We start from the raw sequence: 56,313 nt of genomic DNA on the forward strand, positions 1-56,313 counted from the left end.
TTCTGGCCTCGCTCGCCTTGCTGGCCGTGGCCCTGTTCCCGGGGCGGGTCGTCGACTGGTTCGCCGGTGACGGGTCGGCGGACACTCCGCTCGCCGCGGAGACGGCTCGCCCCAGTCAGGCACCCCCCGCCCAGGCATCCGGACACCCCACTCTCGACGCACCGTTCAGGGGCTCCCCCGCCGAACGCTGGGCCGACGGCGCCGCGGGGATCTCGGTTCCCGAAGCCAGGGCGACCGGGTGGATGAGCAAGGCACAGGTGTCAGCGGCCCTCAACCGCACCCGGGACTTCCTCGCCGCCTCCGGCCTGGATCCGGCGGTGCTGCGGGGCGAGCACCCCGCCAAGGCGATCGCCCTGATCAACCCGCACCAGCGGGACGTCCAGGACTACTTGTCGACCGCGTTCCGCACACCCAGCAGGACGAACGACCCGCTGCTGCTGTTCAGCCGTTTCGACAAGACGCGTACCCGTCTCGTCGGGGACGTGGTGAAAACGCGCGGCCGGATCACCTTCGAGCAGGGTGATCGCGGTGCGCTCCGGGTGGCCACGGATGTCACATACGTGTACCCCGTCGTCCGCGCGGCCGCGGGCAGCAGTGAGGTCGAGCGGACGATCGTGCGGCGCGAAGTGATGACGGACTGGGACGATCCCACGAAGGTGATCACCAAGGCGGGCACGTTCTCCCTGGTCTCGTACAAGATGAACATGACCAACGGCGGTTGCGGCGAACCGAACGGCTACTTCACTCCGGCGTTCGGAACAGAGCGGGACGCCACGGCGGGTGGACCCGCGATCGATCCGTACGACCGCAGCACCGCCATGGAACAGCGGGATGGGAAGGGGTGCGGGGTCGCGACGCGGACGTAGGCGGGGGCAACCGCCGACCGGCTCCCGTCTCCAGCGCCTCACCCACCCTCACCGGCCACATCTGGCTCGTTCCCAACTCCCCTCCCCCGCACCCCCGTTGTAGGGTCCCGGCATCGCTGTCTACCGGGGGGTGGGCGTCATGCAAGGCAAGCCGGATCTCGGGGTGCCCGAGGGAGACGGGCTGGCCACACTTGCCGCAGATCTGCACGACATGCGGAGCCACCTCGACCAACAGGTCCGGCGCATGGACGGCATCGTCGACCGCATCGAGGCCGGATGGCGCGGGCCCGCCTCCACCGCCTACCGCGACCTGCACCGCGGTGCGGCGAAGGACGCCGTGCGGATACGGGGAGTCCTCGCTGTCGTCGAAGAAGCCGTACGGGTCGGCCGGGACGGGTTCAGTGAACAGGATCTCGCCGTTCTCGCCCAGATGCGCCAGATCCAGGACCACGTCGACGTCGGCCGCGAGGCCGACGCCCTCCAGGCTCCCCCCTCCGCGCCCGGTTCACGCAGCGGCATCAGCGATCTGTAGGCCTGTCCCCCGCCGCCTCGCTCCGCCGTCCAGCCCCCAGGAGGGCCCCCGCCATGTCCGGCCCCGACGAGCACATAGCCGTACGCTTCAGCGCGCTGCGCGAACTCGCCGGTGAGCTGGAGGACATCCTCAAGCAGCTCAACGAGAAGCTCGGCGCGCTGTACACCCGTACCGAGAAGGTCGTGCTCACCTGGGACGGCGAGGCCCGCGACGCCTTCGTCGCCGAACTCGACCGGTGGGACCGCGACATGCAGGACCTCCAGGCCCGGCAGGCCTGGCTCCACCACGTCGTCACCACCGGACACGCCAACTACACGGCGGCCCATCTCGCCAACCTGCGTGGCTGGGGCGCCGTCTGATGACGCGCTGTGGGAGACGCTGGCGCACGTGCGGACCTGGGAGGAAGTCGAGCCCCATCTGAGCCACCCGCTGCTGCGGCACCTCGTGGTGCACGCGCGCGTGCTGCGCGGGGAGGACCTGTCCGGCGCCGACGGGCTCGATCCGGGGGCGTACGGCGGTGTGCCTCTGTCACTCGCTCCCTGGGAGGCGGAGTTCTGGGACGTCCGGGAGCATCCCGGCTCGTCGGGGCGGAGCGGCGGGGGCGCGGCCATCGCCTCGCTCTCCTCGGTCGGGCGCGAGGGCCGCAAGCGGCTTCCGCGGGCCGGCGGCGGGGCCGTACCCGTGCTCGCCGCGCCCGAGCCTCTGGTGCCGGGCGCACCCGCGTACAGTTTCGTCAGGGTCTCCGGGCCCGTGCGGTGCGGGGTGGAGGAGGCCGTTGCCCGGTACCTCCACACCCTCCCCGCCATGGAGCGGCCCTCGTACGCCACCCCGATCCCATTTGCCGCCGCCTACCCCGACCTCGTGCCGGCACTCGGCGGCAGCGGTGCGTACGCGACGGTGGCCTCCACGGCGCTCGGCCGTATCGCCGTCTGGCGGATGCTCAGGCGGTTCGCAGGACTGTCGCCCACGGCTCCCCCGGCGGACGTATCCGCCTTCGTCGCCGGACTCGCCTGTCTCACCTGGGAGCTGTCGAGCGATGAGATCTGGTTCGTCCATCTCGCCATCGGCCGGGGCGGCCCGGAGGGGCGGGGAGACGTCAGTTGGATCGTCGACGGGCAGGACATCGACTGACCTCGTCCTCATCGGGCGCGGCCGGCCGCGCTCACTGGCTCAGCAGCGAGAACGTATGCCCCGCCGGGTCGGAGTAGAGGCGCCTGTCGAACGGGCCGCCGTTGTCCTTCGTGTCCAGCGGGCGCGCGCCGAGCGCGATCACCTGCCGCTCCACCGCGTCCATGTCCGCCCGCTCCACCAGGAGTTCCAGGTGCGCCTGCTGGGAGTCGTCGGGGCGGGGCCAGCTGTTGGGGGCCGCGCCGTGGTCGCGGCGGAAGGCCATGCGCGTACCGCCGCGGCCGGTGATCTCGATCCGCTCCCGGCCGCGATCCTCCTCCGCCGGGGGTTCGCCGCCCAGCAGCCGCGCGTAGAACTCGGCCAGGGCCTCGGGCTCGGCGCAGTCGAGCGCCAGGACGCCCGCCAGTACCAGGCCAGTCGACTCCGTCGACACCTTCTTGGACAGTTCTTCCATGCCAGGCCTCCGCGGCTCAGTAGTAGCGGCGGTCCTCTTCGACCACCGGGGCCGCAGGAGGCGGCGGCTGGACCCGCCGGCGCTTGAAGATGCTCACGTACGCGGCCGTTCCGATGATGCCGACGGCCATCAGGACCAGACCGGCGACGTGGATGTTCATCCCCTGGACGTGCCAGTCGACCGCGAACGTGAGAATCGCTCCGATCCCTATCAGCAGAATGCATCCGCCGAGACCCATGGCTGTACCTCCGAACTCCGACTGCGCGTACGGTCGGTTGGTACGGGTGCCCCTGCGGGGCCGTACCTAACGTCCGCCGGTCGCGCCACCGTTGGCGGAGGGCGTCGGCGCCGCCGGTGGGCGCGGTCGCGGCCGGGTACGCGCCGGGGCCCGGCCGTCGTGGACGGCCGGGCCCCGGGACGTGCGCGCGAGGTGTCAGCGCGTGCCCGCCTGGAGGCGCGCGGCGATCTTCGCCAGGCGCTCTCCCTGGTAGCGCGCGGCCTCCAGCGTCCCCTCGGAGACGGGAGCGGAACCCGCGTGGACCGTGCCGTAAGGGTTGCCGCCCGCGCCGTACACGACCGGGTCGGTGTAGCCGGGCGAGACGATGATCGAGCCCCAGTGGTGGAACGTGTTGTACAGCGCGAGCGTCGTCGACTCGTTGCCGCCGTGCGTGTTGATGGCGCTGGTGAAGCCGGTGGCGGGCTTGTCCACCATGACTCCGCGCTGCCACAGGCCGCCCGTGGTGTCGATGAACTGCTTCAGCTGCGCGGCTATGTTGCCGAAGCGGGTCGGGGAGCCGAGCGCGTACGCGTCCGCCCACTCCAGGTCGTCGAGCGTGGCGACCTCGACGTCCTTGGTGTCCTCGACGTGCGCGCGCCAGGCCGGGTTGGAGTCGATGGCGGCGTCCGGAGCGAGCTCGGGGACCCTGCGCAGCCGGACCTCGGCGCCGGTCTTCTCCGCCCCCTCCGCGATCGCCTTGGCGAGCTGGTGGACGTTCCCGGTGGACGAGTAGTAGATGACCGCGACCTTGGCACTCATGACGAGGCCCCTCCCAAGCAGAGATCGTAAACGGAGCGTGAAGAGGAAGTGGATAGCTATCCGGTTCCTCTCGGCACGAGTAAAGCGGATAGGAATCCACTTTGCAAGAGGTGGCCGGGGGGCTGCACGGATGGCCCGGGAGCCTGCGCCCGCCGCGCTCCGCGATCGAAACGGATAGCTATCCGGTAGCCTCGGACCATGACCCGCATCGAACTCTCCGTCACGGGCCAGGACCCGCCGGAGCGCGCGGACGCCGCCCGCAACCGACGGAAGATCCTGGACGCGGCGGCCCGGCTGGTCGCGGAGCAGGGACCGCGGGCCGTCACCATGAACGCGGTGGCCCACGCCGCCTGTATGGGCGTCGGTACGGTCTACCGCCGGTTCGGCGACGTCAGCCAGCTCCTCTTCGCCCTCATGGACGACAGCGAGCAGCGCTTCCAGCAGGCGTTCCTGTCCGGCCCCCCGCCCCTCGGCCCCGGCGCCCCGCCCGACGAGCGGCTGCGTGCCTTCCTGCACGCGCTCGCCGACCGGATCGTGGAGCAGCGCGAGATCATGCAGATGGCCGAGGCCGCGTCACCGAGCGCGCGCTACACCACCGCGGTGTACGCCACGCTGCACACCCATGTGTCGATGCTCCTGCGTACGGCGCGGCCCGAGGCGGACATCGCGATGCTGGCCCATCTGCTGCTCGCCCCCTTCGTCCCGAGCCTGTTCGAGCACCTGACGGCGGGCCGCGGGGTGACGCCGGAGCGGATCAAGGCGGGCATCGACGATCTGCTGGGCGTGCGGCGCGCTCCCGGCGACCGGGCCGACGGCCGTTCCTGAACGCCGGACGGGGCCGGATCGCGCCGATCGAGCCGAATCGGGCCGGACGGCCAACTGCGGATCCGGCAGCGGATCGGTCATATGCCAATGCGTAATGTTCAATGGCCACTTGGGGCGGGCATGCACTCAGCGAAGGCCCGAGTTCTCGACATCCGAGGCCGGAGGTCTCCACCGAGTCCCGCCCCGCCGCACCTCCTCCCCCGTACCCTCTCCTCCGTCGGCCTCCGGGCGGGCGGGTCGCCTCCACCGAGGTGAGCACATGATCACCGTCCTACCGGACTTCGCCCCACCGTCACGCGTCTACCGCATGCACGGGCATACGGTCCTGGCCCTCTGTGGCGAGATCGACATCGCCACCGCCGCCGAGATCGTCCCGTACCTGGAGTCCGTGACCGCCCCGTACGAGCCGAAAGTCGTGATCGACCTGAGCGCGGTCACCTTCTTCGACTGCTCCGGCCTACGACTGCTCAGTACCGCGCGCCGACGCGTGCGCGCCCGCCACGGCAGCCTCACGGTGGTGTGCGCGCACCCGTTCACCCTCCGGATCCTGGCGCTCTCGGGCCTCGGGCCCGCGCTGCACCTGGTCCCCACCCTGGAGGAGGCCGTCCGCCCACCGGCCACGGCAGGCCGCGACTGAGCGGGGCGCGCCGCGCGCGTGGCGGGCCGTCCGCTCTCCATGACGCCCTCCTCGGCGATCAAGTCGCCCAGAAGGCCGGCCTCGTGGTGGGTGAAGGCGCGGTAGGTCTTTCGGGAGCCTTTCCGAAATAAGGCATCAGGGCGTGCCCAACTGCGGGACACCATCGGCCCTTCCGGTGAACCGACGGTTCTCCACCGTGACCGGTATCGCTTCGGACATGGCCGGTCACCGCACCCATGGGAGAATTATCGGACGGGCAGCCCGCCGTCAAGACGCCGTTCCGTTTTCATCCATCACCCATGCGGAAACAGGCCACAGTTGCGCGGCCGGATCTCGGGTTTTCACCCGGTGGGCATACCGGCGTCGCGCCTCCCCCTGGGCTCCAACTCCCCCGGAAAACACCGCAGAACCGGCCTCCGCGGCCCGGACCGATCGCCCCGTCCGCCCCGGGAACCCGATACCGCACACCGGTAATTGATCAACGCCCCGCGGACCCGCGGAAAGGTTGAGCACGAATTACACACATCCCCTCTACATACCGGCTCCCATGGTCTAGATTGTCCGTGCTTCAGCCGCTCGGTCTTGAGGCAACCAATAACGATCAATAGGTCCGGCGAAACGGACAGCCGCAGTCGCGTCCCCGTCACCGGACATGGGGGTGATCAATTCCTGGCACCCCGTGAGGGGCCTCGGGTGTGGGGAGCACCTGGGGTTTCGAGGGGTTCCGGTGTTTTCCGAGAAGCCGGCAGGACCTGTGAGTCAGCTGCCGCAGGGTGGGTTTGTCGTTCAACCAGCACTGAATAGCCGGGATGTCATGCGCGGGGGCCGTGGGCCTCCCGTGGGGAGACACAGTGCGGGGGGCGGGGGCCTCCTGGGGGGAGGAACAGTGTCAGGCGAACACGTCCAACCACTGCTGACCTGGGGGGTCCTGTGCGGCAGGGGGGACTAGTCGGTCCGTTTCCGCCGGCGCGAAGACCGCTGGCCGACGAGGTGGTCAGCCGGCCCGCGATCGACTGGGAGCAGCGGTACCGCCGTACCGTGATCACCAGTGACACCCTCGCCACCGCCTTCATGGTGGCGGCGATCGGCGCCTTCTTCGGGGCCCGGGACGCGGCCAACTGGCATGAGAAGTGGGGCATCCTCACCTTCGGCACCGAACTGCTGGTGCTGGGAGCGCTCGCGGTGAGCCGGGCGTGGGCTCCCGGTGTACTCGGCCAGGGCGCCGAGGAGTTCCGCCGGCTCGGGCGCGCGCTGTTCACGGCGGCCGTCGTCCTCTCGCTCGGCGGGATCGCCCTCACCTCGCGCAACATCAAGCTCTGGATCTTCGTCGCACTTCCCGCGATCGGCCTGGTCACCATGACCGCGCGGTATCTGCTGCGCCTGGGGCTGCACAAGCAGCGCAAGCAAGGGCGGTGTCTGCGCCCGGTGCTCGCGGCCGGGAGCCCGGCCACCGTGTGCGACCTGATCGCCCGTACCCGCAAGTTCCCCCACCTCGGCTGGCGGGTGGACGCGGTGTGCACCACGGACGGCCTCGGCCTCGACGGCGACCAGCTGGACGGAGTGCCGGTCGTCGGCCGGCTGGCGGACGTCGCGGGCCATGTCCGCCGCGACGGCTACCGCGTCGTCGCGGTCACCCCGGACCCGCACTGGTCACCGGACCGGTTGCAGCGGCTGGCCTGGAACCTGGAGGGCAGCGACGCCGAGATGGTCGTGGCCCCCGTGCTGATGGAGGTGGCCGGCCCGCGGCTGCACGTCGACGCGGTGCTCGGGATACCGCTGCTGCGGGTGAGCATGCCGACCTTCACCGGCGGCCGCCGCGCGGTCAAGGAGGTCGTCGACCGGATGGGCGCGGCGCTCCTGCTGCTGCTGTTCGCACCGCTGATGGTGTGCGTCGGGCTCCTTGTGCTGGCGGACAGCCGCGGTGGGGTGTTCTACCGCCAGCGCCGGGTCGGTAAGGACGGCCGCGAGTTCACCATCCTCAAGTTCCGCACCATGGTCGCCGGGGCCGACCGGGCACGGGCCGCGCTGGCCGACCGCAACGAGGGCGCGGGCCTGCTGTTCAAGCTCCGCCGCGACCCGCGGGTGACCCGGGTGGGAGCGGTGCTGCGCCGGTACTCGCTCGACGAACTGCCGCAGCTCTTCAACGTACTCACCGGATCCATGTCGCTCGTCGGCCCGCGGCCTCCGCTGCCGGAGGAGTCCGCCGCGTACGGCCCGGACATCCGGCGGCGGCTGCTGGTCAAACCCGGACTCACGGGCCTGTGGCAGATCAGCGGACGCAGTGACCTGCCGTGGGAGGAGGCGGTCCGGCTGGACCTCAGGTACGTGGAGGACTGGTCGCTCGCCCTGGACACAGTGATCTTGTGGAAGACGCTGCGTGCGGTGCTCTACGGCCAGGGGGCCTACTGATGCGCGGGCGGCCGGGACGCGACGTTCCCGCCGACGCGCGGACCACGGGCCGCAGGGGCCCGCGTGGGGGGAGGGACGGGGCATGAGGGTCAGCGTCTTCGGGCTCGGTTACGTGGGCTGTGTGTCGGCCGCGTGCCTGGCCAGTGCGGGACACGAGGTCATCGGGGTGGACGTGAACCGGGTGAAGGTCGACCTGGTCAACGACGGCAGGGCCCCGGTGGTGGAGGAGCGGATCGGTGAACTCACCGCCGAGGTCGTGGGGAGCGGGGCGCTGCGCGCCACCGCCGACGTCCGCGAGGCGGTGTGGGGCAGCGAGGTGTCCCTGGTCTGCGTGGGCACGCCCTCGGAGCCCAACGGCAGTCTGTGCACCACCTACTTGGAGCGGGTCACCGAGCAGATCGGCGCCGCGCTGGCCGAGCGGGCCGGGCAGGGGGGCCGGCACACCGTCGTCTTCCGCAGCACCATGCTCCCGGGCACCTGTCTGAACCTGCTGGTGCCGATCCTGGAGAAATACGTCGGCGGCACGGCCGGGGTGGACGTCGGCGTCGCGGTCAACCCGGAGTTCCTGCGCGAGGGCACCAGCGTGCGGGACTTCTTCGACCCGCCCAAGACCGTCATCGGCGAGCTCGACCCGGCCAGCGGCGACACGGTGGCGGCGCTGTACGAGAGCCTGCCCGGCGAGGTGTTCCGGGTGCCGATCCCGACCGCCGAGGCCATCAAGTACGCGGACAACGCCTTCCACGGCCTCAAGATCGGTTTCGCCAACGAGCTGGGCGCGGTGTGCCAGGCGCTGGGCGTGGACTCGCACCAGGTGATGGACGTGTTCCTGGCCGACCGGAAACTGAACATCAGCCCCGCCTATCTGCGGCCCGGCTTCGCCTTCGGCGGCTCCTGCCTGCCCAAGGACCTGCGCAGCCTGGTCCACGCGGCACGCCGGGCCGACGTCTCGGTGCCCATCCTCGCCCATGTGCTGCCCTCCAACTCCGACCACCTCCAGCGGGCGGTGGACCTGGTCGAGCGCACCGGCAGACGCCGGGTGGGCCTGTTCGGCCTGTCCTTCAAACCCGGCACCGACGACCTGCGCGAGAGCCCGCTCGTCGAACTGGCGGAGCGGCTCTTCGGCAAGGGGTACGACCTGAGGATCCATGACGCCAACGTCAGCCTCTCCCGGCTGATGGGCGCCAACCGCGAGTACATCGAGACGCGGCTGCCGCACCTGGCGCACCTGCTCGCCGACTCCGTCGAGGAGGTGCTCGCGCACGCCGAGGTGTGCCTGGTCGGAACCAGGGACCCGGCCGTGCTCGCGGCGCTGCCCCATGGCGAAAGACCGGTGATCGTCGATCTCGTCCGCATGCCCGACGCCGAGGCGCGCCGGGCCGAACCGGGGTACGTGGGCCTTGCCTGGTGACACAGCGTTCGGTGGCACGGCCGGCTCCGGCCGGCCTGCCCGGCGCGCACTGATCCTCGTGGAGAACCTGTCGGTGCCGTTCGACCGGCGGGTGTGGCAGGAGTGCACGACGCTGCGCGACGCCGGGTGGGAGGTGCACGTCATCTGCCCCCGGGGAAGCAAGCGCGACACGGAGCCGGAGGCGGAGATCGACGGCGTACGGATCCACCGCTACCCGCTGCGCGCGGCCACCGGAGGACCGGCCGGGTATCTGCGGGAGTACGCGACGGCGCTGTGGCACACGGCCCGGCTGGCCCGCAAGGTCGGCCCGGTCGAGGTGGTCCACGCCTGCAACCCCCCGGACCTGCTCTTCCTGCCGGCGCTGTGGCTGAAGCGGCGCGGCGCGCGGTTCGTCTTCGACCAGCACGACCTGGTACCCGAGCTGTACCTCTCCCGGTTCGGCCGCGGTGAGGACCTGCTCTACCGGGGGGTGTGCGCGCTGGAGCGGCTGACCTACCGGGCCGCGGACGTGGTGCTCGCCACCAACGAGAGCTACCGGGACGTCGCGGTGCGCCGCGGCGGCCGACGGCCCGCGGACGTGTTCGTGGTGCGCAGCGCACCCCAGACCGACCGCTTCCAACCGGTCGAGCCTGAGGAGGAGTTGAAGCGCGGCAAGCCTCATCTGCTGTGCTATCTCGGGGTCATGGGCCCCCAGGACGGCGTGGACTACGCCCTGCGGGCCCTGGCGAAGCTGCGCGACGAGCTCGGACGGACCGACTGGCACGCGGTGTTCGTGGGTTCCGGCGACGCCTTCGACGCGATGGTGGAGCTGTCCGGGCGGCTCGGGCTCTCCGGCCAGGTGCAGTTCACCGGGCGTGTGCCGGACGCCGATCTGGTGCGCTATCTGTCCACCGCGGACGTGTGCCTCTCCCCCGACCCGCGCAACCCGCTCAACGACGTGTCGACCATGAACAAGGTCCTGGAGTACATGGCGATGGGCAAACCGATCGTCTCGTTCGACCTGAAGGAGGCGCGGGTCTCCGCCGGTGACGCCGCCCTCTACGCGCCCGCCAACGACGAGGCCGCGTTCGCCGGGCTCGTCGCGCTGTTGCTGGACGACCCGGAGCGGCGGGCCCGGATGGGCAAGGCCGGGCAGGAGCGGATCGGCGGGGAGCTGTCCTGGCGGAACTCGCAGGCCTCGCTGCTCGCCGCCTACGCCGTCGCCTGCCGGCAGCGCACCGCGGCGCGGGCGGGCCGCCCGGCACGAACGGCGAGGAGGCCGCGCCGTTGAGCGATGACACGATACGCCTGGTCACCCTCGGGCGGATGTTCCGCAGGCGCTGGCAGTTGCTCACCGTCCTCGCGGTGGTGGGCGCGCTCGTCGGCTACGGCTCCTCGGTGTTCTTCCCCCCGCGCTACACGGCGTCGGCCTCCGTCCTGCTGCCGGGGCAGTGGGAGGAGCGCGAGCTGCTGACCCAGGCGGAGATCGCGAGCAGTTCGGCGGTGGTCGACCGCGCGGCCGGCACACTCGGCTGGCGCGGTGGCGGTGCCCGACTGCGGGACCGGGTGAGCGCCAAGGTCACCGACGGGAACATCATCAGGATCTCGGGTACGGCCGACACCCCGGAGGGCGCGCAACGGCTCGCCGACCAGCTGGCCCAGCAGTACGTGGCGTTCGCCGCGCGGATCGCGGGCGACACCAGCGACCCCGACGCGGCGGCCGGGCCCGAGGCGCTCCGGCAGAAGGTGGAGCAGGCCAACCGTCGCATCAGCGAGCTGGCCAACGCGGCCGATCCGGGGCAGACCGTGGAGAGCGTGCAGGCGCGCACCGAACTCGAGAAGCTGCGCACCGCGCTCCAGGAGGCCATGAAGAAGCTGGACCAGGCCGACCCGGCGACCAGCAAGGCCGGCATGGTCGTGATGGGCCCGGCGGCCCGCCCCACCGGTGAGGCGCCGCCGACGAGGACGCAGCTCACCGTCGCCGGGGCGCTGCTCTTCCTCGTGCTCGCGGTCATCGGCCACCTCGCCGCGGCCCGGATGAACCGCCGTCTGTGTACCGAGGCGGAGATCGCCGCGGCCCTCGGCTCGACGCTGCTGGGCAGCGTCGACGTCCCCGGGGAACGGGCCGCGCGCCGGTCCGAGGGGCGTGGCCCGCGGAGCCGGGTGCGCCGGATCCTCGGTCTCGACGGCCGGTGGGACATGCCGGAGCCGCCGGTGTCCGGCGACGAGGCCGGCAGGCGGCTGCGCCACCGCCGGGTGTGCGCCCGTCTGCGGGACCGGCTCCCGGCGCCGCGACGGCTGCTGGTCATCGTCCCGGACGGCGACGAGACCGCCCGTCTGGCCGCCGCGGAGCTCGTGGCCGAGGCCGGGAGCGGTCCGCTGCTGCGGGTGGTGGAGGTCTCGGTGGCCCGGCCGATGGTGGCGGACCGCGGCGCCGAGTCCGGCGCCCTAGTCGTGATCGGCGTGGGCAACTGGACCGCGGAGGAGCTGGCCGGGGTCGCCGGGGCGTGCGCGGACGCCGAGCACGAGGTCGTCGGCGTCGTCGTGGCCCGCCCGGTCCGGGCCCGTCCGGCGCGGGCCGCCACCCCTGCCCCGCGGCACACCGTCCCGGTGATCGCGGTGGGCGACGACGCGAGGCGGGGTTCGGTGTGACGGGCAGGACTCCGCAGGCGCCGGACGCCTCCCCGCTCTTCGACCTCCAGTCGCTGGTGGTGGCGGTCCGCAGACGCCGCCGCCTGTGGTGCTCCCTGGCGCTGCTGGGGCTGCTGGCCGGCGCGGTGATGGCGGTCCTGCGGCCGCCGCCCCCGGCCGCGGTGGCGAAGGTGCTGGTCACCCACCAGGCGGACCAGCCCAACGACACCGGAACGCTGATGCGTACCGATGTCGCCCTCCTGGGGACCACGCGCATCGCAGGGCAGGCCCTCAAGTCCCTCAAGTCCCCGGAGAAACCCGAGGACTTCATGCGGGACTACCGGGGCACCGGCCTGACCAACAACCTGATGCGGATCGACGTGACCGGGGCCGACGACGCGCAGGCGGTGTCGCGGGCCGGGGCGCTGGCCGACGCCTTCGTGGCGGACCACGTCCGGCGGATGCAGGAAGCGGCGAAGGCCGAGGCCAAGGCGCTACTCGACCAGCGTGACCGCATGCGGGACGAACTCGCCCAGGTCAACAGGTCGATCGGGGACCGGGCGCAGACGAGCGGGCCGAAGGCGTCGGCGGGCATCGAGTCGCTCTACGCCCGCCGGGCCGAGCTCAACTCGCGGATCGCCGACTTCGACCAGCGCGCCGCCGAGGCACGCACCGGCGCGCCCCGGCTCGTCGCGGGCACGCAGATCGTGGACGGGCCGCGCGCGGTGCGCCACTCCCTGCCGAAGGCCGCCGTCACCAACGCCGTGGTCGGCCTGGTCCTCGGGCTCGTCCTCGGGCTCGCGGTGGCCGCGGTCGGCACGGTGGTGGCGGACCGCCCCGTACTGCGCCGCGAGATCGCGGCCGATCTGGGCGCCTCGGTCATCGCCGAGCTGCGCCGCACGCCCCCCGGACCGGCGTGGCTGTGGCGGCGCGGCAGGTCCCGGGCGACACACCAGCGCCTCGCCGCGACCCTGGCCCGTGCCGTACGCGGCTGCGCGGAACCGGTCTCGCTGCTGGAACTGGGGTGCGCGCGCGACGCCGCCGCGATCACCCGGGACATCGCCAGGACGCTGGCGGCCGACGAGCCCGTGGTCGTCGTCGACGGCCTGCCGGGGCGCGAGCTCGCCGACGGCCGCCGCGAGCCCGGCGATCCACGCGTGGTCGGCGCCGAGGAGGCCGGCACCGTGGCGCGGCACGAACACCGGCTCGGGGTCGGCTCGGTGGCGCCCGGTACGGCGTGGACGGACCTGCACCACCTCGGCACCCAGACCGTGCTCGTCGTGCGCGCCGGGCACGGCAGCGCCGCGTGGCTGCACACCGTGGCACGGCAGCTCGCGGACCAGCGCATCGTGGTCATCGGTGTGGTGCTGATCGACCCCGACCCGCGCGACCGGACCGACGGCACGCTGTGGGACGGGCCGCGCACCGCGCTGCGCGGCCGGAGCGAGCGGCCGGCCCGCCGCAACGGCGGGGGTGTCTCCCACGCCGTTCAGGCGGTGGGAGAGGGCCGGCGGGGGACGGAGCGGCTGCCGATGTGGGCGGCGCGGGTCCCGGACAGCGATCAGGAGGCGCGGTAGGACATGTGTGGCATCGCAGGCACATACCGGTGGCCGGACGGGAAGGCCGTCACCGACCGGCTCACCGACACCCTCGCCCACCGCGGTCCGGACGGGGCGGGCCGCTACGGCCATCCTCTCGGCGACGGCGAAGTGCACCTGGGGCACCGCCGGCTCGCCATCATCGACCTGTCCGGAACCGGCGCCCAGCCGATGGTCTCGGACGGCCTGGCTTTGACGTACAACGGCGAGCTCTACAACGCGCCCGAGCTCCGGGCCGAGCTGGCCGCCGCCGGGGTGCGCTTTCGCGGGACCTCCGACACGGAGGTGCTCCTGGAGGCCTGGCGGCGCTGGGGCACCGACTGCCTGCCCCGGCTGCGCGGCATGTTCGCGTTCGCGGTCTTCGACGAGCGGACCGGAGAGCTGGTGCTCGCCCGCGACCAGCTCGGCGTCAAACCGCTGTTCCTGCTGCGGCGCGGCACGGGCCTGGTGTTCGCCTCCGAGCTCAAGGCGCTCGCCGCGGTGACCGGCGGCTCGCTGGAGGTGGACCACGGGGCGCTGGTGGCCTCCCTGCTGTACTACTGGGTGCCCGACTCGCGCTGTGCGCTGCGCGGGGCGGAGAAGCTGCCGCCGGGGAGCTGGCTGAGGTGCCGCGCCGACGGCCGGACGGAGCGCGGCCGGTTCTGGAACCTCAAGGACGTCGCCGCCGAGGGCCGGGAGCGGGCGCGCGCCGGTGAGCTGCCCGACCTCGCCGCCGTCGTCGAGGAGTCGACGCGCCGGCACCTGCTCTCCGACGTACCGGTGGCGACCTTCCTCTCCGGCGGGCTCGACTCCAGCTATCTGACCGCCCTCGCCGCCCGCCACCGGCCCGGTATCTCCGCCTACACGATCGGGTTCCGCGCCGAGGACGCCCGGTTCGAGGCGATGCCGGACGACCTGCGCTACGCCCGGCAGGTGGCCGAGCGGTTCGGCGTCGACCTGCACGAGATCGAGATCGCGCCGAACGTGCTCGACCTGCTGCCGCGGATGACGTACCACCTGGACGAGCCGATCGGCGACCCCGCCGCGATCAACACCTTCCTGATCTGCTCGGCCGCCCGGGAGGCCGGGGTGAAGGTGATGCTCTCGGGGATGGGCGCCGACGAGCTGTTCGCCGGGTACCGCAAGCACTTGGCCAACCTGCTCGCGGTGCGCTACCAGCGCGTCCCGCGCCCCCTGCGGCGCGGAGTGTCCGCGGCGGTGGACCGGCTGCCGGTCGCCACGGCCCGCCGGGGCTACCGCTCGGTGCGCTTCGCCAAGCGGTTCCTCTCCTTCGCCGAACTTCCGGAGGAGACCGCGTTCCGGCGCAGCTACACCCTGTACGACCAGGAGGAGCTGCTCGCCCTGGTCGACCCGGACCTGGCCGGGACGGTCGAGGACGTACTGACCGAGCACGCCGACGTCTACCAGGACAACGATCTCGACGACTTCGTCAACCGCATGTGCCTGGGCGACACCCGGATGTTCCTGCCGGGCCTGAACCTGGCGTACACGGACCGCTCCAGCATGGCCGCCTCGACCGAGGTGCGGGTGCCGTACGTGGACGTCGAGGTGGTCGGGGCGGCGTTCGCGGTGCCCGGCGACCGCAAGATCGTCGGACGGCAGGGCAAGGCCGTCCTGAAGGAGGCCGCCCTCCCGGTGCTGCCCCGGGAGATCGTGTACCGGCCCAAGGGCCTGTTCAGCGCCCCGCTGCGGGCGTGGATGAGCCGGGACCTGGCGCCGTTGGTGCGCGAGGTGGTCAACGACGGCGAGCTGGTCCGCTCCGGGTTCCTGCGCCGGGACGCGCTGGCGCGGATGGTCGCCGAGGACGCCGCCGGGCAGCGGGACTTCTCCAAACATCTCTGGCATGTGCTGACCCTCGAGTACTGGTATCGCGGCGCGACCTCCGGGTCCGGCGAGAACACGCGCCTGTCGGCGTAGAAGCAAGGGGACTTCGGTGAAGCAGGTTGTGCAGAACTACAAGAGCGGTGAGCTGGCGGTGCTCGACGTGCCGGTGCCGGGGTGCAAGCCGGGCGGTGTGCTGGTCCGCAGCGCCTACTCGCTGATATCCACCGGGACCGAGCTCATGAAGGTGTCCGAGGCGGGCATGTCGATGCTGGGCAAGGCCCGTTCCCGGCCGGACCAGGTGGCCAAGGTCATGCAGAGCGTCGCCACCAACGGGGTGCCCGCCACTTACCGCAAGGTGATGGGCAAGCTGGACTCCTACACACCACTGGGCTACTCGCTCTGCGGGGTGGTCGAGCAGGTCGGTGCCGGGATCGAGGACGTGGCGGTCGGTGACGTCGTGGCCTGCGCCGGCAACGAGCACGCACTGCACGCCGAGCTGAACTGGGTACCGAAGAACCTCTACGCCCGGGTGCCGGACGCTCTCGCGCCGCGGCACGCCGCCTTCGCCACCGTCGGGTCGATCGCGTTGCAGGGCGTGCGCCGCGGCGAGCCGCAGCTCGGCGAAGTGGCGCTGGTGATCGGCCTCGGGCTGATCGGGCAGCTGGTGGCGCAGCTGCTGACCGCCTCCGGGGTCCGTGTCGTGGGGGCCGACCCCGACCCGGCGCGCTGCGAGCTCGCCGAGCGCCTGGGCGCCGCGGCCTGCGGCGATCCGGCGTCCACGGCCGTGGAGAGTGCCGTGGCCGAGCTCACCGAGGGCCACGGCGTGGACCAGGTGTACCTGGCGGCCGGTGGTGGCAGCAACCAGCCCGTCGAGCTGGCCGCCCGGTTCTGCCGGGACCGTGGACGGGTCGTCGACATCGGCAAGTGCCGTCTGGACCTGCCGTGGAACGCGTACTACGAGAAGGAGCTGGACGTCCGGTTCTCCCGGAGCTACGGCCCCGGGCGCTACGACCCGGAGTACGAGCTGGAGGGCCGGGACTACCCCATCGGCTATGTGCGCTGGACCGAGCGCCGCAATCTGGCGTGCTTCCTCGGTCTGCTCGCCCGTGGCAGCGTCGACGTGGAGCCTTTGATCTCCCACGTCGCCGACTTCGAGGACGCCGTGGAGACGTACCAGGGCCTGAAGGACGGCGGTCTCAAGGCCGTCGCCGTACTGTTCCGTTACCCCGAGCCCCCGGCGGAGGGGGAGGCTCCGGCCGTGGCCGTACCCGCCGTGAAGCGGGCGAGCGGTGGAGCGTCCTTCGCGTCCCGGACCGCGGGGACGCCGGTGCGGCTGGCGTTCGTCGGCGCGGGCAACTACGCCACGTCGATGCTGCTGCCGCACCTGGCGGGGCGCGAGGGCGTCGAGTTGTCGACCGTCGTCACCACGACGGCGCTCTCCGCGGCCAACGCGCGGCGGAAGTTCGGCTTCGCCGCGGCGACCACCGATCTGGACGCCGTGCTCGGTGACAAGTCCGTCGACGCGGTGTTCGTCGTCACCCGGCACAGCTCGCACGCCGAACTGACCCGGAAGGCGCTGCTGGCCGGCAAGAGCGTGTTCGTGGAGAAACCGCTGGCCCTCACCGAGGGGGAGCTGGCCGGGGTGCTGGCGGCGGTGGAGGAGTCCGGCAACGACCGGCTCCAGGTGGGCTTCAACCGCCGCTTCGCGCCGCTGCTGCAAGAGGCCAAAAAGCGGTTCGGCGCCCGGACCGGGCCCGCGAACCTGCGCTACCTGGTCAACGCGGGCCGGTTGCAGCAGGGCAGCTGGTACCTCCGGCAGGGCTCCGAGGGCTCGCGGTTCGCGGGCGAGGGCGGGCACTTCATCGACACCGCGAGCTGGCTGCTGGGGGCCGATCCGGTCTCGGTGTACGCGGTCGCCGCGTCCGGCAACGAGGACCTCCAGGTCGTGCTCCGCTACCCGGACGGGTCCACCGCCACCCTCAGTTATGTCACCACCGGCGCGCCCGACTTCCCCAAGGAGACGCTGGACCTGGTGGCGGACGGCAAGGTGCTGCGGCTCGACGACTTCGTGCGTGCCAGCGTGTACGACGGCCGCCGCGGGCGGTGGGTCAGTTCGCGGCTGCCGAAGGCGCGGGACAAGGGCCAGTCCGCCGAACTGGCAGCGTTCGTACGGGCGGTGCGGACCGGCGGGCCCATGCCGGTCCCGCTGGAGTCGCTGGTCGCCACCACGGCGGCCACCCTCGCCGTACGGTCCACCCTGACCGGCGGTGCGCCGGTGACCCTGGCGGGGGCGCGATGACGGTGCGGTCGGGAAGCGCGGGCTGGTATCTGCGGCGGCTGTCCCGGATGGGGCCTCGGGAGGTCGGCGGCCGGGCGGGCGACGCGGTGCGCCGGCGGCGGTGGCGCTCGGCGCCGCCCCCCTGCCCGAAGGTGACCGGCGCCCGGTTCACCGCGGTGCTGCCCGCGGGGGCGCTCGCCGCGGTGCCGCCGGACGCCGTGAAGCGGCTCGTCGCCGAGGCTGACCGGCTGATGGCCGGGCACACCGCGTACTTCGGGGTGGCACGCGACGACCTGGCCGACCCGGACTGGTTCCGCGACCCCAGGACGGGGCGCCGGGCCCCGCGGACCCACGCCTTCGACGTGCCGTACCGCGACGAGGACGCGGTCGGGGACATCAAACAGATCTGGGAGCTGTCGCGGCACCAGTACCTGACCGTGCTGGCCGCCGCCTACGCCCTCACCGGGGACGAGCGCTACGCCGAGCGGGTGGCAGCCCATCTGCGGTCGTGGTGGGCGGCCAACGCTCCGCTGCGCTCGGTGCACTGGACCAGCGGCATCGAGCTGGGCATCCGGCTCCTGTCGTGGGTGTGGGTGCGCCGGCTGCTCGACGGCTGGCCGGGCGCGGCCGCGCTCTTCGAGGACAACCCGGTGGCGCGCGAGCAGATCTGGCATCACCAGCGCTGGCTGGCCGCCTTCCCCAGCCGGGGCTCCTCGGCGAACAACCACGTCATCGCGGAGGCGGCCGGGCAGTTCGCGGCGGCCTGCGCCTTCGGCTGGTTCCCCGCCTCGGCGCGCCGACGGGCCGAGGCGCTGCGGCTGCTGGATCGGCAGTTGCGCGCCAACACCTTCCTGTCCGGCCTCAACCGGGAGCTGGCCACCGAGTACCACGGACTGGTCCTTGAGCTCGGCCTGGCCGCGATGGCCGAGGCGGACGCCGCGGGCGTGCCGGTCCCGGCGACGGTCCGGGTGGTGCTGCTGCGCATGACCGACGCGCTCGCGGCCGTCGTGGACAACCGGCTGCGTCCGCCGCGCCAGGGGGACGCGGACGACGGCCACGGTCTGGTCCTGGACGGCGCGGGCACCGACCGCTGGGGCTCGCTGCTGTCCACCGGGGACGCCGTGTTCGGCCGGCTCGCCTGGTGGCCCGAGGTGACCGGCACCGATGTGCGGACCCCGCTGCTGGCCGCGCTGATCCGGCCGTACGCGAAGGAGGCGACCGCACCGGCCGTGTCCCGCCCGGCGAGCAGGCCCGGCCACTTCGCCGACGCGGGGCTCACCATCCTGCGCGGCCCGGGGGAGATCTGGTGCCGCTGCGACGGCGGCCCGCACGGCTTCCTGTCCATCGCCGCGCACGCCCACGCGGACGCGCTGTCCGTGGAGGTGCGGCACGACGGGGTCGACGTGCTGGCCGACCCGGGGACGTACTGCTACCACGGGCAGCCCGAGTGGCGGCGGTACTTCCGGTCGACCCTCGGCCACAACACCCTGGAGCTGGACGGCGAGGACCAGTCGGTCTCCGGCGGCCCGTTCCTGTGGACCCGGCACGCCCGTGGCCGCGTCCTGGCCGTGGACACCCCGGAGGGGGGTGTGGCCCGCTGGTGTGCCGAGCACGACGGCTACCGGCCCTCGGCGCACCGGCGCCGGGTGGAGCTGACGGCCGCCACCGGAGAGCTGCGAGTGGTCGACGAGGTGCACGGCCCGCGCCGGGCCGTGCGGCTGGCGTTCCACCTCGGTCCGGCGATCGCCGCCGAGCTGACCGGGAACCGGGCCCGGCTCACCTGGACCCGGGACGGCGAGGACCGCTCGGCCGTGCTCGACCTGCCCGGGGAGCTGTCCTGGCGGGCGCACCGGGGGCAGAGCGACCCTCCGCTGGGCTGGTACTCCCCCGGCTTCGGGCGCAGGGAACCCGCCACCACGCTGCTCGGCACTGGCTCCGCCGACGGCACGCGCGGGTTCACCACCGTACTCAGGTTCCACGGCTAGGGGGCGGCGTGGGATTCACGAGGCGGTACGGGAGGTGGGCGGCGCCGCTGGCGCCGGTCCTGCTGGTGACGGGCTGTGTGAGCGGGCCGGGCGGCCCGGCGCCGGAGCCGACCGGCCGGACCGCCACGTCCGCCGCCCGGTCCGTGGCCCGGGTGTGCGCCGCGCCCCCGTCCGGACCGGTGACCGCGCCCGCGGGCGCGGTGACGGTCGACCCCGCGGTCGTCGGCGACCTCGCGGCCAAGACCCGCGACAGCCCTCCGGGCACCACGTTCTGGCTGCGGCCGGGCCGGCACCGGCTCGAACCGGACCGCTACGCCCAGGTGCTGCCCAAGGAGGGCGACCACTACCTCGGTGCGCCGGGCGCGGTGCTCGACGGCCGGAAGACCAACCAGTACGCGTTCGGCGGCCCCGCCCGCGACGTCTCGCTGCGCCATCTGACCGTGGAGGGGTTCGTCGCCCCGCAGAACGAGGGGGTGGTCAACCACGACTCGGCCGACGGGTGGGTGGTCGAGCACACGACGATCCAGCACAACTCGGGCGCCGGGCTGATGGCCGGTGCCCGCCAGCAGGTTCGCGCCAGTTGTCTGCGCGGCAACGGCCAGTACGGAATGAACGCGTACAAGGGCGGCGCCCCGGTCGCCGCCCTGGTGGTCGAGGGCAACGAGATCGCGGGCAACAACACCGACGACTGGGAGCGGCGGCAGCCCGGCTGCGGCTGCACGGGAGGCGTCAAGTTCTGGGCCGTCAACGGCGCCGACGTACGCGGCAACTGGGTGCACGACAACCGTGGCTCCGGGTTGTGGGCGGACACCAACAACAACGACTTCCGTATCGAGGGCAATGTCCTGGAGGCCAATGACGGTGCCGCGCTGATCTACGAGACCAGCTACAACGCGGTCATCCGGAACAACACGATCCTGCGGAACAACTGGGTCGAGGGCCGCAAATACGTCGAGCGCGGCGACACCTTCCCGTTCGCGACGGTCTACCTGTCCGAGTCCGGCGGCGAGCCGCGCATCCGCGCCCGTACGGACAGAATCGAGGTCGCCGGGAACGTGCTGGAGAACAACTGGTCCGGGATCACCCTGTGGGAGAACGCCGACCGGTTCTGCAACAGCCCGGCCAACACCTCGTCCGGCGACTGCACGTTGCTGGTGCGGCACGCCGACCGCTGCGCGCGCCCGGCGATCGCGAAGGCCCCGCTCTACGCCGACTGCCGGTGGAGGACCCAGCGGGTGGACATCCACAACAACCGCTTCCTGCTGGACACTTCCGTCCTCGACTGCACGGTCAAGTGCGACCGCATGGCGGTGCTGGCCAACTACGGCACCTACCCGGACTGGTCGCCGTACCAGGGTGAGCAGGTGGCCGAGGCGATCACCCTCAAGCAGCAGAACCGCTGGCACGACAACCTCTACATCGGGCCGTGGAAGTTCGTCGCCCACGACCCGAGCCGCGTGCTGGACTCCGGGCAGTGGCAGGCCCCGCCGTACCAGCAGGACGCGGGCAGCACCTTCCGTCTGCGGGAGGGTGGTTGAGATGGAGGCCGACCACACACCGAAGCTCGTCGGCACGGTCTGGGGGCTGCTGATCCTCAACACGCTCGGCTCCGCGGGGGCGAGGACCATCGTCCCGCTGCCGCGCTCCCTCATCCAGCTGGTGACCATGGGCGCGCTGGTCGCCGCGTTCGCCCTGGCGCTGGCGGTCAACCTCCGGCTGCGCGTGCGGGCCAGTTCCTTCCTGTTCCTGCTCACCCTGCTGCTGGTGCCGAGCGTGATCTCCAGCGCGCATCTGGAGTCCGGGTTCGGCGCGCTGTTCCGGTGTGCCAGGCTGGCGCTCTTCATCGGCACACTGTGGCTGCTCGGCCGCTGGTGGGACGGCGGTCTGACGTTCGTACGCCATCACATCCGGATGTACTTCGCGGTCCTCGGGTCGGTCGCCGCCGGGCTGCTCGTCTCACCGGGCGCGGCCCTGCCGGACCTGTACGGCGGACGCCTGGTCGGCGCGGTGTGGCCGCTGACCCCGCCGCAGATCGGCCAGTACGCCGCGGTGATCATCGGGCTCACCGTGCTGCTCCTGCTGGGCCGCCGGACCGACCGGACCAGTGCGGCGGTCGTCATCGTGCCGTCCCTCGTCCTGCTGGCGCTGACCCACACCCGGACGGCCACCCTCGGCCTGTTCGTCGGGCTCACGCTGGCGATCGGCTCGCTCGTCCTGACCAGCGCCGCGGCCCGCCGGTTCTTCACCTGGGCGGTGCTGTGCGCCGCGGTGGCCGCGGTGGCGCTCGGTTCGATGCTCCAGACCTGGTTCCTGCGCGGCCAGAGCAAGGAGAACTTCTCCAGTCTCACCGGCCGGGCCAAGGTGTGGGACGCCCTGCTGGCCGCGCCCCGGTCCACTTCTGAGCAGGTGTTCGGCGTGGGCCTCGGCGACAAGTCCTTCGGCGGGCTGCCCATCGACAACAGCTGGCTGGCCGTCTACAACGAGCAGGGGCTGCTCGGCATCGCCCTCGTCGCCGCGGTCATCGTCGTGCTCGGCGGCGTCGCGCTGCTGCGCCCGCCGTCGTTGCGGCGGGCCTGCGCGATCTTCCTCATCAGCTACTGCGCGATCGCCTCGTACACCGAGGCAGGTCTGGGCGACGCCTCGCCCTATCTGCTGCATCTGGCGCTGGCCGCCTCGCTCCTGGCCGCGCCCGCCGTGCCCGCGTCCCTCCCGGAGCCCGCGGTTCCCCGACGACCTGTCCCGCGCTGGGCCCGGGACCGGAGGTGACCTCACGTATGCACGTGCTCGTGGTGCACAACCGCTACTCCTCGGCGCAGCCGAGCGGGGAGAACAACGTCGTCGACCAGGAGGTGGACCTGCTGCGCACGGCGGGCCACCGGGTCTCCCTCTTCGAGCGGCGCAGCGACGACATCGCCGCCCGGTCCCTGCCGGGCAAGGCCGCGCTGCCCCTGCTCGTGCCGTGGAACCCGGCGGTCCGCACGGAGCTCGCGGCCCGGCTCCGCGCCGAGCGGCCGGACATCGTCCACGTCCACAACGTCTTCCCGCTGCTGTCGCCCGCCGTCCTCGCGGCCTGCGCCGACGCCGGTGTGCCCGCCGTCGCCACGCTGCACAACTACACCCAGGTCTGCCCGCCCGGCACGCTGCTGCGGGACGGCCGGCCGTGCGCCGAGTGCGTCGGGGGGACGCCGCTGCCCGCCGTCCGGCACGGCTGCTACCGGGGCTCCCGGCTCGCCACGGTGCCGCTCGCGGTCAGCCTCGCGGTCAACCGGCGGCGGTGGTGGTCCGGCGTGGAGCGGTTCTTCTGCATCTCCGCCGCGCAGCGCGACGTCCTGGTGCGGGCTGGCATGCCCTCCGAACGGCTGGCGGTGAAGCACAACTTCGTGCCCGAGCCGGGCGTGCGCCGCACGGGCGCGGGAGAGCACGTGCTCTATCTCGGCCGGCTCGCCGAGGCCAAGGGCCTCACGCTGCTCATGGCCGCGTGGGACGCGCTCGCCGCGCGGGGCGGGGTGGGCGTGCCGCTCCTCATCGCGGGCGCGGGGCCGCTGGAGCCGGAGGTGACCGCCTGGGCCGCGGGCCGGGACGACGTGCGGTACGCCGGCCTGTACGACCCGGAGCAGTGCCGCAGCGCGATCGCGCGAGCGGTCGCCGTGGTGGCGCCCTCGACGTGGCTGGAGGCGTTCGGGCTGGTGGTGGTGGAGGCGATGGCGGCCGGGGTCCCGGCCGTCGCCGCCGGTCACGGCGCCTTCGCCGAGCTGGTCGAGGACGGGGTGACCGGGCTGCTGCACCGGCCGGGCGAGGCCGCCTCGCTCGCGTCCTGTCTGCGCCGGATCACGGACTGCCCGGAGCGCAACCGGGAGCTGGGCCGGGCGGCCCGGCTCCGTTACGAGCAGGGGTTCGGCCCGGCCGTCGGACTGGAACGCCTGGTGGAGGGGTACCGCACCGCGATCGCGGGGCGGTCGGCACTGGTGGGCGGCGGGCAGACCCGCACGCACCGGGGGGATGGGGACAGCAGATGACACGATGCCGACTCTGCGGCTCGGAGGCGATGGCGAGCGTCGTCGACCTGGGGGCGACGCCGCCGTGCGAGAGCTTTCTCGCCGTGGACCAACTGGACCTGCCGGAGCCGGCGTACCCGCTGCATCTGCGGGTCTGCACCGACTGCTGGCTCGCGCAGATCCCGCCGCTGATCACACCGGAGGAGACGTTCACGCAGTACGCGTACTTCTCCTCGTACTCGACGTCCTGGGTGGAGCACGCGCGCACCTACGTCGAGGACGCCGTGCGGCGGGTGGGCCTGGGCCCGGACGCCTTCGTGGTCGAGGTGGCCAGCAACGACGGGTATCTGCTGAAGCACGTGGTGGAGCACGGGGTCCGCTGCCTGGGCGTCGAGCCGTCGGTGAACGTCGGCGCCGCGGCGCGGGACGCGGGCGTGCCCACGCTCACCGCGTTCCTGGACCCGGCCACCGGCTCGGCCGTCCGCGCCGAGCACGGCCCGGCGGACCTGGTCGTGGCCAACAACGTGTACGCGCACATCCCCGACGTGGTCGGTTTCACCCGGGGGCTGCGCGCCCTGCTCGCCGACGACGGCTGGGTCTCCATCGAGGTGCAGCACCTGCTGACCCTGATCGAGGAGAACCAGTACGACACGATCTACCACGAGCACTTCCAGTACTACACGGTCGCCTCCGCGATCAGGGCGCTGGAGAGCGGCGGGCTGGCGCTCGTGGACGTCGAGCTGCTGCCCACCCACGGCGGCTCCGTCCGGCTGTGGGCGCGGCCGGCGGAGGTGGCGGGAGAACCGAGCCGCGCGGTGGCCGAGGTGCTGGACCGGGAGAAGGCGGCCGGACTCCAGGAGCTTTCGGGGTACGCGCAGTTCTCCGCCCGGGTGGCCAAGGTGCGCCGGGACCTGCTCGCGTTCCTCGTCAACGCGGCCGAGCGCGGCGAGACGGTGGTGGGCTACGGGGCCCCGGGCAAGGGCAACACCCTGCTCAACCACTGCGGCATCCGGCCCGACCTGCTCGCGTACACCGTCGACCGCAACCCCTACAAGCACGGCAGGTTCACCCCGGGGACCCGCATCCCGATCCTGCCGCCCGAGCGGATCGCCGCCGACCGGCCGGACTACGTCCTGGTCCTGCCGTGGAACCTGCGGGCCGAGCTGACCGAGCAGTTGTCCTTCGTGCACGAGTGGGGCGGCCGGCTGGTCTTCCCCATACCGGAACTGAGCATTGTCGAGGCCACGTCGTGAAAGGTCACAGCATGAAGGTCGTCCTGTTCTGCGGCGGATACGGGATGCGGATGCGCAGCGGATCCTTTGACGACATGCCCAAGCCGATGGCGATGGTCGGCCCGCGGCCGCTGATCTGGCACGTCATGCGCTACTACGCGCACTACGGGCACACCGAGTTCATCCTGTGCCTCGGCTACGGGGCCCACCACATCAAGGACTTCTTCCTCAACTACGAGGAGACGACCTCCAACGACTTCGTGCTGCGGGGCGGCAGGACCGAGCTGCTGTCCACCGACATCGCCTCCTGGACGATCACGTTCGTGCAGACCGGCGTCGAGTCACCGATCGGGGAGCGGCTGCGCCGGGTCCGCCACCACCTGGAGGGCGAGGAGATGTTCCTCGCCAACTACGCCGACGTGCTCACCGACGCCCCGCTGCCCCAGATGATCGACCGGTTCGCCCGGCGCGACGCCGGCGCGTCGATGATGGTGGTGCCGCCGCAGTCCTCCTTCCACTGTGTGGAGCTGGGCGAGGACGGCCTGGTGGGGGGCATCACCGCGGTGAGCGAGCTGCCGCTGTGGGAGAACGGCGGCTACTTCGTGCTCCGCCAGGAGATCTTCGACCACATACCGGAGAACGGCGACCTGGTCGGCGACGGATGCGCCCGGCTGGCCAAGCGGGGCCGTCTGGTGGCGCACCGGCACCGCGGCTTCTGGAAGCCGACCGACACCGTCAAGGAGCGGGCCGCGCTCGACGACGCCTACGCCCGGGGCGAGCGCCCGTGGGCCGTGTGGGAGCGGGACGGCGCGGGGGCGAGGCCGTGATCCGGCTCAGGCCCGGGCGCCCGGACCGGATCGCCGCGGTGGGCGCGCACTGCGACGACATCGCCATCGGCGCCGGCGGCACGCTGCTGACGCTGTGCCGCGCCCGGCCGGGCATCCGCGTCGACGCGCTGGTGCTCTCCGGCGGGGGCGGTGAGCGCGAGCAGGAGGAGCGGGCCGCGCTCACCGCCTTCTGCCCCGGCGCCGACCTGCGGCTGACCGTCCTGAAGCTGCCGGACGGACGGCTGCCCGTGCACTGGGACGAGGCCAAGGCCGCGGTGGAGGAGCTGCGCGGGCGCACCGACCCCGGTCTCGTGCTGGCCCCGCGCACCGAGGACGCCCACCAGGACCACCGCGGCCTGGCACGGCTGATCCCCACCGCCTTCCGCGACCATCTCGTGCTCGGTTACGAGATCGTCAAGTGGGACGGCGACCTGGGCCGGATGGCGGCGTACCAGCCGCTGTCACCGGAGACCGCCGAAGACAAGGCGCGGCTGCTCCAGGAGCACTACCCCTCGCAGCGGCACCGGCCCTGGTACGACCGCGAGGCCTTTCTCGGCCTCGCCCGTATCCGCGGCATCGAATGCCACGCCCGCTACGCCGAGGCGTTCGCCGTCACCAAACTCACGCTCGACCTGGGGGAATGAACTGTGCGCGTACTACTGACCGGGCACCAGGGCTATCTCGGCACCGTGATGGCCCCGGTCCTCGCCGCCGCCGGGCACGAGGTCGTCGGCCTCGACGCGGGCCTGTTCGCCGACTGTGTGCTGGGGCCGCCGCCCGCGGACCCGCCGGGGCACCGGGTGGATCTGCGGGACGTCACGGCCGACCACGTGGCCGGGGTGGACGCCGTCATCCATCTGGCCGCGCTCTCCAACGACCCCCTGGGAGCGCTGGCGCCGCAGCTCACCTACGACATCAACCACCACGCGTCCGTACGCCTGGCCCGGCTGGCCCGCGACGCCGGTGTGCGGCGCTTCCTGTACGCCTCGACCTGCTCGGTCTACGGCGCCGCAGGGGGAGGCGACCTGGTGGCCGAGGACGCCCCGCTGCGTCCGGTGACGCCGTACGCGGAGTCCAAGGTGCGGGTCGAGGACGATCTGCACGCGCTGGCCGACGGCGACTTCACCCCGGTCCACATGCGCAACGCCACCGCCTTCGGCTACTCGCCCCGGCTGCGCGCGGACATCGTGCTGAACAACCTGGTGGGCCACGCGCTGCTGTCCGGCGAGGTGCTGGTGCTCTCCGACGGCACCCCCTGGCGCCCGCTGGTGCACGCCGCGGACATCGCCCGGGCCTTCACGGCCGCGCTGGCCGCGCCCCGGGAAGCGGTGCACGACCGGGCGTTCAACATCGGCAGCGAGGCCAACAACGTCACCGTCGCCGAGATCGCCGAGCAGGTCGCCGAGGCGGTGCCGGGTGCGAAGGTGAACATCACCGGGGAGAACGGGGCCGATCCGCGCTCGTACCGGGTCGACTTCTCCCGCTTCCGCACGGCGGTCCCCGGCTTCGACTGCGCGTGGACGGTCAAGCGGGGCGCCCTCGAACTCGCCGACGCCTACCGGGCCCACGGGCTGACCCGGGAGGCCTTCGAGCAGCGCTTCACCCGGCTCGCCGTGCTGCGCGCGGCGTCCGAGGCGGGCGCGGTCGACGACACCCTGCGGTGGCGCGGGTGACCGGGACCGGCCAGGAGATGCACGCCCTGGTGGAGCGGCTGTACCCGCTGTGCCGGAGCATCACCGGCGACGGTGTGCGCGCCACCCTGGACATCGTCGGGGAGTACATCCCGCTCCGGGTGCACGAGGTGCCGACCGGCACCCGGGTGCTCGACTGGACGGTGCCGCAGGAGTGGAACATCCGGGACGCGTACATCGCCGACGCCGCCGGCCGCCGGGTCGTCGACTTCGCCGCGTCCAGTCTGCACGTCCTCGGCTACAGCGTGCCGGTGTCCGCGACGATGCCCCTGGCCGAGCTGCGCGAGCATCTGCACACCGTGCCGGAGCACCCCTCCTGGGTGCCCTACCGCACCAGTTACTACACACCGGCGTGGGGCTTCTGCCTGGCGCAGGAGACCCTGGACGCCCTGGAGGACGGCGAGTACGAGGTGCGCGTCGACTCCACGCTCGCCGACGGCCACCTCACCTACGCCGAGCACGTGGTCCCCGGGCAGGTCACCGACGAGGTGATCGTCTCCTGCCACGTCTGCCACCCCTCGCTCGCCAACGACAACCTCGCGGGCGTCGCGGTGGCGGTGTTCCTGGCCCGCGCGCTGGCGGAGCGGACGCCGTACCACACCTACCGGTTCATCTTCGCCCCCGGCACCATCGGCGCCATCACCTGGCTGGCGCGCAATGCGGAACGGGTGCGGGAACACGTCAAGCACGGCCTCGTGCTGGCCTGCGCCGGTGACCGGGGCCCGTTGACGTACAAGCGGAGCAGACGCGGCGACGCGGAGATCGACCGGGTGATGCGGCATGTACTGGCCGCCTCCGAACGCCCGCACGAGATCACCGAGTTCACCCCGTACGGCTATGACGAGCGGCAGTACTGCTCCCCCGGGTTCGACCTCGGTGTGGGCTCGCTCAGCCGGACCCCGTACGCGCGCTATCCCGAGTACCACACCTCGGCGGACAACTTGGACTTCGTCTGCGCCGAGGCGATGGCGGACACCCTCGCCGTCTGCCGCGAGGCGTTCGCCGTCCTGGACCGCAACCGGCGGTACGTCAACCTCAGCCCCTACGGCGAGCCGCAGTTGGGCCGCCGCGGGCTGTACGACTCGCTCGGGGGCCGCAGCGACGCCAAGCAGACCGAGATGGCGATGCTGTGGGTGCTCAGCCTCTCCGACGGCGAGCACACCCTGCTGGACGTCGCCGAGCGGTCCGGGCTGCCCTTCGACGCCGTCGCGGCCGCGGCCGACGCCCTGCGCGGCGCCGGACTGATCAAGGAATGACCGCAATGACCACCGAGGGGGAGAAGGCGGCGGCACCGGCCGGATCCGCCCGGCGGGCCCTGGTCGGCCGGCTGTCCTGGGGCCTGGCCGACCAGGCGGCCTCCAGCGTGAGCAACTTCGCGGTGGGGGTCTATGTGGCGCGCTCGCTGGGGGTGACCGCGTTCGGTGTGTTCAGCCTGGCGTGGGTGACCTACGGCGTGGTGCTCAACGTCTCCCGCGGCCTGGCCACCGACCCGCTCGTGGTGCGCTTCAGCGGGGTTCCGGAGACCTCCTGGCGCGGTGCGGTGGCCCATTCCTCGGGTACCGCGCTCGGTGTCGGCGCGGTCCTGGGCGCGGTGTGCGTGGTGGTCGGTCTCGCCCTCGGCGCCCGGGTGGGCCCCGCGTTCGCCTGTCTCGGCGTGATGCTGCCGGGGCTGCTGCTCCAGGACGCCTGGCGGTACTCGTTCTTCGCCGCGGGCACCGGGCACAAGGCGTTCGCCAACGACGTCGTGTGGGGCGTCGCGCTCGTCCCGGCCATGGTCGTGGCGGCCCACCGGGGCACCGTGGCCGCGTTCGTCCTCGCCTGGGGCGCGTCCGCCACGGTCGCGGCGGCGTACGGCTGCGTCCAGTCCGGCATCCGGCCCCGGACAACCGAGGCTCGCGGGTGGCTGCGCGAACAGCGCGACCTCGGCTACCGCTACCTGGTCGAGAACGTCAGCCTCAGCGGCGCCAACCAGCTGCGGGCGTACGGGCTCGGCGCGATCGTCGGGGTCGGCGCGGTGGGCGCGCTCCGGGGCGCGGAGCTGCTGCTCGGCCCGTTCCTCGCGGTGCTGATGGGCCTGTCGCTGGTCACCGTCGCGGAGGCGGCGCGGGTGCTGCGGCGGGCCCCGCACCGGCTCGGCACGTTCTGTCTGCTGCTGGGCGGCGGGCAGGCCGTTGCCGCGCTGCTGTGGGGCGGGGCGCTGCTGCTGATGCCGGACCGGCTCGGCGCGCTCGTCCTGGGCGACGTCTGGCACTCCGCCTCCCAGCTCATCGTGCCGGTCACCCTCGGCGTCGCGGGCGCCGGCCTCGGCACGGGCGCCGCGGCCGGGCTGCGCGCGCTCGCCGCCGCCCGGCGCAGCCTGCGCTGCCAGCTGTTCGCCTCCGCCTGCTACGTGGGCGGCGGCCTCGGCGGGGCGGCGGCGGCCGGCACGGTCGGCTCGGCCTGGGGCGTCGCGGCCGCGACCGGATGCAGCTCCGCCGTGTGGTGGCTCCAGCTGCGGTCCGCCCTGCGCGAGCACCTTCACCACCCCATCCCCGAAGTGAGGACCTCATGACCGACCGTCCCCGGCTGAGCATCGGCCTGCCCGTGTACAACGGCGAGGAGTACCTGGCCGAGTCGTTCGACGCGCTGCTGGGCCAGAGTTACGAGGACTTCGAGCTGATCGTCTCCGACAACGCATCGACCGACGGGACCGAGGACATCTGCCGCCGGTACGCGGCGAAGGACTCGCGCATCCGGTACCTGCGGCTGCCCCGCAACATCGGCGCGACGCCGAACCACAACCGGGTGTTCGCCCTGTCCCGAGGCGAACTGTTCAAGTGGGCCTCGCACGACGACCTGTACGCCCGGGACCTGCTGACGCGCTGCGTCGAGGCACTGGACGAGCGGCCCGGGACGATCCTCGCGCACACCGGTCAGGCGGTCATCGACGGAGACGGGCAGGTGCGGGTCCCGTACGAGTACACCCTGGCCACCGATTCGCCGTCTGCGCCCGAGCGCTTCCGCAGCCTGCTGTTCGAGCCCGGGGGCGACGACTTTTACGGGGTGCTGCGGGCCGACGTGCTGCGCCGGGTGAAGCCGCTCGACAGCTACCACCACGCGGACCGCACGTTCGTCGCCGAGATCGCCCTGCACGGGCCCTTCCACCAGGTGCCGGAGCTGCTGTACTTCCGCCGCGACCACCCCGCCCGCGCCGAACGCGCCAACCCCACCAAGCGGGCCCGCTGCGTCAACCTCGACCCGCGCCGGGCGGGCCCGCTGCACCCGACGCCCCGGCTGCTCGCCGAGTACGTCGCCGGTTTCGTCGCGGCGGTCCGGCGGGCCCCGCTGTCCTCGGCCGACCGGCGTACCTGCTACCGCCATCTGGCCGCGTGGATGGCCAGCCGGGCCCGGCCGGGCGCCGGAGAGCGGGTGGAGGACCGCGCGCCCGTCGATGCGGACCTGCTCGGCGTCCGGGTGGACGCCCTGGTCGCGGGCCGTGAGGGGAGGAGGACGTGAGCACCGTCCGGATCGGGGTGTTCGGCCTGCTCGGCTCCGGCAACCTCGGCAACGACGGGTCGCTGGAGGCCCTGCTCGGATATCTGCGCGCCGAGCACCCGGAGGCGGCCGTGGACGCGCTCTGCGGCGGACCCGGGGCCGTCACGGCCCGGTACCGGATCCCCGCGACGCGGCTGCACTGGTACCGCGGGGAGTACCGGACCGCGTCCCGCGCGGGCGCGATCGCGGGCAAGGGCCTCGGCAAGATGGTCGACGTCTTCCGCACCGCCGCCTGGGTGCGCCGGCACGACGTGGTGATCGTGCCGGGCATGGGCGTCCTGGAGGCCACGCTGCCGCTGCGGCCGTGGGGCTTTCCGTACTCGCTGTTCCTGCTCTGCGCGAGCGGCCGGCTGCTGGGCACCCGGGTCGCGCTGGTCGGTGTGGGAGCCTCCCCGATCGGCAGCCGGGCGACCCGGACGCTGGTGCGCTGGTCGGCGCGGCTGGCCGCGTACCGCTCGTACCGGGACGCCCCGTCCCGGGAAGCGATGCGTGCGATGGGCGTGGACACCACACGGGACCAGGTCTACCCGGACCTCGCGTTCGCCCTGCCCGCGCCGCCGCCGAGTGCGGCCCCGGGCCCGCCGGGCACGGTCTGCGTCGGTGTGATGGCCTTCCACGGCGGCGACGACGACCGCGCCCGGGCCGAGGAGATCCACCGGCGCTACCTCGACGGGGTCACCGGATTCGTCCGCGCCCTGGTGGACGACGGCAGACCGGTGCGGCTGCTCACCGGCGACGAGGTCGACCGGCCGGTGGTCGCGGCGATCCTCGACGCGGTGGACTCACCGCTGGTCACCGTCGCCGAGACGGCCTCGCTGGCCGATCTGATGAGGGAGGCGGCGGCCGCCGACACCGTGGTGGCGACCCGCTACCACAACCTGATCTGCGCGCTGAAGGCCGGCACACCGACGCTGGCCCTCAGCTACGCGACGAAGAGCGAGGCGCTCATGGCCGGGATGGGTCTGGGCCGGTACTGCCACCCGGCCCGCGAGGTCGACCCGGACCGGCTGATCGAGCAGTTCCGGGAGGTGGAGAAGGGCTCGGCGGAGTTGCGCCGCACCCTCGCCGAACGGAACCGCGCCGCATCCCGGCAACTCCTGGGCCAGTTCGGCGAGTTGACCGCTGTCCTGTTCCCGACGCCCGGCCACGACCATGACCACGAGCGCGCCCGCGCCCGCGCCCGCGCCCGCCAGGAGGCTCCATGAAAGTGACCGAAGTCCCGCGGATCGCGGGCGCGTTCCTCTTCGAACCGGCGCCGCACGCCGACGAGCGCGGTTTCTTCTGCCGTACCTTCGACGCCGACGTGGTCCGCTCGGTGGGCATCGACCCGGACGCCTTCGTCCAGGACAGCCTCTCCCGCTCGGTCCGGGGTGTGCTGCGCGGACTGCACCTGCGCCGCGGCGCCGGCGAGGCCAAGCTGGTGCGGTGTTCGTACGGGCGGATCTTCGACGTCGTCGTGGACCTGCGGCCGGATTCGCCGACCTACCGCAACCGGGCCTCCTTCGAGCTGTCGGGCGAGACCCAGGCGACCCTGTACGTCCCGGCGGGGTGTGCGCACGGTTTCCAGGCGCTCACCGAGACCGCCGACACCTCGTACCGGATCGACCGCCCGCATGATCCGGCCGAAGACGTGACGATCGCCTTCGACGACCCGGAACTTGCGATTGACTGGCCACTGCCGCCCACGTCGGTGTCGCAGCGGGACCGGGCGGCGCCGAGCCTGGCGGAGGTCCTGAAATCCATCGAGAGGTGAGGTCGGTTGGACACCCAAGGCACCGAGAACACCGGGGAGCCGCGTCTGCCGCGCTCAAGGCGGGCGAACGAGCGGCTGCACGCGATGGTCCCCGGCGGCGCGCACACCTACGCCAAGGGCGACGACCAGTACCCCGAGAACCTGGCGCCGGTCATCAGCCACGGCCGGGGCGCCCATGTGTGGGACATCGACGGCAACCGCTACATCGAGTACGGCTCCGGCCTGCGCTCGGTCAGCCTCGGCCACGCCCATCCCCGGGTGATCGAGGCGGTACGGCGGGAACTCGACCGGGGCAGCAACTTCGTCCGGCCGTCCATCGTGGAGGTCGAGGCCGCCGAGCGCTTCCTGGCCACCGTGCCCACCGCCGAGATGGTGAAGTTCGCCAAGAACGGCTCCGACGCCACCACCGCGGCGGTGCGCCTGGCCCGCGCCGCGACGGGGCGTTCGCGGGTGGCGCTCTGCTCCGACCATCCGTTCTTCTCCGTCGACGACTGGTTCATCGGCACCACACCGATGTCCGCGGGTGTTCCGGCGGAGACCACCGGTCTCACCGTCGGATTCCCCTACGGAGACCTGGCGGCCACGGAGGAGTTGCTCAGCCGGTACGAGGGCGAGGTCGCCTGCCTCGTCCTCGAACCCGCCACCCACACCGGCCCCTCCCCTCTTCCGGGCGGCCACGACCCCACCGCCGCGTACCTGGCGGGGCTGCGCGAGCTGGCCGACCGGCACGGCTGCGTCCTGGTCTTCGATGAGATGATCACCGGTTTCCGCTGGTCCGAGGCGGGCGCCCAGGGCCTGTACGGCGTCGTCCCCGACCTCTCCACGTTCGGCAAGGCGCTGGGCAACGGGTTCGCCGTCTCCGCGCTGGCCGGGCGCCGTGACCTGATGGAGCGGGGCGGGCTGCGGCACTCCGGCGAGCGGGTGTTCCTGCTGTCGACCACGCACGGGGCGGAGACGCACTCCCTGGCGGCCGCGATGGCCGTGCAGACCACCTACACCGAGGAGGGCGTCACGGCGCGGCTGCACGCCCTCGGCGAGCGGCTGGCCGCGGGCGTCCGCGACGCCGCGGCCGGCGCGGGCGTCGGCGACCACGTCGTCGTCCGGGGCCGGGCCAGCAACCTGGTCTTCGCCACCCTGGACGAGAACCGGCAGCCGTCGCAGCGGTACCGCACCCTGTTCCTGCGCCGGCTCCTGGCGGGCGGGGTGCTGGCCCCGTCGTTCGTGGTGAGCAGCGCCCTCGACGAGGCCGACATCGACCGTACCGTCGACGTGGTGGCGCAGGCGTGCGCGGTGTACCGCAAGGCACTGGACGCGGCGGACCCGGATCCCTGGCTGGCGGGACGGCCGGTGAAGCCGGTGTTCCGCCGCCTGGCCTGACGGCCCGTCAATCGACCTTCTCCCGGTCGCTGTCGGTTCTCCGGCCGGCCGCGCGGTCCACCAGCCACGCGGTCGCCGGTACCACCGCCAGCGCGATGCACCAGCCGCCGAGGACATCGGTCGGGTAGTGCGCGCCGAGGGCGACCTGCGCCCACCCCATCACGGCGCCCGCGACCAGCGCCGCGGCCAGCACGAGGGACGTACCGGCCGCCCTGCCGAGGCCCGCACGGCCGGTCGCGGGCAGCGCCACCGCGAGGGCGAGCGCGGTCGCGAAGGCGGTGTGTCCGCTGGGGTAGGAGAGGTTGCCGGCGCCGTGGATGGTGCGTCCCGCCAAGTGCTTGAGGAGCGTCGCCGCTCCCACGGTCATACCCGCGCCCGCGACGGTGAGGACCGCCGCGCGGGGGCGCCGCAGCAGCAGGCAGCCCATGACGAGGGCCGCCACCAGCAGGGCCGAACCGGTGGGCTCTCCCAAAAAGTCCAGGGCCAGAGCGGCTCGCCGCCACGGCGGCCGGACGCTGTCCGCCGTCGGCGCGACGAGCCACCGGTCCACCCGGCCGGGCTCGCCGTGGCCCGCGTACCGGATCCCGAGCGCGACGACCACCAGCGCGGCGAGGGCCGCGATCAGCGCGAACCGCGCGCGCAGCGCCGGAGGCAGCGCCTCGGGCGCCGTCCGGCCGGTCACTCCCCGCCACCTGCCGCCGTCAAGGTCCCCCACCCCCCGAGAAGTGCCCGGTACCGCCCGCGGCGGCCTCGCGGGCAGTCTCCCCCGCCGGCGCCCCGGCCGACAACGCGTTCAGCCGAACTGCCGCCGGAGGGACGGGTGTTGAGCCCCTGCCGGACGTCCGGCAGGGCTCAGCGCACCCGTCCCCGGGGCTTGAGCGGCACCGGCGGGAGCTCCGGCGCCGGGAGCGGGGCGCCGTCGTAGCCCTTGACCGTCCCGAAGCGGCTGCCGTCCATCCACTGGGCACGCGCCTGCGCGATGTCCTCGGACGTGCGGCCGATGAAGTTCCACCACATCACGATCTCCTCCTCGAACGGCTCGCCCCCCAGGAGCATCACAGACGCGTCGGAGAGGGCGTGCAGCGGGAGTTCGGCGCGGCCGCAGCCGAGGTAGAGCATCGAGCCGGGTACCACCGGGACGCCGTCCACCCGGGCTTCGCCGGACATGGACAGGACCGCGTACTCGAAGTCGGGGTCCAGCGGCAGACGCGCCCGCGCGCCCGCCGCGAGGGACAGGTCGGCGCCGACCAGCGGCGAGTAGACCGTGCCCGGTGACGCCGCGCCGTCGAGCTCGCCGAGGATCACGGTGGCCCTCAGGCCCGGGGCGGTGACCGTGGGCAGGTCCGCGTGGTGCTGGAAGTGGGGTTCGGTGTGGCGGTGGGCCTCGGGCAGGGCGACCCAGAGCTGGGCGCCGTGCAGGAGGCGGGCGTGCTCGCGGGGGCTCTCCTCGGAGTGGCTGATCGCGCGCCCGGAGGTCATCAGGCCGAGTTCGCGGGGGCGGACGGTCTGGAGGCTGCCCAGGCTGTCGCGGTGCAGCACCTCTCCCTCGTGCAGCCAGCTCACCGTCTGCAGCCCCATGTGCGGGTGCGGCGGCACCTGCATACCGGGCTCGTCGGCGATGTCGTCCGGGCCGTAGTGGTCGACGAACGCCCAGGCGCCCACCATGCGGCGGCCGAGGTTCGGCAGCAGTCGGCGGACCTCGGTGGACTCGCCGAGCCTGACGGTGCGCGGTGACAGCAGCTCGCGCACCGGTTCGGCGACGACGAAGCCGCGCCCGCCGCACACGGAGGGCGTGGGCTGACGATCGAGATTGCTCATGCCGGTCAACCTATTCCTGTCGGGGTACCCGGGGGCAGCCTCCCACGCACGGGAGGACCATGGGTGGTGGAATTTTCAACCATAAAGGGGCGTTGCCGCCGTCGTACCAGCAGGACCGGGCTCCGCCCCGGGCAGCCCAGGAAGGACGCATCGTGGCCGGCAGCTACTACGAGTTCGGGACCACCGCCGAGCGCTGGGACCGCGCCCACCAGTTCTTCGAGGCCAAGGAGTACGTCACGGCCGCCGGCATCCTGACCGGCATCGTCGACGAGGTGCCCGAGCAGGTCGCCCCCCGGCTGCTGCTCGCCCGCGCCTACTACCACTCCGCCCAGCTGAAGAAGGCGGAGACGCAGCTGCGTGCCGTCCTGGAGCGCGACCCGGTCGAGCGGTACGCGACGCTCATGCTCGGCCGCACCCTGGAGCGCCAGGGCCGGACCGGGGACGCGGCCCGCTATCTGCGGCTGGCCGCCGCCTTCGACGGGGACGTCGCCGCACAGCCGTGACCTGCGCGCTCGGCGTGATGGCCGGTCCCTCAGCCGTGCATGGCACACTGGCCGCCGATCCGCCGAAGGAGTGCCAGCCGTGCCCATGATCCGCAACCTCCGCAGGGCGGTCCGCCGTGCCTACCGCCGCACGGTGGACCTCAGCCACCCGGCCCGCTCGCCGCTCGGCAGCGCCGTGGTGAACTGCGTGGTCTACCGCGACGGGGTGCGCCAGCCGGGCGACTGCCCGGTGGAGGAGGCCGTACGGCGGGTGCGCAGGGACGGGGAGGGGTTCGTGTGGGTGGGGCTGCACGAGCCGAGCGCCGAGGAGTTCGCCGGGATCGCCAAGCTCTTCGGGCTGCATCCGCTGGCCGTGGAGGACGCGGTCCGCGCCCATCAGCGCCCGCAGGTCCAGAGCTACGACGACGTGCTGTTCGCGGTCTTCAAGACCGTCTGCTACGTCGAGCACGAGGAGCTGACCGCGACCAGCGAGGTCGTCGAGACCGGTGAGCTGATGATGTTCACCGGGCCGGACTTCGTGGTCACCGTCCGGCACGGCAGGCACGGTTCGCTCGGTCCGCTGCGCGAGTCCCTGGAGAAGACCCCCGAGCAGCTCGCCCAGGGCCCGGCGGCGGTGCTGCACGCGATAGCGGACCACGTCGTCGACGACTACCTCGTGGTCATCGACGCCATGCAGGTGGACGTGGACGCGGTGGAGACCGCCGTGTTCAGCGAGAGCGCCGGGCGCGGCGACGCGGGCCGCATCTACCAGCTCAAGCGCGAACTGCTGGAGTTCAAGCGGGCGGTGACCCCGCTGTACCGCCCGCTGAAGGCGCTCGCCACCGAGCCGATGCCGCTCATCGGCCCGGACACCCAGCCGTACTTCCGTGACGTCTTCGACCATCTGGCCAGGGTGAACGAGCAGATCGGCTCGTTCGACGCGCTGCTCGACTCGATCCTCCAGGCCCATCTGGCGCAGGTGACGGTGGCGCAGAACGAGGACATGCGCAAGATCACGGCCTGGGCGGCGATCGTCGCCGTACCGACGATGGTCTGCGGGATCTACGGCATGAACTTCGACCACATGCCCGAGCTGCACTGGAAGTACGGCTATCCCCTCGCCCTGGCCGTGATGGCGGCGGCCTGCCTCGCCATCCACCGCGGCTTCCGCCGCAACGGCTGGCTCTGAGGCGGGAGACGGGCGGGGTTGACGGGAGCGCGTCGTCACGGTCCGTAGAAGCGGCCGTTCCGACTCCGCCACCTATTTTCAGCCAACTCGACTACAGGTATCACCGATGCGGTCACGCTGTGCCACATTGCTGGGCATGGAGACCAACACCGTGTTCTGCACGATCGTCCCGCCTCATGTCCTCGACAAGCTCGCACAGGCCGAGGACCCCACCACGTTCGAGCCAGCGCGCCGCACCCTGGAGCACGACGCGCTCCAGCGCACCCGGCGCCGGATCACCACTGTGCGTGGCATGGCCCCGCCCACGGGCACGCCGTCCGACAAGCCCGACCGCACGATCTACGACGCCGCGGCGCGCGAGACGCTGCCCGGTACCAAGGTGCACTCCGAGAGCGACACGCCGTCGCAGGACGCGACCGTCAACCGGGCGCACGCCGGACTCGGTGCCACTTTCGAGCTGTATCTCAAGGCGTACGGCCGGCACTCCATCGACGACTGCGGACTGCCGCTCGACGCGACCGTCCACTACGGCGAGAAGTACGACAACGCCTTCTGGAACGGCGAGCAGATGGTCTTCGGCGACGGGGACGGCGAGCTCTTCCTCGACTTCACCATCCCGGTCGACGTCATCGGCCACGAACTCACCCACGGCGTCACGCAGTACACGGCCAACCTGGAGTACTTCGGGCAGTCCGGCGCGCTCAACGAGTCGCTCTCCGATGTCTTCGGCTCGCTCATCAAGCAGTACGCGCTCGGCCAGTCCGCCGACCAGGCCGACTGGCTCATCGGCGCCGGGCTGCTCGGCCCGCGCATCCACGGCGAGGCCCTGCGCTCGATGAAGGCACCGGGCACCGCCTACGACGACCCGCAGCTCGGCAAGGACCCGCAGCCCGCCACGATGGAGGACTTCGTGCGCACCAGCCGGGACAACGGCGGGGTGCACATCAACTCGGGCATCCCCAACCACGCGTTCTACCTGGCGGCCACGGCGCTCGGCGGCTACGCCTGGGAGCGGGCCGGGAAGATCTGGTACGCCACGCTGACCGGCGGGGAGCTGGCGAGCGACGCCAAGTTCTCCGACTTCGGCCGCCTCACGGTCGCCACCGCCCGCGGCCTCTTCGGCGACGGCGACGAGCTCCAGGCCGTCACCAAGGCGTGGAGCCAGGTCGGAGTGCCGCTCGCCTGAAGGCACCACACCACGCGCGAGGGCGGCCCGGTCAGGACAGCGGGCTCCCTCGCGCACGGAAGGATCGTGCGGCACGACCGCACAGCCGCTCGGCGGCGCCTCGCGGCTCCCCGCCGTCACGCGGCTCCGCGGGCCCCGCTCACAGCGAGGAGACCGGGAACTCCAGCTCCGGCCGGTCCCACAGCACCGCGGGCGGGTTGGCGCGGGCCGTACCGGTCCTGAGCGCGCCCACGCTGCGGTAGAAGCCCTCGGCGGGCGGATGCGAGACGACCCGGACGCGGTCGAGGCCGGCGGCCCGGGCCCGGTCGGTCATGTGTGCGATGAGCCGGCGTCCGATGCCGAGTCCCTGGGCGTCGTCGGCGACGAACATCAGGTCCAGCTCGGACGGGGCGAGCAGGAGGGCGTAGAAGCCGAGCAGCCGGTCGTCCGCGCCGACCGCCACGTACACCTCGTGCGTCTCGATGTAGTCCGGGCCCACCCGGTAGCCCGCGACCATCGCCGCGTACGGGCCCTCGTAGGCGCCCGAGGAACGTACGAGCCGGGTGAGCCGCTTGGCGTCGCGCGCCACCGCCCGCCGGATCGGGACGGCCTCGCCCGTAATGCGTGAGGTCATGGGGGGAGTATTACCGATGCGCAGGCGCGCGGGCGAACCGGGGGCGGTACGCGCAACGGCGTACCCAGCTGTACGCGCCGGAGCCCGGTGGACCGTAGTTATCGCGGCTTGTCGCGCCGGACGGGCGCGGGCGGAGCCCCGGCGGCGGATCCTGGGAGTACGCGGTGTGCGCGGTGTGCACACGGAGGAGGCCGTCGTGGGAATGCTCGTGATCGAAGGCGCGTACCGCATCACCGGTGCCCGCCCGGACGGCGACTCCGTCCGCTTCTACCCGGCCGACCCCGCCCACTGGGACCTGGTGCCCGGGCCGCACCGCGTCCGGCGCAACCGCTCCGGCGGTGCCCAGCTGCGCCTCGACGGCATCGACACCCTGGAGACGCACTACATCCCGGCGCACGGCCGCGAGCTGAGCCAGCCGCCGCCGCTGGCGGACGAGGCGGCGGGCGCGCTCACCACCTGGCTCGGCTTCCTCGGCGTCGAGCGCGACGCCCACGGCACGGTCACCGCCTCCGAGCCCGCCCAGGCTCCCGGTTTCCTCCTCACCCGGGGCGCCGACCTGCACGGACGCTGTGTGGCGCTGGCCGGCCGGGGACCCGCGCCCGGGCCCAGCGGGCGACAGCTCTTCGTGGACGCGGCGCTGCTGCGCCAGACCGCCAACTTCGCCCAGCTGGCGGACGGACTCGCGTATCCGACGTACTACACCAAGCTGTTCGTCGATCTGCGCGCGGCCATGACGGCGGCGGTCCTGCGGGCGCGCACGGCCGCGGCCGGGGTGTGGCCGGTGGACCTGACCGCGACCGGCGCGAAGATCGACGGGCTCGGGTCGCTCACCGGGACGGCGGTCGTGCTGCCCAAGCTGTTCCGGCGCCTGGCGGACTATCTGGTGCTGGGCGACGGCGACCCCTCGCTCGCCGGGTTCAAGGCCTTCCTCGACCAGCGCGCCGACCGCGTACTGATCGTCTCCAAGGGGCAGTTCACCACCTTGTCGACGGTCGTGGAGGTCGCCGACCAGACCGTCCGGATGACGGAGCTCCCGGAGAACCTGGTCTTCGAGGAGCGCTGACGGCCACCTCCACGCGCGCGGCTACCGGTCCCGGTAGGTCTCCAGGAGCCGCAGCCACACCTCACTGATCGTCGGGTACGCCGGGACCGCGTGCCACAGCCGTCCGATGGGGACCTCCGCGGCGATGGCGACGGTGGCCGCGTGGATGAGCTCGCCCACGCCGGGGCCGACGAAGGTGACGCCGAGCAGGACCTCGCGGTCCAGGTCCACGACCATCCGGGCGCGGCCCCGGTAGCCGTCCGCGTACAGGCCCGCGCCCGCGACCCCGCCGAGGTCGTAGTCGACGGCACGGACACGGTGTCCGGCCGCCTCCGCCTCGGCCAGCGTCAGACCCGCCGACGCGGCCTCGGGGTCGGTGAAGACGACCTGGGGGACGGCGGCGCGGTCGGCGGTGGCCGCGTGGGCGCCCCAGGGGTCGGTCTCCAGGAGGGGGACCTTGGCCGCGCGGGCGGCGATCGCGGCGCCCGCGATCCTCGCCTGGTACTTGCCCTGATGGGTCAGGAGCGCGCGGTGATTGACGTCGCCCACCGCGTACAGCCAGTCGCTGCCCGTCACCCGGCAGGAGTCGTCGACCGGCAGCCAGGAGCCCGGCTCCATGCCGATGGTGTCCAGGCCGATGTCGTCGGTGCGCGGGGCGCGGCCGGTGGCGAAGAGGATCTCGTCGGCCTCGATGCGCCCGCCGTCGTCCAGGACGACCGTGACGGGGCCGGTGCCGCCCTCGCGGACGACCTCGGAGACGTTGACCTGCGTACGGACGGAGGCGCCCGCCTCCTTCAGGGCCTCGGCGACCAGCTCGCCCGCGAACGGCTCCATCTTCGGCAGCAGTCCCTCGCCGCGCACCAGGACCGTCACCCGGGCGCCGAACGCCTGCCAGGCCGTCGCCATCTCCACGCCGACCACTCCCCCGCCGACGACCACCAGCCGCCCCGGCACCTGCTGGGCACTGGTGGCCTCGCGGCTGGTCCAGGGCCTGGCGTCGGCGATGCCGGGGAGGTCGGGCAGGAGGGCGCGGCTGCCGGTGCAGACGGCCACCGCGTGCCGGGCTGTCAGCACGTGGTGCTCGCCCTCGGGGCTGGTGACGCTGACCTTGCGGGTGCCGTAGAGGCGCCCGTGGCCGCGGTACAGGTGGGCGCCGATGCCCTCCAGCCACCGCACCTGCCCCTCGTCCTGCCAGTGCGAGGTGTACTCGTCGCGGTGGGCGAGCACGGCGGGCACGTCGAGCGGCCCCTCCACCCTCTCGCGCAGGCCCGGCACCTTGCGCGCGTCCGCTCGGGCGATCACCGGTCGCAGCAGGGCCTTGCTGGGCATGCACGCCCAGTACGAGCACTCGCCTCCGACCAGTTCGCTCTCCACCACGGCGGCGCTCAGCCCCGCCGCCCGCACCCGGTCGGCGACGTTCTCGCCCACCGGTCCCGCTCCCAGCACCACCACGTCGTATTCCAAAGCTTCGGTCATGGGCACAGTCTGGTGCGAGGAGTACCGGGGAGCCACAGGGGCAGGGGTGGGTCAGCGGGAAAATCCACGGAATACCACGACGGCGGTCGCCGTTGTGCGAGGCGGCTTCACGGTGAGGCCAGGAAGAGGGAGTGCGTGATGGCGACTGTGGAGCTGACCAAGGAGAACTTCGACCAGGTCGTGTCCGACAACGACTTCGTCCTGATCGACTTCTGGGCCTCCTGGTGCGGTCCCTGCCGGCAGTTCGGCCCGGTCTACGAGGCGGCCTCCGAGCGCCACGAGGACCTGGTCTTCGCCAAGGTGGACACCGAGGCCCAGCAGGAGCTCGCGGCGGCGTTCGAGATCCGTTCCATCCCCACGCTGATGATCGTCCGCGACAACGTGGCGATCTTCTCGCAGCCCGGCGCGCTGCCCGAGGCCGCGCTGGAGGACGTGATCGGCCAGGCGCGTGCTCTTGACATGGACGAGGTCCGCAAGTCGGTCGAGGAGGCCGGCAACGCCGACAACAAGGGCAAGTAGGCCGCTCCGGGGCGGCCCGGGGCCGCCCCCGCCTCAGCCCAGCTGCCAGGCGATCAGTGACAGGGACACCATCGACAGGAGCGTCGAGAGCAGCACGGTGTCCCTGGGCAGCTCGGTGTCCAGGGAGTACTCGGACGCGAAGATGAACGCGTTCTGCGCGGTCGGCAGCCCCGCGCACAGCACCACCGCGAACAGCGCGTGCCCGTCCAGGGCGAAGAGCCAGCGCCCGAGCGCGTAGGCGAGCAGGGGCTGCGCCGCGACCTTCAGCCCCACCAGGATCAGCCGCTCGGTCCGGCCGTCGGCGTCGGTCCTGGCCCGCGCTTTCAGCGACATCCCGAGGGCGAACAGGGCCGACGGTACGGCGGCGCCTCCCAGGATCTGGAGCGGCGAGACCACCTCCGCCGGAAGCCGGAGTCCAAGCCCGGCGACCACCAGGCCCAGCGCGGACGCCCCGATCACCGGGTTGCGGAAGGGCAGTTGGAGGATCCGCGTCCAGCGCTCGCGCCCGGCCCGCCGTACGTCCAGCTCGATCACGACCAGGATCAGCGGCGTGATGAAGAGCATCTGGAAGAGCGCCGCGGCGACGATGAACGAGGTGTCGTGCAGGACGTGCACGGCGACCGGAATGCCCAGGTTCGCGGAGTTGACGTAGGACGCGGCCATCGCGCCTATCGCCTGTTCGCCGCGCTTGCGGTGGAACATCCAGCGGCTGACGAGCAGCCCCGCCGCGAACACCGCGGCCAGGCTCGCCGCGAAGACGGCCACGCCCGGCCGGGCCAGATCGCCAGGGTGCGAACGCGCCATCGTCAGGAACAGCAGCGACGGCATCGCGAAGGTGAAGGCGAACCGGCCCAGCACGTGCTGGGCCTGGTCACCGAGCACCCGGAAGCGCCCGGCGCCCCAGCCGCAGGCGGTGAGCGCCCAGATGGGCAGGAAGCCGCTGATCACTGAATGCACCGCGCAAGCATAGGAGTGCGGTGTGCGGGGTTGATCAGGGCGGTACCGCGTGCCCTACCAGGGGCGCGGGCGACCACCACCGGCCCGCGGCCGACAACGCGCCCTAGAACGGGTGACCCTCCGGGCGGCCCCGCACCGTCGTCCAGCGCAGCTCCGTGAACGCCTCCACGTTCGCCGCGCCCCCGAACCGCGCGCCGGTTCCGGAGGCCGCGACCCCGCCGAAGGGCGCGACCGCCTCGTCGTTGACCGTCTGGTCGTTGATGTGGGCGATCCCGGTCGGGATGCGGTCCGCGAGTTCGAGGCCGAGCGCGGTGTCGCGGGTGACGATGCCGAGGGAGAGCCCGTACGGGCCGTCGGCGGCCAGCGCGGCGGCCTCGTCCAGGGTGCGGAAGGACCGGACGGGCGCGACCGGTCCGAAGACCTCCTCCGCGTACGCCGGGGTGGCGTCGTCGACGTCCGCGAGGACGGTCGGCCGGTAGAACAGCTCCCGGTGGGTGCCGCCCGCGGCGAGCCGGGCACCGCGCGCGGTGCTGGCCCGCACCAGGTCGTGGACCTTGGTGAGCTGGGCCTCGTCGATGAGCGGGCCGAGGTGGACCTGCGCGCGGTAGGGGTCGCCCACGGCCAGCGCGTCGGCCCGGGCGGCGAGCCGCTCCACGTACTCCTCGTAGAGCGAGGCGTGCACGAGGTGGCGGCCGGTGGTCATGCAGATCTGGCCCTGGTGGAAGAAGGAGCCCCAGGAGGCCTGCGCCACCGCGCCCTCGATGTCGGCGTCCTCCAGGACGACCAGCGCGGAGTTCCCGCCGAGCTCCAGATGGGCGCGCTTGAGCAGGCGTCCGGCGGCCTCGCCGACCGCGCGCCCGGCGGCGGTCGAGCCGGTAAAGGAGATGACCGGGACACCGGGGTCCGCGACCAGCGCCTGCCCGGCCCCCACGCCGCCCGGCAGGACGTGCAGGAGCCCCTCGGGCAGGCCCGCCTCCTCGAAGACCGCGGCGAGCGAGAGGCCGCCGCAGACCGCCGTGCGCGGATCGGGCTTGAGGACCACGGCGTTGCCGAGCGCGAGGGCGGGCGCGACCGAGCGGATGGAGAGGATGAGCGGGGCGTTGAACGGGGCGATGACCCCGGTCACCCCGACCGGCACGCGCCGGGTGTAGCTGAGCCTGGGCTCCTCGCTCGGCAGCACCTCACCGAGCGGCCGGGAGGCGAGCGCCGCCGCCTCGTAGCACTCCTGGGCGGCCACGTGCAGCTCGAAGTCGGCCTTGCCGGGTATCGAGCCGGACTCCCGTACTAGCCATTCGCGCAGCTCGTCGGCGTACGCGGTGAACAGGTCGCCCGCGCGGCGCAGGACGGCCGCCCGGACGAAGTGCGGGGAGCGGGCCCAGTCCGGCTGGGCCGCGCGGCCCGCCGCGACGGCGGCGGCGATGTCGTCGGCGGTGGCCAGGGTGAGCGTGCCCAGCCCTTCTCCGGTGGCGGGTTCGGTGACCTCGTACTCACCCCCCGACAGCGTCCGCGCCTGCCAGGTCTTGGGGTCGAGCAGGGTCATGAAGGATCTCCAGTCTCACGCGGGATCGAGGGGAGGCCATGATCACGGGGAAGTCCCGTGCGGCATCCTAGTCCGGCACTCCCGGGAAACACCCCTCGCCCGCCTCACCTGACACACCGGCAGCTCTGTTGCTCCGGGCGGCAGTTGATCCGGAGGGTGGCGGTCCGCCCCCGTCCTCAGCTCGCGCCCATCCCGCGCTCAGCCGTGCCCCTCAGCGCTCCAGGACCAGCGCCAGCCCCTGGCCGACGCCGATGCAGAGCGCGGCCAGTCCCACGCCCGAGCCCGCGGCGGCCAGTTGGTGGGCGACCGCCCCGGCGAGCCGGGCGCCCGAGGCGCCTAGCGGGTGGCCGATGGCGATGGCGCCGCCGCGCGGGTTGACCACGGCCGGATCCAGCTCCGGCCACTCGGCGAGACACCCCAACGACTGGGCGGCGAAAGCCTCGTTGAGCTCGAAGACGCTCAGGTCCCCCAGCGCCCGGCCCGCCTTGGCCAGCGCGGTGCGGACCGCCTCGACGGGGCCGAGGCCGAAGAGCTGCGGCTCGATCCCGGTGACCGCGGAGGCGCGGATCCGGGCCAGCGGCTCGCGGCCGGTGGCGCGCAGGCCCTCCTCGTCCACCAGGAGCAGGGCCGCGGCGCCGTCGTTGAGCGGCGAGGAGTTGCCCGCGGTCACCGAACCGCCCTCGCGGAAGGCGGGCTTGAGCCGGGCGAGCGCCTCCATGGTGGAGGACTCGCGGATGCACTCGTCGCGGGCGAGGCCGACGCCCTCGTACGGGACCACCTCGTCGTCGTACAGGCCCTTCGCCCAGGCCTCGGCGGCCTTGCGGTGGCTGTCCAGGGCGAACGCGTCCTGCTGCTCGCGGGACAGGGCGTGCCGGTCCGCGATCAGCTCCGCGCCCTCACCGAGCCCGACGGTCCACTCGGCGGGCATCCTCGGGTTGGTCATCCGCCAGCCGAGCGTGGTCGACCAGAGCTGCTGGTGCCCGGCCGGGAAGGCGCGCTCGGGCTTCTGCATGACCCAGGGGGCGCGGGACATCGACTCCACCCCGCCCGCGACCGCGATGTGCGCGTCACCGAGCGCGAGGGCGCGGGCGGCCTGGATGACGGCCTCCAGACCCGAGCCGCACAGCCGGTTGACGGTGACGCCGGGGACCGTCACCGGCAGCCCGGCGAGCAGCACCGCCATCCGGGCCACATCGCGGTTGTCCTCGCCCGCGCCGTTGGCGTCGCCGAAGTACACGTCGTCGATACGGGCCGGGTCGAGCTCCGGGGAGCGGGCGACGAGCGACTTCACCACGTGCGCGGCCAGGTCGTCGGGCCGCACTCCGGCGAGCGCTCCCCCGAACTTGCCGATGGGGGTGCGCACGGCGTCCACGATGTACACGTCCCGGATGCTCATCCGCTTCTCTCCCGCTGCCCGGTCGGCCGCGCCGCGGGGTGCTCGACACCCCCGGTCCGGCCCACTCTGTTCGCCCGGTGAACTCTGGTTCACGATCAGGGCCGAGTCTCGGTCCGCCCCGGCGCGCTGTCAACGGCCCCTGGGGGACGACCCGGCCCGACCCGGCCCGCCTGGGGAGGCTGGCCGGGGAGTCCGGGTCGACGGCGGCGCTCGGTCACTCGGGGGCGATGAGCGCGGTGAGGCCGTAGTCGAGCTCCGAGCCGTCCACGAGGATGGCCTCCACGGTACGGGTGGCGGGGTCCACGTCGGCGACGACGCCGTGTCCGGCGTAGCGCGGGTAGCCGGTCTCGCCGGTCTCGCCCGTCGCCTCGACGAGGGCGGAGCGGACGGCGCTGTCGGCCACGGACGCGGTGCCGCGGGTCTCCACGTGGGAGGGGACGATGAGGACGACCAGGCGCGAGGGGTGCATGGGGGGACGGTAGGGGCGCGGGGACGGCGGGGGGAGGGTGCCACTCCGCCGGTGGCCGGATTTTTGCCCTGTTCCGGTGGCGGCGAGAGGCCTGGAGGGCATGCCTTCGACGCGTGCCTTCACGGCGGGCGTCGTTCGGGTCGCGACGGCTTCGGTCCTGCCTCGGACGTGCGTCCCCGCCCCCGCGGCCCGGGCACGATCCGGTTGAACAAGCCTCAGGTGGACTCGCGCCGCACCAGGCTCGCCCCCATCAGGTCCCGCCGCTCCCCCACCGCCGCGGGGTCGCGTACCGCCGCGTCCACCAGCTCCGCCAGCCGGCGCCCCGCGACCAGGTCGATGTTGACCGTGGTGAGCCGGGGACGCAGAAGGGTGCCCAGGAGGAGGTTGTCGGCGCCGACGACCGCCGTCTGCGCGGGGACGTCGATGCCCGCGTCCTGGAGGGCGCGCATCAGGAGCATCGCGTACTCGTCGTTGTAGGCGAACACCGCGTCCAGGCCAAGGCCCCGCCAGCGCCCGGCCAGTGCGGTGGCGGCCTCCTCCTCGTACGCCAGCTCCAGCGGCTCGACCACCGCGTCCGTGCCCGCGAGGGCCTTGCGTGCGCCTGCCAGGCGGGGCCCGGAGAAGTACTCGAGACCCGGTTCGGCGGGCACCACGACACCGATCCTGCGGTGGCCGCGCTCCAGCAGATGGGCGACCGCGCACCGCCCTATCGCCCGCTGGTCCATCGGCAGCGCGTGCGCGCCCTCGACGCGCCGCGGGCCGAGCGTGACCACCGCCCGCGCCCCGGCCCGCTTCAGCACGTCGACGCCCCGCGCGGTCAGTTCGGTGTCGCCGAGCGAGATCACGGCGACCGGGCGCAGCTCGGCCCAGGCGCGGGCCGCGTCGTCGGCGCCGAGGCCGAGGCTGCCGTACTGCACCACCGTGTAGTCCAGGCGCCGCAGCGCCCCTTGCAGTTCGTTCAGGAGGCGGCCGAAGAGCGGGCCGACCGGGAGGTGCCCGCTGGGCAGCAGCACGATCCGGGTGCGGCCGGCGCGCAGGCTGCGGGCCGCGGCGTGCGGCACATAGCCCAGCTCCTCGGCCGCCTCGCGCACCCGGGCCCGGGTGGGCTCGCTGATGCGCACGGCCGAGGCGTTGTTGAGGACGTAGCTCACCGTGGCACGGGAGACTCCGGCCAGCCGGGCCACGTCGGCGCTGGTCGGCACGGGCCGTTCGGCGGGCTGCGGCTGCGGCTGCTGCGGCTGCTTCGAGGGATCGCTCATCGCGTTCGGCATCCTCGCAGAAGCACCGGTGTCCCGGTCCGGCGGTTGGCCGAAGTCGCCCCGGCGGAACCGGATGTGATTCCGGCCGGACTCGGCCCGGGCGCCCGGAAAACCTTCGGGGGCCTACTCCCGTGGTCGCCGGTGAACGGTCGGGAGCGATACGTGAGAATGAGCGGATGACCAGCAGCGACGAGGGTGAGCAACCCTGGAACCCCCAGCGTCAGCGCAACAGCAACGAGCGGCTGCTGCTCGACCGGCTGCGCGCGGGCGGCCCCTCGTCACGGGCCCAGCTCGCCCGCGAGAGCGGGCTGTCCAAGCCCACGGTCTCCAGCGCGCTCGCCGCGCTCGCCGCCACCGGCCTGGTCCGCGAGGCCGGCACGCACATCCCCGAGCGCGGCCGGTCCGCGGTGCTCTACGCCCCGGATCCGACCGCCGGGTACGCGCTGGGCGTCGACATCGGGCGGGCCTGGCTGCGGGTGGCGCTCGCGGACCTGGACGGCACGGTGGTGGCGCGCTCGGAGGTCCGCAACCAGGCGCGCACCTCCGGCACCATGGCCGGCCTCGTGGTCACCACCGCCCATCAACTCGTCGCCGAATCGGGCGTGGACGTGGAGAAGATCGCCCAGGCGGTGGTCGGCACGCCCGGGGTGTACGACGCGGAGAAGCGCCGGGTGCGCTACGCCCAGCACCTGCCCGGCTGGGGCCGGCCCGGCCTGTTCGACCGGATGCGGGACGGGCTCGGGATGCCGCTGGCCGTCCACAACGACGCCAATCTGGCGGCGCTGGGCGAGTACACCTTCGGCGTCGGGGCGGGCAGCCGCCTCTTCGTGTACGTACTGATCGGCACCGGGCTCGGCATGGGCGTGGTCAGCGAGGGTCGGCTCTTCACCGGGGCGCACGGCGGCGCAGGCGAGATCGGTTTCCTGCCGTGGCCCGGCCGGCAGAAGCCGGACACCCTGGAGGACGCGGTCTCCGGGGACGCGGTGGTGGCGGCGGCCCGCTCGCACGGCATGGCCGGGCCGCTCACGGCGAAGGACGTCTTCGACGCGGCGCGGGCCGGGGACCCGGCGGCGGTCAAGGCGGTCGAGCTGGAGGGTGAGCGCCTGGCCCACACCGTGGCGGCGGTCGCCGCGGTGCTCGACCCGGACCTGGTGGTGCTGGGCGGAGGCGTGGGGCACAGCGCGGACCTGCTGCTGCGGACGGTCCGCGCGACCCTGCGCACCCTGACCCCGCTGCGTCCGAAGGTGGCGCCGAGTTCGCTCGGTGAGGACGCGGTGCTGCTCGGCGCGGTGGCGACGGCGCTGGGCACGGCCCGGGACGTGACCTTCGAACGGCGCACGCGCTCCGGTCACCCGGGGCGCTGACCGGGCGTTCGGAGCGTTGAGCGGACACTCGCCCGGTCAGGTCCTGGCCAGCACCGGCCACACGGCCGGGTCCTCGAAGTTCAGGGCCCACAGGGAGGTGGTGCGGACCCCGTGGCGGGCCAGGACCGGCAGATCGGCCTCGACGCCCCGGGCGTCCTGGTACCAGACCTCGCGGGCCGTGTCTCCGTCCCGGTAGCCGAAGTGGGGGGTCTGGGATACGGGGTCGAGCTGGTACGGCGCGCCCTTCGCCGTGCGCAGGGCCTCCGCCTCCCGCCAGGTGACGTGCCGGGCCCGGCCGCCGCCGGTGGCGGGCCAGTCCCAGCCGTAGGCGGGCAGCGCCATCTCGATCCGGTCGGGCGGGATCAGCACGGTGGCGCGGCGCAGGATGTCCTCGTACCAGTCGACCCCGGCCAGCGGGCCGGGAGTGCCGCCCGACCAGTGCCGGTCGTACGCCATGATCCGCACCCGGTCGGCGGCTCGGCCGAGCGCCGCGTAGTCCCAGACGCGGCCGGTGGTCGCGGTCTGCGGTGACACGGTGCTGACGCACTTCTTGGCGAGGGCGTGCAGCCGGGCGCAGAGCTCGCCGATGAAGACGGCGTAGGCCGCCCGCACCGCCGGATAGTCGGCGTCGCCGGTCGGGGCGATGGACTCGTAGTCGATGTCGAGGCCGTCGTAGGAGCGGCTGCCGACCACCGTCAGCAGGGCCGTGATGTGCGTGGCGCGCTTGGCCGGGTCGGTGAGGATCGCGGCGAGGGCGCCGGGCTGCATCGTCTCCATGACGGTGGGGACCACCGCGATCCCGGCGGCGTGCAGCCCGTCGACGACGCGCCGGTCTCCCGCGCCGGGATGCCCGTCGATCCGCTCGGCGCCGACCGCCTGGTACCAGAACGGGCTGACGGTGTGCAGCTGGGCCGCGTGGCGCAGGGCGTCCTGGTAGGCGCCCTCCTGGTCCCAGTAGGGCAGCCAGGCCGAGACGGACCGCGGCGGCGCGGGTTCGGCGGCCGAGGGGGGCGGCGCGGCGAGGACGGCGAGGACGGCGGCGAGCAGCGCCGCGAGGGATCGGGTGATCATGCTCCGAGCCTGGCGGCCGCCCGCCGCCGGGGCCCGCGCCCGCTGCGCCGTCCGGCGCAACCAGGGGGTCCGCGCTCACCCCCGGCAGGCGGCGCGGGACGTCACGCCGCCGCGAACACCTCCTCGAAGGCCCGCAGCGTCGCACGGCCGGCCGTGCGGTCCAGGACCGCGAAGACCACCTCGTCGAAGTGGCGGGCGAAGCGGCCCGTGCCCGTGAGGTGGGCGTGGAAGGCCCCCGCCACCTGCGCCGGGTCGTTGCGGAAGACGCCGCAGCCCCAGGCGCCGAGCACCAGGCGCCGGTAGCCGCAGTGGGTCGCGGTCTCCAGGACGCGCTCGGCGCGCCGGGCGAGGGCCGGGGCGATACGGTCCACGTCCTGGGGTGCCCGCCCGCGGATCACTCCCGCGTTGGGCGCGGGGCAGGTGAGGAAGCCGATCCGGAACGGCTCGTCGAGGAGGCGGCCCCGGTCGTCGCGGAAGACCGGCACACCGGGTGAGTGGATCACCCGGTCGGTGTAGAGGACATCGCGGTCGGCGCGGTGGTGCTCGTAGAATCCGGGCGCCCGCAGCAGCGTCGGGTACAGCGCGGAGGAGCGGCACAGCGCCTCCTCCTGGGCCTGGGCCCCGTTCAGGAAGCCGCCGCCGGGGTTGCGCGCGGAGGCGAAGTTGAGCACGGCCACCTCGCCGGGGCCCTCGCCGACCAGGCGCCGGGCCGCCTCCAGGCTGCTCTCGCCGGTCACCGCGCACAGGCCGGAGCGGTCGGTGTCGGGCGTCACGGGCACCGGGCCGGGGCCGAAGAGCCGGGTTCCTTCGACGGCCGCCGCCACCCAGGCGGCGATCGCGACCGTGGACCCGCCGGGCGCCTCGTACGCTCCGGCCTCGGTGATCTCCACGGTGTGGCGCGCGAGGTCGCGCAGTCGTGCACTCATATTTAGCATCGTTGACGCCAGGAGAACACTCCCGCAACATACTTTCCGTCCGGATGGGCACTCTTGTGCGAGAAGACGGCAGTGGCTTAGGTGGGACAGTGCACCGAAAACGCCCCCGCGTCGGGGAAACGACCATGCTGACCAGACAGTTCACCGAAACGGAAGCGGATGATCTGCTCCGCTGCATCTGTTTCAAGACCGGTCCACCTCGGGCCGTCGGGGTCGAAGTGGAGTGGCTGGTCCATGATCTCCACGACCCGCGCCTGCCCGTCGCGCACGACCGACTCGCCGCCGCCTACGCCTCGTTGAGGACGTTGCCCCTGCGGTCGGCACTCACCGTCGAACCCGGCGGCCAGCTGGAGCTCAGCTCGCTGCCCGCCGGTTCCCTCATGGAGTGCGTCGACTCCGTGGCGGCCGATCTCCGAGCCGTCCGGGCCGCTCTTCGCCCCAGGGACCTGACCCTGACCGGGCTCGGCCAGGAGCCGTGGCAGCCGCCGCGCCGCTTTCTGCACGATCCCCGCTACGACGCCATGGAAGCCCACTTCGACCGGACCGGACCGGCGGGACGGGCCATGATGTGCGCCTCCGCCTCCGTCCAGGTCTGCCTCGACGCCGGATACGAGGAGCCGGGCCCGCTCGGCTTCGGACGCCGCTGGCGCATGGCCCACCTCCTCGGCGCGGTCCTGGTCGCCGCCTTCGCCAACTCCCCCCGCCAGGAGGGCAGAGCCACCGGCTGGCGCTCCTCCCGGCAGGCGGTGTGGACCGGCATCGACCCCGTACGGGCGCTGGCGCCGCCGCTGGACGCCGAGCCCCGGGCGGCCTGGGCCGCGCACGTACTGGACGCGCCGGTGATGTGCGTGCGCTCCGAGGGCGCCGCCTGGGACGCGCCGGAGGGGCTCACCTTCCGCCAGTGGCTGCGCACCGGCGAGCCGCGCCCGGCCACCCGCGAGGACCTCGACTACCACTTGACCACGCTGTTCCCGCCGGTGCGGCCGCGCGGGCACCTGGAGCTGCGCATGATCGACGCGCAGCCCGGTGAGGACGGCTGGATCGTCCCGCTCGCCGTGACCACCGCGCTCTTCGACGACCAGGAGGCGGCCGAGACCGCCTACCGGGCCGTCAAGTGCCTGGCGGAGAAGGCCGGTTCGCAGCCCGCGCCGCGCAATCCGCTCTGGGCCGGCGCCGCCCGCGCGGGGCTCGCCGACCCCGAGCTGCGCGAGGCCGCCGGGATCTGCTTCGCCGCCGCGCTGGAGGCACTGCCCCGGCTCGGCGCCACCACCGAGGTCCGCGAGGCGGTCGCCGCCTTCACGGACCGCCATGTCGTACGGGGCCTCTCCCCCGCGGACGTCCCGTCCGCGCCCGCCCCCGGGAAGGAATCCTCCTCATGACCGGCCCCGAACCGACCGGAGCGGACGCCACCGACCCCGAGGCGCTGCGCCGCCGCGCCCTGACGGCCCTGACCGCCGCCCGGGCGCGCACCGCCACCCTCACCTCCTGCGTCGACGACCACGACCTCACCGCCCAGCACTCTCCGCTGATGTCGCCGCTGGTCTGGGACCTGGCGCACATCGGCAACCAGGAGGAGCAGTGGCTGCTGCGGGCCGTCGCCGGGCGGGACGCGATGCGCCCGGAGATCGACTCGCTGTACGACGCCTTCGAGCACCCGCGCGCCGCCCGCCCCTCGCTGCCGCTGCTCTCCCCGGCCGAGGCGCGCCGGTACGCCGCGGAGGTGCGCGGGCGGGCGCTGGACGTCCTGGAGTCCACCCCGCTGGAGGGCGGTCCCCGCCTGATCGACGCGGGCTTCGCCTTCGGGATGGTCGCCCAGCACGAACAGCAGCACGACGAGACCATGCTGATCACCCATCAGCTCCGCAAGGGCCCGGCGGCACTCTCCGCGCCCGAGCCGCCGGACGGCACCACCGCGGACCTGCCCCGCGAAGTCCTCGTCCCCGGCGGCCCGTTCACCATGGGCACCTCCGCCGAGCCCTGGGCGCTGGACAACGAGCGCCCCGCCCACCACCGCATCGTCCCCGCCTTCCACCTCGACACCACCCCGGTGACCTGCGGCGCGTATCTGCGGTTCATCGAGGACGGCGGCTACAGCGACGAGCGCTGGTGGGAGCCGAAGGGCTGGGCCATGGTGCGCCGGCACAACCTCACCGCGCCGCTGTTCTGGCGGGAGGAGGGCGGTCAGTGGCTGCGCCGCCGGTTCGGGGTGACCGAGCCCGTACCGCTGGACGAGCCGGTGCTCCACGTCAGCTGGTACGAGGCCGACGCCTACGCCCGCTGGGCCGGGCGGCGGCTGCCCACCGAGGAGGAGTGGGAGAAGGCGGCCCGGTACGACCCCGCCACCGGCCGCTCCCGCCGCTACCCGTGGGGCGACGCCGACCCCACGTCCGACCACGCCAATCTGGGCCAGCGCCATCTGCGCCCGGCCCCGGCGGGCGCCTATCCGGCGGGCGCCTCCCCGCTGGGCGTACGGCAGCTGATCGGGGACGTGTGGGAGTGGACGTCCAGCGACTTCATGCCCTACCCGGGCTTCGTCGCCTTCCCCTACCGCGAGTACTCGGAAGTGTTCTTCGGACCCGACCACAAGGTGCTGCGCGGGGGTTCGTTCGCCGTGGACCAGGTGGCCTGCCGGGGCACCTTCCGCAACTGGGACCTGCCCGTGCGGCGCCAGATCTTCGCCGGGTTCCGGACCGCGAGGAACGCCTGATGTGCCGTCATATCGCCTTCGTCGGAGAGCCGTCGGCGCTGGGTGAGCTCCTGGTCAGCCCGCCGCACGCGCTGTACCGGCAGTCCTGGGCGCCGCGCAGGCAGCGGCACGGCACGGTCAACGCCGACGGCTTCGGGGTCGGCTGGTACGCCGAGGGCGACCCCGTGCCGGGCCGCTACCGCCGGCCCGGGCCGATCTGGGCCGACCCCTCGTTCGCGGACCTGGCCCGGGTGGTGCGCACCGGCGCGCTGCTCGCGGCGGTACGGGACGCCACCGAGCCGGGCCCGGACAACGAGGCCGCCGCCGCGCCCTACGCCGCCGGGCCCTGGCTCTTCAGCCACAACGGGGCGGTGCGGGGCTGGCCCGGCTCGCTCGCGTCCCTGGCCGCCGCCCTGCCCGCCAAGGAGCTGCTGCGCCTGGAGGCGCGCTGCGACTCCGCGCTGGTGTGGGCCCTGCTGCTGCACCGGCTGCGGGCGGGCGACGAGCTGGGCGGGGCGCTCGCCGAGACGGTGACCGAGGTCGCCGCCGCTGCCCCGGACTCCCGGCTGAACCTGCTGCTCACGGACGGCGTGAGCATCGCCGCCACCGCCTGGGGCGACACCCTGTGGTACCTGGCCCGGCCGGGCGTGCGCACGGTCGTCGCCTCGGAGCCCTACGACGACGATCCGCACTGGCACGAGGTCCCCGACCGCACCCTGCTGGCCGCGACCCGTACCGACGTTGTACTGACCCCCCTCAAGGAGCCTTCCTCGTGCACCAGTCCCACCCGTTCCAGCTGACCCGCACCCTGCCCGAGGACGCCACCGGGGCCGCGCTGCGCGCCGACGTGCTGCACGGGCTGACGGCACACCCCAAGACCCTGCCGCCCAAGTGGTTCTACGACGCCCGGGGCAGCGAACTGTTCGAGGAGATCACCCGGCTCGACGACTACTACCCCACGCGCGCGGAGCGGGAGATCCTCGACCAGCGGGCCGCCGAGATCGCGGCGGTCTCCGGGGCCCGCACCCTGGTCGAGCTGGGCTCGGGGTCCTCCGAGAAGACCCGGCTGCTGCTGGACGCGCTGCCGGACCCGCTCACGTACATCCCGGTGGACGTCAGTGAGAGCGCGCTGACCGGGGCCGCCGCGGCGCTGATCGCGGAGCGGCCCGCGCTCGGTGTGCACGCGCTGATCGCCGACTTCACCCGGCCGCTCGACCTGCCCGCAACGCCCGGGCCGCGCCTGGTGGTCTTCCTGGGCGGCACGATCGGCAATCTGCTGCCGGACGAGCGCGCGCGGTTCCTGGCCTCGGTCGCCGCGGTGATGGAGCCGGGTGACAGTTTCCTGCTCGGCACCGACCTGGTGAAGGAGGAGTCGGTCCTGGTGCGGGCCTACGACGACCGGGAAGGGGTGACGGCCGAGTTCAACAAGAACGTCCTCGCCGTCATCGACCGCGAGCTCGGCGCCGACTTCGACCTCGACGACTTCGGCCACGTGGCGCGCTGGGACGCCGACCGCGAGTGGATCGAGATGCGGCTGCGGGCCCGCGCCGACCTCGCCGTCAAAATCCCCGAACTGGACCTCGTGGTCCGCTTCGAGAAGGGCGAGGAGCTGCGCACCGAGATCTCGGCGAAGTTCCGCCCCGAGGGGGTACGGGCGGAGCTCGCGGCCGCCGGGCTGAGTGCCACCCACTGGTGGACGGACGCCGAGGGCCGCTTCGCGCTGTCGCTGTCGGTCCTGAAGGACGCCGTCACGGGAACAGCAGCGAGCTGATCCGCGTGGAGGCCGCCCTGGCCGCCGTCCTCGGGTCGGCCCCCGTGAGGACGGCGGTCATGTACGGCTTGATGGGGTTGTCGGCCTCGACGGCGGCCCACTGGGGCGAGTTGGGCGTGGCCCGGCCCCGGGCCGCGCCCTGCGCCATCGCGGCCGTGCCCGCCTGGTTCTCCACGGCGGCCGCGAGCGCGGGCTTGTTCGGCACGTAGCTCATGGTGGCGGCGAGGTCCCGCTGCCACTTCTCCCCGGCCAGCGCCTTGACCACCTCCACGGCCTCGGTGCGGTGCGCGGACCGCTTGGGCACGATCAGGTCCGAGCCGCCGGTGAAGACCGCGCCGGGGGCGGCGGCGGTCTTGCCGGGGACGGGGAAGTAGCCGAGCTTGCCCGCGAGGGCGGGGTCGGCCTTCTCGATGGCCTTGGCCGTGCCCGGGACGGCGACGATCTGGGCGACGCCGCCCCTGGCGAAGACCTCGGCCTGCGGGGGCGTGGCCTCGTCGGCGTTCTTGGGGCCGCCGCCCAGCGCCTGGAGCCGGCGGTAGAA

The 56,313-nt window shown here is 73.2% G+C and carries 52 protein-coding genes (2 of these 52 running past the window's edge); 37 read left to right on the forward strand and 15 right to left on the reverse strand.

All coding sequences use genetic code 11. From position 1 onward, the window contains the following. The 4 genes from ACZ4MU_RS26225 to ACZ4MU_RS26240 all read left to right on the forward strand — a co-directional run. On the forward strand, positions 1-866 hold the 3' portion of the coding sequence (locus tag ACZ4MU_RS26225) for a hypothetical protein (protein ID WP_467881226.1). 229 nt of this gene lie to the left of the window's left edge; 866 of the gene's 1,095 nt are visible here — the last part of the coding sequence; the start codon falls outside the window, past its left edge; the stop codon is at positions 864-866. Between the two features lie 139 nt (positions 867-1,005). After that, positions 1,006-1,398, forward strand: coding sequence for a WXG100 family type VII secretion target (locus ACZ4MU_RS26230; RefSeq protein WP_467881229.1), 393 nt, complete (start codon positions 1,006-1,008; stop codon positions 1,396-1,398). 53 nt (positions 1,399-1,451) lie between these two features. Further along, positions 1,452-1,757, forward strand: a complete 306-nt coding sequence (locus ACZ4MU_RS26235) for a WXG100 family type VII secretion target (protein WP_467881232.1) — start codon at positions 1,452-1,454, stop codon at positions 1,755-1,757. Positions 1,758-1,785: 28 nt separating this feature from the next. Next, positions 1,786-2,529: a hypothetical protein gene (locus ACZ4MU_RS26240; RefSeq protein ID WP_467881234.1), complete on the forward strand. Its 744-nt coding sequence runs from the start codon at positions 1,786-1,788 to the stop codon at positions 2,527-2,529. A gap of 31 nt (positions 2,530-2,560) precedes the next feature. Here ACZ4MU_RS26240 and ACZ4MU_RS26245 read toward each other — a convergent pair whose 3' ends face one another. The 3 genes from ACZ4MU_RS26245 to wrbA form a co-directional block, all read right to left on the reverse strand. Beyond that, positions 2,561-2,980 (reverse strand): VOC family protein, encoded by a 420-nt coding sequence (locus tag ACZ4MU_RS26245; RefSeq protein WP_467881237.1) that lies wholly within the window; start codon positions 2,978-2,980, stop codon positions 2,561-2,563. Between the two features lie 16 nt (positions 2,981-2,996). Continuing rightward, positions 2,997-3,218 carry a hypothetical protein gene (locus ACZ4MU_RS26250; RefSeq protein WP_101391168.1) on the reverse strand — a complete coding sequence of 74 codons (222 nt, stop codon included), beginning with the start codon at positions 3,216-3,218 and terminating at the stop codon, positions 2,997-2,999. A gap of 195 nt (positions 3,219-3,413) precedes the next feature. After that, complete coding sequence (gene wrbA, locus ACZ4MU_RS26255) at positions 3,414-4,016, reverse strand: NAD(P)H:quinone oxidoreductase (RefSeq protein ID WP_467881240.1); 603 nt, start codon at positions 4,014-4,016, stop codon at positions 3,414-3,416. A gap of 198 nt (positions 4,017-4,214) precedes the next feature. Between wrbA and ACZ4MU_RS26260 the strand changes: the two genes are divergently transcribed. From ACZ4MU_RS26260 to ACZ4MU_RS26370, 23 genes are all read left to right on the forward strand, one after another. After that, the gene (locus tag ACZ4MU_RS26260; protein WP_467881242.1) at positions 4,215-4,841 is read left to right on the forward strand and encodes a TetR/AcrR family transcriptional regulator; all 627 of its coding nucleotides are present in this window, start codon (positions 4,215-4,217) and stop codon (positions 4,839-4,841) included. 259 nt (positions 4,842-5,100) lie between these two features. Continuing rightward, positions 5,101-5,478: an STAS domain-containing protein gene (locus ACZ4MU_RS26265; protein ID WP_467881245.1), complete on the forward strand. Its 378-nt coding sequence runs from the start codon at positions 5,101-5,103 to the stop codon at positions 5,476-5,478. Positions 5,479-6,408: 930 nt separating this feature from the next. Then, positions 6,409-7,887 (forward strand): sugar transferase, encoded by a 1,479-nt coding sequence (locus tag ACZ4MU_RS26270; RefSeq protein ID WP_467881247.1) that lies wholly within the window; start codon positions 6,409-6,411, stop codon positions 7,885-7,887. Between the two features lie 82 nt (positions 7,888-7,969). Continuing rightward, entirely contained in the window at positions 7,970-9,295 is a 1,326-nt protein-coding gene (locus ACZ4MU_RS26275) for a nucleotide sugar dehydrogenase (RefSeq protein ID WP_467881250.1), read from the forward strand. After that, positions 9,285-10,565 (forward strand): glycosyltransferase family 4 protein, encoded by a 1,281-nt coding sequence (locus ACZ4MU_RS26280; RefSeq protein ID WP_467881253.1) that lies wholly within the window; start codon positions 9,285-9,287, stop codon positions 10,563-10,565. Before ACZ4MU_RS26275 ends, ACZ4MU_RS26280 begins: the two co-directional genes overlap by 11 nt. Continuing rightward, entirely contained in the window at positions 10,562-11,926 is a 1,365-nt protein-coding gene (locus ACZ4MU_RS26285) for a Wzz/FepE/Etk N-terminal domain-containing protein (RefSeq protein WP_467881256.1), read from the forward strand. Before ACZ4MU_RS26280 ends, ACZ4MU_RS26285 begins: the two co-directional genes overlap by 4 nt. Further along, positions 11,923-13,482: a Wzz/FepE/Etk N-terminal domain-containing protein gene (locus ACZ4MU_RS26290; RefSeq protein WP_467881259.1), complete on the forward strand. Its 1,560-nt coding sequence runs from the start codon at positions 11,923-11,925 to the stop codon at positions 13,480-13,482. The genes ACZ4MU_RS26285 and ACZ4MU_RS26290 overlap by 4 nt, the downstream gene beginning before the upstream one ends. A 3-nt stretch (positions 13,483-13,485) precedes the next feature. Next, positions 13,486-15,420, forward strand: coding sequence for an asparagine synthase (glutamine-hydrolyzing) (gene asnB / locus ACZ4MU_RS26295; protein WP_467881261.1), 1,935 nt, complete (start codon positions 13,486-13,488; stop codon positions 15,418-15,420). A 16-nt stretch (positions 15,421-15,436) separates the two neighbouring features. Next, entirely contained in the window at positions 15,437-17,626 is a 2,190-nt protein-coding gene (locus ACZ4MU_RS26300) for a bi-domain-containing oxidoreductase (protein WP_467881264.1), read from the forward strand. Further along, positions 17,623-19,590 (forward strand): heparinase II/III family protein, encoded by a 1,968-nt coding sequence (locus ACZ4MU_RS26305; RefSeq protein ID WP_467881267.1) that lies wholly within the window; start codon positions 17,623-17,625, stop codon positions 19,588-19,590. The genes ACZ4MU_RS26300 and ACZ4MU_RS26305 overlap by 4 nt, the downstream gene beginning before the upstream one ends. An 8-nt stretch (positions 19,591-19,598) precedes the next feature. Next, positions 19,599-21,128, forward strand: a complete 1,530-nt coding sequence (locus tag ACZ4MU_RS26310) for a right-handed parallel beta-helix repeat-containing protein (RefSeq protein WP_467881270.1) — start codon at positions 19,599-19,601, stop codon at positions 21,126-21,128. Between the two features lies 1 nt (position 21,129). After that, a complete protein-coding gene (locus ACZ4MU_RS26315; RefSeq protein ID WP_467881273.1) occupies positions 21,130-22,356 on the forward strand; it encodes an O-antigen ligase domain-containing protein in 1,227 nt (408 codons plus the stop codon). A gap of 8 nt (positions 22,357-22,364) precedes the next feature. Then, on the forward strand, positions 22,365-23,606 hold the full coding sequence (locus ACZ4MU_RS26320) for a glycosyltransferase (RefSeq protein WP_467881276.1): 1,242 nt from the start codon (positions 22,365-22,367) through the stop codon (positions 23,604-23,606). Continuing rightward, positions 23,603-24,838, forward strand: coding sequence for a class I SAM-dependent methyltransferase (locus tag ACZ4MU_RS26325; RefSeq protein WP_467881278.1), 1,236 nt, complete (start codon positions 23,603-23,605; stop codon positions 24,836-24,838). Before ACZ4MU_RS26320 ends, ACZ4MU_RS26325 begins: the two co-directional genes overlap by 4 nt. 11 nt (positions 24,839-24,849) lie before the next feature. Continuing rightward, complete coding sequence (locus ACZ4MU_RS26330; RefSeq protein ID WP_467881281.1) at positions 24,850-25,644, forward strand: glycosyltransferase family protein; 795 nt, start codon at positions 24,850-24,852, stop codon at positions 25,642-25,644. Beyond that, a complete protein-coding gene (locus ACZ4MU_RS26335; RefSeq protein ID WP_467881284.1) occupies positions 25,641-26,288 on the forward strand; it encodes a PIG-L deacetylase family protein in 648 nt (215 codons plus the stop codon). Before ACZ4MU_RS26330 ends, ACZ4MU_RS26335 begins: the two co-directional genes overlap by 4 nt. 3 nt (positions 26,289-26,291) lie before the next feature. Then, complete coding sequence (locus ACZ4MU_RS26340; protein ID WP_467881286.1) at positions 26,292-27,317, forward strand: NAD-dependent epimerase/dehydratase family protein; 1,026 nt, start codon at positions 26,292-26,294, stop codon at positions 27,315-27,317. Next, positions 27,305-28,591, forward strand: coding sequence for a DUF4910 domain-containing protein (locus tag ACZ4MU_RS26345; RefSeq protein WP_467881289.1), 1,287 nt, complete (start codon positions 27,305-27,307; stop codon positions 28,589-28,591). Before ACZ4MU_RS26340 ends, ACZ4MU_RS26345 begins: the two co-directional genes overlap by 13 nt. A 5-nt stretch (positions 28,592-28,596) precedes the next feature. Next, positions 28,597-29,886 (forward strand): hypothetical protein, encoded by a 1,290-nt coding sequence (locus ACZ4MU_RS26350; RefSeq protein ID WP_467881292.1) that lies wholly within the window; start codon positions 28,597-28,599, stop codon positions 29,884-29,886. Beyond that, positions 29,883-30,830 carry a glycosyltransferase family 2 protein gene (locus ACZ4MU_RS26355; RefSeq protein ID WP_467881294.1) on the forward strand — a complete coding sequence of 316 codons (948 nt, stop codon included), beginning with the start codon at positions 29,883-29,885 and terminating at the stop codon, positions 30,828-30,830. The genes ACZ4MU_RS26350 and ACZ4MU_RS26355 overlap by 4 nt, the downstream gene beginning before the upstream one ends. Beyond that, positions 30,827-32,074 carry a polysaccharide pyruvyl transferase family protein gene (locus ACZ4MU_RS26360; protein WP_467881297.1) on the forward strand — a complete coding sequence of 416 codons (1,248 nt, stop codon included), beginning with the start codon at positions 30,827-30,829 and terminating at the stop codon, positions 32,072-32,074. Before ACZ4MU_RS26355 ends, ACZ4MU_RS26360 begins: the two co-directional genes overlap by 4 nt. Next, positions 32,071-32,622: a dTDP-4-dehydrorhamnose 3,5-epimerase gene (rfbC, locus tag ACZ4MU_RS26365; protein ID WP_467881300.1), complete on the forward strand. Its 552-nt coding sequence runs from the start codon at positions 32,071-32,073 to the stop codon at positions 32,620-32,622. The genes ACZ4MU_RS26360 and rfbC overlap by 4 nt, the downstream gene beginning before the upstream one ends. A gap of 84 nt (positions 32,623-32,706) precedes the next feature. Further along, complete coding sequence (locus ACZ4MU_RS26370) at positions 32,707-33,999, forward strand: glutamate-1-semialdehyde 2,1-aminomutase (RefSeq protein WP_467881400.1); 1,293 nt, start codon at positions 32,707-32,709, stop codon at positions 33,997-33,999. Between the two features lie 7 nt (positions 34,000-34,006). Here ACZ4MU_RS26370 and ACZ4MU_RS26375 read toward each other — a convergent pair whose 3' ends face one another. Then, positions 34,007-34,681: a phosphatase PAP2 family protein gene (locus ACZ4MU_RS26375; protein ID WP_467881303.1), complete on the reverse strand. Its 675-nt coding sequence runs from the start codon at positions 34,679-34,681 to the stop codon at positions 34,007-34,009. A 170-nt stretch (positions 34,682-34,851) separates the two neighbouring features. Continuing rightward, positions 34,852-35,817: a pirin family protein gene (locus ACZ4MU_RS26380; RefSeq protein WP_467881305.1), complete on the reverse strand. Its 966-nt coding sequence runs from the start codon at positions 35,815-35,817 to the stop codon at positions 34,852-34,854. A gap of 152 nt (positions 35,818-35,969) precedes the next feature. Between ACZ4MU_RS26380 and ACZ4MU_RS26385 the strand changes: the two genes are divergently transcribed. From ACZ4MU_RS26385 to ACZ4MU_RS26395, 3 genes are all read left to right on the forward strand, one after another. Next, positions 35,970-36,320, forward strand: a complete 351-nt coding sequence (locus tag ACZ4MU_RS26385; RefSeq protein WP_467881308.1) for a tetratricopeptide repeat protein — start codon at positions 35,970-35,972, stop codon at positions 36,318-36,320. A gap of 85 nt (positions 36,321-36,405) precedes the next feature. Further along, positions 36,406-37,488, forward strand: a complete 1,083-nt coding sequence (gene corA / locus ACZ4MU_RS26390; protein WP_467881311.1) for a magnesium/cobalt transporter CorA — start codon at positions 36,406-36,408, stop codon at positions 37,486-37,488. A 136-nt stretch (positions 37,489-37,624) separates the two neighbouring features. Next, a complete protein-coding gene (locus tag ACZ4MU_RS26395; RefSeq protein WP_467881314.1) occupies positions 37,625-38,674 on the forward strand; it encodes a M4 family metallopeptidase in 1,050 nt (349 codons plus the stop codon). 139 nt (positions 38,675-38,813) lie between these two features. Here the strand turns inward: ACZ4MU_RS26395 and ACZ4MU_RS26400 are convergent, their stop codons facing one another. Continuing rightward, a complete protein-coding gene (locus ACZ4MU_RS26400) occupies positions 38,814-39,287 on the reverse strand; it encodes a GNAT family N-acetyltransferase (protein WP_467881317.1) in 474 nt (157 codons plus the stop codon). Between the two features lie 202 nt (positions 39,288-39,489). Here ACZ4MU_RS26400 and ACZ4MU_RS26405 point away from each other — a divergent pair, with 202 nt between their 5' ends. Next, entirely contained in the window at positions 39,490-40,350 is an 861-nt protein-coding gene (locus ACZ4MU_RS26405) for a nuclease (RefSeq protein WP_467881402.1), read from the forward strand. Positions 40,351-40,371: 21 nt separating this feature from the next. Here the strand turns inward: ACZ4MU_RS26405 and ACZ4MU_RS26410 are convergent, their stop codons facing one another. Further along, positions 40,372-41,805, reverse strand: coding sequence for a dihydrolipoyl dehydrogenase family protein (locus tag ACZ4MU_RS26410; RefSeq protein ID WP_467881320.1), 1,434 nt, complete (start codon positions 41,803-41,805; stop codon positions 40,372-40,374). A gap of 138 nt (positions 41,806-41,943) precedes the next feature. On the opposite strand from ACZ4MU_RS26410, the gene trxA reads away from it, so the two are divergent. Continuing rightward, complete coding sequence (trxA, locus tag ACZ4MU_RS26415; RefSeq protein WP_467881323.1) at positions 41,944-42,324, forward strand: thioredoxin; 381 nt, start codon at positions 41,944-41,946, stop codon at positions 42,322-42,324. A gap of 33 nt (positions 42,325-42,357) precedes the next feature. On the opposite strand, the gene ACZ4MU_RS26420 is transcribed toward trxA, so the two are convergent. The 5 genes from ACZ4MU_RS26420 to ACZ4MU_RS26440 form a co-directional block, all read right to left on the reverse strand. After that, the gene (locus tag ACZ4MU_RS26420; protein WP_467881326.1) at positions 42,358-43,281 is read right to left on the reverse strand and encodes an AEC family transporter; all 924 of its coding nucleotides are present in this window, start codon (positions 43,279-43,281) and stop codon (positions 42,358-42,360) included. A gap of 103 nt (positions 43,282-43,384) precedes the next feature. After that, a complete protein-coding gene (locus ACZ4MU_RS26425) occupies positions 43,385-44,821 on the reverse strand; it encodes a benzaldehyde dehydrogenase (RefSeq protein WP_467881328.1) in 1,437 nt (478 codons plus the stop codon). 211 nt (positions 44,822-45,032) lie between these two features. Continuing rightward, a complete protein-coding gene (locus ACZ4MU_RS26430) occupies positions 45,033-46,217 on the reverse strand; it encodes a thiolase family protein (protein ID WP_467881329.1) in 1,185 nt (394 codons plus the stop codon). Positions 46,218-46,431: 214 nt separating this feature from the next. Then, positions 46,432-46,686 carry a hypothetical protein gene (locus tag ACZ4MU_RS26435; RefSeq protein ID WP_467881331.1) on the reverse strand — a complete coding sequence of 85 codons (255 nt, stop codon included), beginning with the start codon at positions 46,684-46,686 and terminating at the stop codon, positions 46,432-46,434. A 215-nt stretch (positions 46,687-46,901) separates the two neighbouring features. After that, positions 46,902-47,945: a LacI family DNA-binding transcriptional regulator gene (locus ACZ4MU_RS26440; protein WP_467881332.1), complete on the reverse strand. Its 1,044-nt coding sequence runs from the start codon at positions 47,943-47,945 to the stop codon at positions 46,902-46,904. A 176-nt stretch (positions 47,946-48,121) separates the two neighbouring features. Between ACZ4MU_RS26440 and ACZ4MU_RS26445 the strand changes: the two genes are divergently transcribed. After that, positions 48,122-49,309, forward strand: coding sequence for an ROK family protein (locus ACZ4MU_RS26445; protein ID WP_467881333.1), 1,188 nt, complete (start codon positions 48,122-48,124; stop codon positions 49,307-49,309). Between the two features lie 36 nt (positions 49,310-49,345). Here ACZ4MU_RS26445 and ACZ4MU_RS26450 read toward each other — a convergent pair whose 3' ends face one another. Together ACZ4MU_RS26450 and ACZ4MU_RS26455 are read right to left on the reverse strand one after the other, a co-directional pair. Further along, positions 49,346-50,380 (reverse strand): glycosyl hydrolase family 18 protein, encoded by a 1,035-nt coding sequence (locus ACZ4MU_RS26450; protein ID WP_467881335.1) that lies wholly within the window; start codon positions 50,378-50,380, stop codon positions 49,346-49,348. A 101-nt stretch (positions 50,381-50,481) separates the two neighbouring features. Next, on the reverse strand, positions 50,482-51,306 hold the full coding sequence (locus ACZ4MU_RS26455; RefSeq protein WP_467881337.1) for a TIGR02452 family protein: 825 nt from the start codon (positions 51,304-51,306) through the stop codon (positions 50,482-50,484). A 134-nt stretch (positions 51,307-51,440) separates the two neighbouring features. Here ACZ4MU_RS26455 and egtA point away from each other — a divergent pair, with 134 nt between their 5' ends. The 4 genes from egtA to egtD are packed head-to-tail and all read left to right on the forward strand — an operon-like array spanning position 51,441 to position 55,772. Then, a complete protein-coding gene (gene egtA, locus ACZ4MU_RS26460) occupies positions 51,441-52,694 on the forward strand; it encodes an ergothioneine biosynthesis glutamate--cysteine ligase EgtA (protein WP_467881338.1) in 1,254 nt (417 codons plus the stop codon). Beyond that, positions 52,691-54,022, forward strand: a complete 1,332-nt coding sequence (gene egtB / locus ACZ4MU_RS26465) for an ergothioneine biosynthesis protein EgtB (RefSeq protein WP_467881340.1) — start codon at positions 52,691-52,693, stop codon at positions 54,020-54,022. Before egtA ends, egtB begins: the two co-directional genes overlap by 4 nt. Next, entirely contained in the window at positions 54,022-54,801 is a 780-nt protein-coding gene (egtC, locus tag ACZ4MU_RS26470; protein ID WP_467881341.1) for an ergothioneine biosynthesis protein EgtC, read from the forward strand. Before egtB ends, egtC begins: the two co-directional genes overlap by 1 nt. Next, the gene (egtD, locus tag ACZ4MU_RS26475) at positions 54,774-55,772 is read left to right on the forward strand and encodes an L-histidine N(alpha)-methyltransferase (protein ID WP_467881342.1); all 999 of its coding nucleotides are present in this window, start codon (positions 54,774-54,776) and stop codon (positions 55,770-55,772) included. Before egtC ends, egtD begins: the two co-directional genes overlap by 28 nt. Here egtD and ACZ4MU_RS26480 read toward each other — a convergent pair. After that, positions 55,750-56,313: the end of an extracellular solute-binding protein gene (locus tag ACZ4MU_RS26480; protein WP_467881404.1), read on the reverse strand. It continues 690 nt past the right edge of the window; 564 of the gene's 1,254 nt are visible here — the last part of the coding sequence; its start codon lies beyond the right edge, outside the window — the gene reads right to left on this strand; its stop codon occupies positions 55,750-55,752. The genes egtD and ACZ4MU_RS26480 overlap by 23 nt on opposite strands.

This window comes from Streptomyces sp. NPDC026377 (assembly GCF_055567715.1).

Bases quoted from the DNA above. Each gene is read 5' to 3' on its own strand.
- trxA (WP_467881323.1), top strand. From the start codon at position 41,944: ATGGCGACTGTGGAGCTGACCAAGGAGAACTTCGACCAGGTCGTGTCC.
- ACZ4MU_RS26380 (WP_467881305.1), bottom strand. From the start codon at position 35,817: ATGAGCAATCTCGATCGTCAGCCCACGCCCTCCGTGTGCGGCGGGCGC.
- wrbA (WP_467881240.1), bottom strand. From the start codon at position 4,016: ATGAGTGCCAAGGTCGCGGTCATCTACTACTCGTCCACCGGGAACGTC.
- ACZ4MU_RS26355 (WP_467881294.1), top strand. From the start codon at position 29,883: ATGACCGACCGTCCCCGGCTGAGCATCGGCCTGCCCGTGTACAACGGC.
- ACZ4MU_RS26235 (WP_467881232.1), top strand. From the start codon at position 1,452: ATGTCCGGCCCCGACGAGCACATAGCCGTACGCTTCAGCGCGCTGCGC.
- ACZ4MU_RS26400 (WP_467881317.1), bottom strand. From the start codon at position 39,287: ATGACCTCACGCATTACGGGCGAGGCCGTCCCGATCCGGCGGGCGGTG.
- egtC (WP_467881341.1), top strand. From the start codon at position 54,022: ATGTGCCGTCATATCGCCTTCGTCGGAGAGCCGTCGGCGCTGGGTGAG.
- rfbC (WP_467881300.1), top strand. From the start codon at position 32,071: ATGAAAGTGACCGAAGTCCCGCGGATCGCGGGCGCGTTCCTCTTCGAA.
- ACZ4MU_RS26425 (WP_467881328.1), bottom strand. From the start codon at position 44,821: ATGACCCTGCTCGACCCCAAGACCTGGCAGGCGCGGACGCTGTCGGGG.
- ACZ4MU_RS26435 (WP_467881331.1), bottom strand. From the start codon at position 46,686: ATGCACCCCTCGCGCCTGGTCGTCCTCATCGTCCCCTCCCACGTGGAG.
- ACZ4MU_RS26370 (WP_467881400.1), top strand. From the start codon at position 32,707: ATGGTCCCCGGCGGCGCGCACACCTACGCCAAGGGCGACGACCAGTAC.
- asnB (WP_467881261.1), top strand. From the start codon at position 13,486: ATGTGTGGCATCGCAGGCACATACCGGTGGCCGGACGGGAAGGCCGTC.
- egtA (WP_467881338.1), top strand. From the start codon at position 51,441: ATGCTGACCAGACAGTTCACCGAAACGGAAGCGGATGATCTGCTCCGC.
- ACZ4MU_RS26405 (WP_467881402.1), top strand. From the start codon at position 39,490: ATGCTCGTGATCGAAGGCGCGTACCGCATCACCGGTGCCCGCCCGGAC.
- ACZ4MU_RS26455 (WP_467881337.1), bottom strand. From the start codon at position 51,306: ATGAGTGCACGACTGCGCGACCTCGCGCGCCACACCGTGGAGATCACC.
- ACZ4MU_RS26450 (WP_467881335.1), bottom strand. From the start codon at position 50,380: ATGATCACCCGATCCCTCGCGGCGCTGCTCGCCGCCGTCCTCGCCGTC.
- ACZ4MU_RS26430 (WP_467881329.1), bottom strand. From the start codon at position 46,217: ATGAGCATCCGGGACGTGTACATCGTGGACGCCGTGCGCACCCCCATC.
- egtB (WP_467881340.1), top strand. From the start codon at position 52,691: ATGACCGGCCCCGAACCGACCGGAGCGGACGCCACCGACCCCGAGGCG.
- ACZ4MU_RS26265 (WP_467881245.1), top strand. From the start codon at position 5,101: ATGATCACCGTCCTACCGGACTTCGCCCCACCGTCACGCGTCTACCGC.
- ACZ4MU_RS26250 (WP_101391168.1), bottom strand. From the start codon at position 3,218: ATGGGTCTCGGCGGATGCATTCTGCTGATAGGGATCGGAGCGATTCTC.
- ACZ4MU_RS26445 (WP_467881333.1), top strand. From the start codon at position 48,122: ATGACCAGCAGCGACGAGGGTGAGCAACCCTGGAACCCCCAGCGTCAG.
- ACZ4MU_RS26325 (WP_467881278.1), top strand. From the start codon at position 23,603: ATGACACGATGCCGACTCTGCGGCTCGGAGGCGATGGCGAGCGTCGTC.
- corA (WP_467881311.1), top strand. From the start codon at position 36,406: ATGATCCGCAACCTCCGCAGGGCGGTCCGCCGTGCCTACCGCCGCACG.
- ACZ4MU_RS26395 (WP_467881314.1), top strand. From the start codon at position 37,625: ATGGAGACCAACACCGTGTTCTGCACGATCGTCCCGCCTCATGTCCTC.
- ACZ4MU_RS26330 (WP_467881281.1), top strand. From the start codon at position 24,850: ATGAAGGTCGTCCTGTTCTGCGGCGGATACGGGATGCGGATGCGCAGC.
- ACZ4MU_RS26410 (WP_467881320.1), bottom strand. From the start codon at position 41,805: ATGACCGAAGCTTTGGAATACGACGTGGTGGTGCTGGGAGCGGGACCG.
- ACZ4MU_RS26305 (WP_467881267.1), top strand. From the start codon at position 17,623: ATGACGGTGCGGTCGGGAAGCGCGGGCTGGTATCTGCGGCGGCTGTCC.
- ACZ4MU_RS26350 (WP_467881292.1), top strand. From the start codon at position 28,597: ATGACCACCGAGGGGGAGAAGGCGGCGGCACCGGCCGGATCCGCCCGG.
- ACZ4MU_RS26275 (WP_467881250.1), top strand. From the start codon at position 7,970: ATGAGGGTCAGCGTCTTCGGGCTCGGTTACGTGGGCTGTGTGTCGGCC.
- ACZ4MU_RS26260 (WP_467881242.1), top strand. From the start codon at position 4,215: ATGACCCGCATCGAACTCTCCGTCACGGGCCAGGACCCGCCGGAGCGC.
- ACZ4MU_RS26230 (WP_467881229.1), top strand. From the start codon at position 1,006: ATGCAAGGCAAGCCGGATCTCGGGGTGCCCGAGGGAGACGGGCTGGCC.
- ACZ4MU_RS26440 (WP_467881332.1), bottom strand. From the start codon at position 47,945: ATGAGCGATCCCTCGAAGCAGCCGCAGCAGCCGCAGCCGCAGCCCGCC.
- ACZ4MU_RS26320 (WP_467881276.1), top strand. From the start codon at position 22,365: ATGCACGTGCTCGTGGTGCACAACCGCTACTCCTCGGCGCAGCCGAGC.
- ACZ4MU_RS26245 (WP_467881237.1), bottom strand. From the start codon at position 2,980: ATGGAAGAACTGTCCAAGAAGGTGTCGACGGAGTCGACTGGCCTGGTA.
- ACZ4MU_RS26315 (WP_467881273.1), top strand. From the start codon at position 21,130: ATGGAGGCCGACCACACACCGAAGCTCGTCGGCACGGTCTGGGGGCTG.